The following is a 57,671-nucleotide window of genomic DNA, read 5'->3' on the forward strand; positions in this document are numbered from 1 at the left end:
GAAGGTGAGTTGAGAAGCTTGCTGGAGGTATCAGAAGTGCGAATGCTGACATGAGTAACGACAATGGGTGTGAAAAACACCCACGCCGAAAGACCAAGGTTTCCTGCGCAACGTTAATCGACGCAGGGTTAGTCGGTCCCTAAGGCGAGGCTGAAAAGCGTAGTCGATGGAAAACAGGTTAATATTCCTGTACTTCTGGTTATTGCGATGGAGGGACGGAGAAGGCTAGGCCAGCTTGGCGTTGGTTGTCCAAGTTTAAGGTGGTAGGCTGAGATCTTAGGTAAATCCGGGATCTTAAGGCCGAGAGCTGATGACGAGTTACCCTTTGGGTGACGAAGTGGTTGATGCCATGCTTCCAAGAAAAGCTTCTAAGCTTCAGGTAACCAGGAACCGTACCCCAAACCGACACAGGTGGTTGGGTAGAGAATACCAAGGCGCTTGAGAGAACTCGGGTGAAGGAACTAGGCAAAATGGCACCGTAACTTCGGGAGAAGGTGCGCCGGTGAGGGTGAAGGACTTGCTCCGTAAGCTCATGCCGGTCGAAGATACCAGGCCGCTGCGACTGTTTATTAAAAACACAGCACTCTGCAAACACGAAAGTGGACGTATAGGGTGTGACGCCTGCCCGGTGCCGGAAGGTTAATTGATGGGGTTAGCTAACGCGAAGCTCTTGATCGAAGCCCCGGTAAACGGCGGCCGTAACTATAACGGTCCTAAGGTAGCGAAATTCCTTGTCGGGTAAGTTCCGACCTGCACGAATGGCGTAACGATGGCGGCGCTGTCTCCACCCGAGACTCAGTGAAATTGAAATCGCTGTGAAGATGCAGTGTATCCGCGGCTAGACGGAAAGACCCCGTGAACCTTTACTATAGCTTTGCACTGGACTTTGAATTTGCTTGTGTAGGATAGGTGGGAGGCTTTGAAGCGTGGACGCCAGTTCGCGTGGAGCCATCCTTGAAATACCACCCTGGCAACTTTGAGGTTCTAACTCAGGTCCGTTATCCGGATCGAGGACAGTGTATGGTGGGTAGTTTGACTGGGGCGGTCTCCTCCTAAAGAGTAACGGAGGAGTACGAAGGTGCGCTCAGACCGGTCGGAAATCGGTCGTAGAGTATAAAGGCAAAAGCGCGCTTGACTGCGAGACAGACACGTCGAGCAGGTACGAAAGTAGGTCTTAGTGATCCGGTGGTTCTGTATGGAAGGGCCATCGCTCAACGGATAAAAGGTACTCCGGGGATAACAGGCTGATACCGCCCAAGAGTTCATATCGACGGCGGTGTTTGGCACCTCGATGTCGGCTCATCACATCCTGGGGCTGAAGCCGGTCCCAAGGGTATGGCTGTTCGCCATTTAAAGTGGTACGCGAGCTGGGTTTAGAACGTCGTGAGACAGTTCGGTCCCTATCTGCCGTGGACGTTTGAGATTTGAGAGGGGCTGCTCCTAGTACGAGAGGACCGGAGTGGACGAACCTCTGGTGTTCCGGTTGTCACGCCAGTGGCATTGCCGGGTAGCTATGTTCGGGAAAGATAACCGCTGAAAGCATCTAAGCGGGAAACTTGCCTCAAGATGAGATCTCACTGGAACCTTGAGTTCCCTGAAGGGCCGTCGAAGACTACGACGTTGATAGGTTGGGTGTGTAAGCGCTGTGAGGCGTTGAGCTAACCAATACTAATTGCCCGTGAGGCTTGACCATATAACACCCAAGCAATTTGCTGACCTGAAAAGGCACCAGATTGCGGTGTGTGAAGACGAAACGAACCGAAAGTTCGAAGCGCACAAACACCGACAGCTGTCACATACCCAATTTGCTGAAGCGAGGCCCTCTGGTCACGACTCAGTACCCGAATTTCTTGACGACCATAGAGCGTTGGAACCACCTGATCCCATCCCGAACTCAGCAGTGAAACGATGCATCGCCGATGGTAGTGTGGGGTTTCCCCATGTGAGAGTAGGTCATCGTCAAGATTAAATTCCGAAACCCCAATTGCGAAAGCAGTTGGGGTTTTGTTTTAGTAGAAGTTCCTGTTTTTGCTGGCTTGTTACCGTGTTGACGGGCCAGATAAAGAATTTCTTGACGACCATAGAACATTGGAACCACCTGATCCCATCCCGAACTCAGCAGTGAAACGATGTATCGCCGATGGTAGTGTGGGGTTTCCCCATGTGAGAGTAGGTCATCGTCAAGATTGAATTCCGAAACCCCTGTCTGCTAACGCAGACAGGGGTTTTGTCATTTAAGCGTGTACAAAAGATCAGGCTGTTTTACGGGTCTTGCTGCTGCGTCTTGCCTGCCACTTGCGCCACCAGATATAAACCCCCGTCCCTGACAACCCCGCAATCAACACACCCAATACTGCGATCATTATCTGCCCTGTCACCCCGATGATCCGTCCCCCATGTATCGGCAACTGGAGTCGGAAGAACTGCTCCCCAAGCGTGCCCTGTCCTGCTATTTCCTGTCCTAATAATCGGCCATCGGTACCGTGAAAGAACAACCAGGATTTACCGTGGGCATCCGTATCGTGCTGCCCAAATCCGGCGCCGTAGAAGTTGTACTCAAAGCTGTAATACAACTCGCCGATTGCCGCCGTCAGTCCTAATCGCTTCCCCTCCTGCAATGCCCTTTCGTACGCCTGTTGATAGCTCAACTGTGTCGTCCCCAGTTCATCGACTGGCATTCGCCCTCTGGCTTCATAAACGCTCGGCTCTATCGGCGAAAATAGCGAAACAGCAGGCTTGAACACCTGACTAGGCAAGTTCATCGCAACGCTGCTGACGGCGATCGGCAACAGCAGCAGCCACAGCCATAATCCTCCGGCGCGGTGCAGGTCGAAGTTCAAGCGGTAGGCATGCCCGCCTTTCACCTTCCACGCAGTAGCCCATTTCTTCCAGAATGGCTTGCCACGCGGGAAGGTCAGCCACAATGCGACAAAACAGTCGATCACCCACGCGATGGCTACCAGGCCCATCAACAGCAATCCCCAGTTACCCGGCAATGTCAGGTTGTAGTGAAACTCCAGAATGAACGGGATCAGGTTCTCGCGCTGAAAACAGCATTCACCCCAGTAGCGCGCGCCTTTTTGCTCCGCACTGACCGGGTCCAGATAGAACACTTGATTGCGTTCATCGAACGGCTGGCCCGTCGCAGGATCGTTGCGTGGAACTGCCGCCAGCAGCGCCGTATGCCCCGCCTCATGGGGATACTCCATGTACCAGACCTGCAGTTTCGGATGTGCAGTCTGCACCGCATCCACCAACGCGCCCGGCGACAAGCGCTCACCGACTGACGTCGCCTCAAAGAACTGCGGATTCAGCCATTCATCCAGTTCGTGATTGAACGCCAGCACACTGCCGGTCAGCCCGGCCAACAATAAAAACACCGCAATGGCCAAGCCAATGTAACGATGCAACAAAACCAGAAACGCACGCATGCAAGACACCCCGAAGAAACGACAAAGCCAGCCCCTGAGATTAGGGGCTGGCTTTTTTATACGCAGGACAATGCTTTAGAACTGATAGCTGACGGTCGCCGCTACGTTGCGTTCTTCGCCCATGTAGCAGAAGTTCAGACTGGCGCAGGACGCGACATAGGATTCGTTGGTCAGGTTGTTCGCATTGAGCCGAACATCAACACCCTTCAAACCAATCTTGCCCAGGTCATAACCAATCGACGCGTCGAACAACGTATAGGAGGGCACCTTCATGGTGTTCTCGGCATCGGCCCAGCTGTAGCCGACGTAGCGCACACCACCACCCAGGCGCAGACCATCAAGTGCGGCACTGTCGAATCTGTAGTCAGCCCACAGCGAGGCCATGTGTCGCGGCGCTTGAGTGGGTGAGTTGCCCTTGTTCTCGATTACGTCGGTCGGTGTACTCAAAGTGCTGATCATCGATTTGGAATACTCGATGTCAGTGAAGGTGTAACTGCCGAGTACTTTCAAGTTGTCGGTCAGTTGCATGTGCGCTTCGAGCTCCAGACCTTGCGAGCGCACAGCGCCGACCGCGCGATAGAAGTTCTCCTGGGGCAGTTTGGTCGCGAGGTTTTCCTGATCGATGCGGAACAGCGAGGCGGTGAACAAGTTGTCGGTGCCTGGTGGCTGATACTTCAATCCGACTTCCCACTGCGTGCCATCGGTGGGGGCCAGTGGGTTGCCGGCGCTGTCTGCATAGGAGTTCGGATTGAACGACTCGGAGTAGCTGATGTAGGGCGCCAGACCGTTATCGAACAGGTATAACGCGCCGGCGCGGCCAGTGAGTTTCGTGCGTCGATCATTGATCTCTGTACCAACAGGACGTCCCGCTTCAGCAATGCGGTTTTCATCGGAGGTCTCCACCCAGTCCTGACGCAGACCCAGCGAGAAGCGCCATTTGTCCATCTCGATCAGGTCTTGCAGATACACACCGGTCTGTTCGAGGCGACGCAGATAGCTGGTCTCGCCGTACATCTCGATCGCCGAGTTGCCGTACACCGGATTGAACGCATTGATCGGTGCCAGTCCACCGCTGGTCCAGTCGACCACCGTTTTACGCCGCTGATAATCCGCGCCCATCAGCACCGTATGCTTGGTCGCGCCGGTAAAGAATTCCGCCTGCAGCATGTTGTCGACGATGAACGCATGCAGGCGCTCATCGCCGCCGGTGTAATAGCGGTTCAGTTCGTTGCTGGTCGGGGTCGTCCAGCCATAGGCGTAGACCTGATCCATATTCACTTTGGAGTCGAGATAGCGGAAGTTCTGCCGGGCGGTGAAGACGTCGTTGAATCGGTGTTCGAACTGGTAGGCGAACGATTGCTGGTCACGGGAGTAACCGTCGATCCCCGGCTCGCCCTCGAAGAAGCGCGGCGAGATACGGCCGCCATTACGCTGATGGATGGTGCCGTCCGCCGGAACGCCGCCGTGGTAGCCGCCGTCCGGATCATGCTGCAGATAGGCCTGCAGGGTCAGCGAGGTATCTTCAGTGAAATCGATGCTCAACGTCGGGGCGAGAGCGAAGCGTTTTTCCTTGTTGTGGTCGAATTGCGTGTCGGACTGATCGCTCAATCCGGTCAGCCGATAAGCAATGCGCTTGTCGTCATCGACCGGGCCACTGAAGTCAAAACCAACCCCACGCTGGCCTTGTGTCCCAACGGTGGCCTGCACCTGGTGGTACGCCTCGTACAACGGTTTTTTGCTGGTGAGTGCGACCAGACCGCCGGGTGAGCTGCGGCCGTACAGCACGGACGACGGGCCTTTGAGAATATCCACGCGTTCGAGGAAATACGGATCGACCTGCATGGTGCTGTAGGTGCCGCTGTCGCCCATCGACTTGAGGCCGTCGAGGTAGATGTTGTCCACCGAGCCGTCGTTGAAACCGCGCATCGCCACGTAGTCATACCGATGCGTGGCGCCGTACGGGTTGGTCAGCACGCCCGGGGTGTAGCGCATCGCTTGCGAGACGGTTTGCGAGCCTTGGTCATCCATTTGCTCGCGCGTGACCACGGACACGCTTTGCGAGGTTTCCAGCAATGCGGTACTGGTCTTGGTGGCGATCTGGCTGTGCGTGGCGTTGTAGCCGGCCATGCTGCCCAGTGCGTTGCCGAGGGCAAAACCTTTGATGTCGGTAGTCGGCAAGGCCAGTGCTTCGCTTTCGGCGAGCGCGCGCAGGATGTAGCTGCTGCCGTCCTGGCTGACGGCTTCCAGTCCCGAGCCGCCGAGCAAGTGGCTCAAGGCCTGATCGGTCGAATATTCACCCTGCACGCCCGGGGATTGCTGACCTTGGGTCTGTTGTGGCGTCATCGACAAGGTGATGCCGGCCTGCCTGGCAAACTGATTCAACGCCTCGCCCAGTGGCCCGGCAGCAATGTTGTAGCGGTGGCTGACCTCGGTGCCGGCAGGGTTGGCGGCCAGACTCAGGCTTGGTAATACGCTGATGCCCAGCGCGGTGGACAGCAGGGCTGCCCGCACCGCATGGCGCAGCAGTGTCGATTCTGCAGTGAAATTCAGAGGGTTCTTACAAGTAGCGCGGACAGTCATCATGGATTTCCGTAGGCAGTCGCGAGGGCTGAGTTGAAGTGCTTACTGACTAAGCCGGACTGCCTGGAAAAACCCGCCAAAAAAATTTCACACCGCGCGCTCAAGGGTCACCCACCAACGGGTGCGGTAGCGCAGTTGCACCGGCAGCGTCTGCGGCAGGACTGCCAGCAGCCTGTCGGTGTCCTCCAGACGGAACACACCGGACAAGCGCAGCTCGGCAATATCCGCCGCGCAACTCAGAAACCCCGGGCGGTAACGGGCGACTTCAGCAATAAAGTCGCCCAGCCGCATATTGCGCGTGACAATCAAGCCATCGAGCCAGGCGCCCGCATCCATATCCAGCTTCGGTGCCGCGCGCAAACCGCCTTGATCGACCAGAAAGCTCTGCCCGGCGAGGGCTTCGAGCGAATGACCGCCAGCGCGAACCACCACTCGGCCACGGGTAACGCTGAGCCGCGTGCACTGATCTTCCTGACGCAAAATGAAACGCGCAGCGAACGGCTCATAACTCCCGTGGCGATTCTGTACGCGCAGCGGTCGGTCCGTCGCCGCGCCTTCGTCAGAGCCGCCGCAGGTAACAATGATTTCGCCGCGGGTCAGTTTGATCAGGCGCTGCCGGGCGGTGTAATCCAGATCCACGGCGCTGGCGGTGTTGAGCTCGATCCGCGTGCCGTCGGGCAACTGGAAGCCGCGCCGTTCTCCGGTCGCCGTCGCGTAGTCGGCGCTCCATTGCTGCCAGGCGGCGCTGTCCTTGGCCAGCCACGCGGCAGATCCCATCAACAGCGCACCGGACAGCAACTTCAAAGCCTGGCGTCGGCCCAGCTCCTGCGCACTGTTTTCCAGGGTGTTGAACGCGACCTGCGCGCCGGGCACGGCACGCAGGCTGGAACTCAATTCGGCGTGCAGTGACTGCACCCGTTGCCAGGCGATTTCGTGCTCGTGGTGCTCGGCGCGCCACTGCTCGCATTGGCGAGTCAGGCGGGAATTGCCGTGGTTGTTGCGCAGCCGCAGCAGCCAGTGAATCGCTTGTTTAACCACCTGTTGCCGAGGTTCAACGCGGCGACCGAGCGAGAGGTTATCCACAGGCATCAGCGCTCGTACCGCAACACATAGCAGTGAAACAACGCATCGGCGATGTAGCGTTCCACCGAGCGAACCGACACGCCCAGCTGCTCGGCGATCTGTTTGTGGGTTAGACCTTCACACTGCGCCAGCAGAAACGCCTGACGCACTTTCGGCTTCAGTCCTTCAAGCATGCGCGCAATGCTCTCCAGCAGTTCAAGCACCAATGCTCGGGATTCCGTGTCGGGTGCTTCGCCTTCAGGCAGGTGAGCAATGGTTTCCAGATAAGCGCGCTCGATTTCCTCGCGGCGCCAATGGTCGATCACCAGACCGCGGGCAATGGTCCGCAAAAAGGCTCGGGGCGCTTTCAATTCGAGGCGCTCGGTACGCTGGAGCAGACGCAGGAAAGTGTCCTGAGCCAGATCGGCGGCATCCGCCGCATTGCCCAGACGCGCGCGCAGCCAAGCGTTCAGCCAGCCGTGATGACTACCGTAAAGCGCCTGTACGACCAACTCAGGTGAAGACATGACCACGCCAGCCCGAACGTCACAAATGATAATTAGTCGCATTGTCATCAAGGGTTACCGATTTTGCAACTGTCGTCCTGAGGACAGTGAGAAAAATTTCACCTCAGCCGCTCTGGCACGCCGTTCGGCGGGAATCAGTCACGAATCTCATCCATTTCCTACTCGACCCTAAGATTTATCGCCGACTGGCCGACAGACTGGTGAGAAATGCGTGCACCAAAGTAGAGCGGCCAGAAGAATGCTGCCTGCGCTGTACATGGAATGTTGCATCCGGAACGCATACCCACTTTTGGCATAAGAAGTCCTCTGAAATGAATCTCAAGTTCAGCCATAAAATCCTCCTGGCCGCGTCGGGCGTCGTCGTCCTGGCGTTCGCCTTGTTCACGCTCTACAACGATTACTTGCAGCGAAACACCATTCGCCAGAATCTGCAGTCCTCCGTGCAGCAGGCCGGTGACCTGACCGCCAGCAGCGTGCAGAACTGGATGAGCGGGCGCATTCTGGTGCTGGAAAACCTCGCGCAGAACGTGGCTCATCAAGGCAAGAATGCCGACTTCCCCGGACTGGTCGATCAACCAGCCTTCACGTCGAACTTCCAGTTCACCTATGTCGGGCAGGCCAACGGTGTCTTCACCCAACGTCCCGATGCGAAGATGCCGGACGGTTACGATCCGCGTCAGCGCCCCTGGTACAAGCAGGCAGTGGTCGCTGACAAAACCATGCTGACGCCGCCCTACATGGCGGCAGTCGGTGGCCTGGTGGTGACCATCGCCATGCCGGTGAAGAAGGACGGCGAACTGCTCGGTGTGGTCGGCGGTGACCTGAGTCTGGAAACGCTGGTGAAGATCATCAATTCGGTGGATTTCGGTGGCCTCGGCCATGCGTTTCTGGTCAGCGGTGACGGCCAGGTGATCGTCAGCCCGGACAAAGATCAGGTGATGAAAAACCTCAAGGACATCTACCCGAACACCAACGTGCGCATCGAGAAGGGCAACCAGAACGTGGTGCTCAACGGCCAGGACCGCATTCTGTCGTTCACCCCGGTCAGCGATCTGCCGAATGCGCAGTGGTACATCGGTCTGTCGATCGATCGCGACAAGGCCTACGCCGCACTCAGCCAATTCCGCACCTCGGCGCTGATCGCCATGTTTGTCGCAGTCGCGGCGATTGCGTTGCTGCTGAGCCTGTTGATCAACGTGTTGATGCGTCCGCTGACCACCATGGGTCGCGCGATGAAAGATATCGCTCAAGGCGAGGGCGATCTGACCCGGCGTCTGGTGGTTGAAAGCAAAGACGAGTTCGGTGAGTTGGGCAGCGCTTTCAACCAGTTCGTTGAACGGATTCACGCGTCGATTTCCGAAGTGTCTTCCGCCACCCGCCATGTGCATGATCTGTCGCAACGGGTGATGGCGTCGTCCAACGCGTCGATCATCGGTTCCGACGAGCAAAGTGCACGCACCAACAGCGTCGCTGCCGCGATCAACGAATTGGGCGCGGCCACTCAGGAAATCGCCCGCAACGCGGCGGATGCGTCGCAGCACGCCAGTGGCGCCAGCGAGCAAGCCGATGACGGGCGTCAGGTGGTTGAGCAGACGATTCAGGCGATGACCGAGTTGTCGCAGAAGATCAGCCTGTCGTGCACGCAGATCGAGACCTTGAACGCCAGCACCGACAACATCGGCCACATTCTCGATGTGATCAAAGGCATCTCGCAGCAGACCAACCTGCTGGCGCTCAACGCGGCCATCGAAGCCGCGCGTGCCGGTGAAGCCGGACGCGGTTTTGCCGTAGTCGCTGATGAGGTGCGCAACCTTGCGCATCGCACCCAGGAGTCGGCAGAAGAGATCCACAAGATGATCACCTCGCTGCAGGTGGGGTCGCGTGAAGCGGTGAGCACGATGAACGCCAGTCAGGCGTCCAGCGAGCAGAGCGTGGAAGTGGCGAATCAGGCCGGTTTGCGCCTGGTCAGCGTGACCCAGCGCATCGGCGAAATCGACGGCATGAACCAGTCGGTGGCAGCTGCGACCGAAGAGCAGACTGCGGTGGTGGAAACCCTCAACGTCGACGTCAACCAGATCAACCTGTTGAATCAGCAGAGCGTGGCCAACCTCAACGAAACGTTGAAGGATTGTGATGCGTTGTCGCAGCAGGCGAACCGGCTGAAGCAATTGGTCGACAGCTTCAAGATCTGACCGCGTTATCGTTCTTCGCGAGCAGGCTCGCTCCCACAGGGTGACCGCATTCCTATAGAAGGAATGCAATCGAAATGTGAGAGCGAGCCTGCTCGCGAAAGCGGTGTGGCATCCACCGCAAATCCGAAGCCTTAAACAAACAGCTTCAAGACATTGCCCATCGCGTCATCGGCAAATCCCTGCACAAAATCCTTGAATCCCGGCAACGCTTCATCCCCACCCGCAGCCGGCTCGGCGATGATCGTCCAGGTCGCTCGCGACTTCCCTTCGCTCAGCGATTCCACCTGCATCGCCGCCCACAGATTCGCCACCCCCAGAGTGTTGTAAATCGTCGTCCAGGTCATGCGCCGTGCCTGTTCATCGCGGGCGTTGAGTTGTTCGACCACGATGTTGCCGTCCTTGAAGATTTTCTTGCGCAGCGAAGACACGCCTTCGCCGGTCATTTCGGTGTGCGACAGCGCCGGAATGAATCGATCGAAGCCGGCGAAATCGCCCACTACGGCCCAGACTTCTGCCGCGTCCGCCGGCACTTCCACCGACGACACAACATGGCAGCCTTGCGGATTTTTGATCAGGGTGTCGGGTTGCAGATTGCTCATGGTGTTGCTCCTTGTTGATGAGTCAGAGAAAGTTGATTTCTTTCAGGTAGTCGCAGCCGCGACGCAACAGCGCCGGGGATTTCTGCGGGTAGTGCGCGCCCATCTGCTGCACGCCGGCCTCGGCGTTGGCGTGGCCGATCAGCGAGATATCGCCGATGTCTTCTTCGAAACCGTTGAGGTAGAAACCGAGCACGCCGAACAGCGCGTTGTCGGCGTCGACCCGGTTCAGTTGCTGCTGCCAATCGGTAACGCTGACCAGCGAGAACTCGCTGCCAGTTTCGCGGAACGAAGCGACGTAGGCATCCCAGCTCAGCGGCTCGGGGTTGTGCAGATTGAACACTGCGCGCTCCGCTGAATAACGGCTGGCATGGAAGGCGATGAAGCGGGCGAGAAAGTCCACCGGCATCAGGTCGAAATTCAGCGCAAAGGCCGGCACCTGACCGAGCTGGATCGAGCCTTTGAGCATCAGCATCAAGCGGTTTTTGTGCGGCTGACAAACGCCGCTCAGGCTGTTGAAACTGATATTGCCCGGACGATACAGATTGACCCGCACACCGCGCTCGCGCGCTCGTTCAAGGATGCGTTCGCCGACCCACTTCGACAGGTTGTAGCCGTTGCGAATGTAGATCGGTGGCGTCGCGGCGGCGGGCAACTCGAGCACTCGACCGGCGTCATCCACGGTGCTGGAGGCCGACAGGGTCGAGACGAAATTGAAGACCTTTTTGCTCCGCCCTTCGCACAGCTTCAGCAAGGCAAAGATCGGCTCGACGTTGTCCGCTGCCAGCGACTCGTAATCGAGTACGTGGTTGACGTTGGCGGCGTTGTGCACCAGCGCGCCGAACTCGCGGTCCAGGCGCTGATAATCGTCATCGCCCAGGCCCAGCTGCGGGCGACTCATATCCGCTGCATAAACCCGCACACGGCTCAGATCGAGATGCTCCAGACGGTTTTCGCGCAGGGCCTGAGCGAAGCGTTGTGCTGCCGTTTGCCCGGCGCCGTCGCGCACCAGACAGGCGACCTCGCTGGCGCCCCAACCGAGCAGCGCTTCGACGATGTGCACACCGACAAAACTGTTGGCGCCGGTGACGATGACCTTGTGCACATCGCCCATGCGGCTGATCGGCAGCGGTTCGATATCCAGCGTGCGCTCGGCGTCGGCCATGGCCTGAGCGCTGAGTACCGCGCTGTCGTCGGTGCCGCGCACCAGCGTCGCCAGTTTGCTGATCGTCGGCAGTTCGATGAAGCGATTGATCGAAATGCTTCGGCCAAATTCCTCGCGCAAGCGCAACAACATCCGCGACAGCAGAATCGAATGGCCGCCGAGATTGAAGAAGCTTTCGTCGGTGGAAATGTCGCTGGTCGGCAGTTCCAGCAACTCGGCCCAGATCTCCAGCAACAGCGCTTCGTCGGCGTTCGCTGGCAGGCATTTCGCAGCGCTGTCCTGAACGCTCACCGGCAATCCCAGCAGCGCCCTGCGATCGACCTTACCGTTGCTGGCGAAGGGCATCTGCGGCAGTTCGGTCCATGCCACGGGTTGCATGTAGTCCGGCAGAAACTGCCGGGCATGGGCTTTCAGTTCGTCCCGGGCAGTCTCGGTCTGAGGCTGGGCGAGGAACGCCAGAATGCGCCGTTGACTGTCGATGACCACGGCAATCTGCCGATACAAGCGACTCTCGCGCAGGCACCGTTCGATCTCTTCCGGCTCGACGCGAAAGCCGCGGATTTTCACCTGATTGTCGCGCCGCCCGCACAGTTCGATACCGTGCTCGCCCCACTTGGCCATGTCGCCGCTGCGGTAGGCGCGCAAGGTCTCGCCGCCGGGCAGTGACAGGGTCAGATAGCGCTCGGCGGTCTGCTGCGGGTTGTTCAGGTAACCGAGGCAGACACCCGGGCCGACAATGAACAGTTCACCGACGGTTTGATTGGGCACCGGTTGCAGATCGTCGTCGAGAATCAGCACCTGACTGTTGGCGATCGGCGCTCCCAGCGTGCGGTTGCTGTCGCCCGGTTTTAGCTGGCGCGCGGTGATCAGCACGGTGGCTTCGGTCGGGCCGTACAGGTTGTGCAGGGTACCTTGCCGGGTCAGTTGTTCAATGACGAACGGCTCGCAGACATCGCCGCCGGTCATCACCTGCAGGCCTTCGAGTGGTTGCAGCGGCAGGATGCTCAACAGCGCCGGCGGCAGGAAGGCGTGGGTCAGTTGCCGACGGCGAATCAGCGCAACCAGTTGCAAAGGATCGCGACGCTGGGTGTCGTCCGGCACCACCAGCTCCGCGCCGACGAGCAGGCTCGGAAAGATGTCGATTAGCGACGAATCAAAGCTCAGCGATGAGAACTGCAATACCCGACTCTCGGCGCGCAATCGCACATGGTCGGCGTACCACGCAGTGAAGTGAGCGAGATTGGCCTGGCTGAGCAGCACGCCTTTCGGATGCCCGGTGGTGCCCGAGGTGTAGAGCGCCATGCACGGCGCATTGAGCTCGGGCGGGTGCAGCATCAGCGGCCGATCGAGATCGGCGTCGGTCGCCTCGATGCCACTGACATCCAGCCCCGTTATCGATTCGCTGAGCGCCTGCCGCCCATCGTGGAGCAACAACACAGCGCCGGCGTTTTCCAGGATGTATTGCTGGCGCTGCAGCGGATGACTCGGCTCCAGCGGCAAGTACACCGCGCCGCTGCCGAGAATCGCCAGGATCGAAGCGAACAACGCCGGGTCCTTGCCTTGGCAGACTCCGACCACCCACGGCTGCGGATGTTGCTCGAGCAGGGGCAGCAGTCGCTGTTGAATCGCGCGGCTGTGGGCGTGCAACTGACGATAGCTGATGGCCTGTCCGCGGAGGTACAGCGCCGGCCATTCGGCATGCTCGATCAGGCTCTGTTGCAGACGCTCGATCAGCGGGGTCTGCGCTTGCTGCAGCAGTGCAGGGTTCGCCGTATTGTTGACGCGGTGGACGTACGCCAGTTTGTCGAGAAACAGCAGATCTTCCAGCCGTTCGAAATCCGGCGCGCTCAGCGCAGGGGCATGGCGAAAATAATCCGCATCGCGGGAAAAACGGCTGACCAGCAACGCCACTTCGTCGACCACATGGACGAGCGCTCGCTGGCGTAAGGACTGACCATTGCCGGACGGCTCATCGCCGATCGGCACACGGCTGATCAGCGAGGAGCCGAGGAAGCACAGCAAGTCGAGGGTCTGCAGGCCGCCGTCGGCTTGTGCAGCGACACCCAGGCGCAGGTGCAGATGCGGGATCGCGCAGAAGTCGCCGGCGCCGATAAAGCCATCGTCGATGATCAGATCCACGGCTGCGGGTGTCGCGCCGCTGCGCGTCACTGCATGGCCATGCTGTTCGAGTTCCCGGGCCAGATCGGTCATGGCCTGGCTGGCGCCGGTGAGCAAAATGTCGAGACGTTTCATGTCGGCCTCCTCAAACCAGATAGTCGCGCAGGGCGTGCTGCACACACGGTGTGTCGAGCAGCGAGCTGTTGTGGAAAAACTTGACGATGTTGCCCACCAACGGGTGGTGGCGGTTGATCGGGAAGGCCAATCCAGCGATTTCCTCGCGCAGTGACCGCCGGGTGATTTCGCTGACCGGCAGTGCATCGATCAGGCGCAGGTCGAAGGACTTCTGGATGTCATTGGTCAGGTAATGGCCGATGAATACCGGCAGAATCTGCGCGATGGTTTCGCGGTCCGCGTCGCTGGCGGTGTGCCAATAGATGCGCACCATCCGCGCCCAGAAACTGGAGTGGCGACCCTCGTCGAGCAAATGGTCGGCCATCAGGCCCTTGATCGACGGCTTGACCGAATCGTCGCGGGCGAACGCGGCGACGTCGCCGGTCACGGTGTTTTCGGCGATCGCCACGCAAATCAATTCCACCGCGCTGCGCAGGTGCTCCGGCGCCAGTGCCACAGCGGCGGGAATCGCCCGGCTCAGTTCGATTTCGTCGGGCAACTGAATCGGTTCGATACCGGTCAGCGCCACCGTTTGCTGCATGAAATCCATGGCTACCAGCGCGTGGTAATCCTCATCGACCACCACGGTCATCGCGTCGTAGCGACAGGCGAACGGAAACGCCACGGCGAAGCGATCTTTGGCAATGCTGCGGGCGGTCTTGTCGACGATTTCGGTTTCGAAAATCACTACGTCATTGATGAATTTGTACAACGTCTGCACCAGCGCGAAATCACGCTGTTGCGGGCATTCACGCAGGAAGGTTTCGCTGAGCACCAGCGGCTGGCGGCTAAGCGGGTAGATCAGGCGCTGATCGTCTTCGAGCACCCGTCGCGGACGGGTACGAATAGTCGCGCGGGTTTCCCAGGCCTCGGCGAAGGATTGATAGTCGGCGGCGTTCATTGGGCCACCTCGACAACTTCTGCGCCCATGCTCAGGCGCAGCCCGTCCCACAGGGCGATGCGGCTTTCGACGGCGGCGATGGCGCTGGCATAGACTTCCGTTGCGCGCTGCGGATCGCCATCGACCAGACGTTCCAGCAACTGCTCGGCGGCGGGGCCGTGGTCCTCGGAGTCGACTTCGATGTGCCGTTGCAGGTAATACCGGAAAGTCGGCGCCTGTTCGATGCCGATGCCCCAGTCATCGAGGATGCGCTGGAACATGGTCGGGATAACGCTCTCGCGACCATGCAGGAATGCGGCGGCGACGCTGTGTCCCGGCGCTTGCAGGGCAATCTGCAAGGTATCGCGGACAAACTGCGCCGCCGCCGGCTCGACATCGACGCTTTGCAACGCAACGTCATAACTCACGCCTTCCTGCTGCAACGCGACGAAGCGTTCCACTGCTGTGGTGCTCGCGCCGATTTCGCGCATCGCATCCAGGTACAACTCGAAGTGGCTGTAATGGCCGGCATCGAGGCGATCGTCCGATTCCTCCCCCAGCACAATCTCGTTGATCAACCGCGCCGCGTGAGGATCGCGCGGCGGCAGCCAGGGCAAGCGTGTGCAAGTCAGTTCCTGTTGCAGGCGCTTGGTCAGCGACATGAAGTCCCATACGGCAAATACATGGGTTTCCATGAAACGGCGTAGTACCGATAACGAAGTAATCTCGGAGAAGATCGGGTGAATACTCAGTTCGGCTTTCTTCAGGGCGAGTTGCTGCTTAGTGGGCATCATGATGTCCTTTATCAGTGATATGAGGTGCACAGTTCTTTTCAGTTGCTGTAAGCGATGGAGAAAGTTGGATGGAAGTTATCCAGACACTTTCAATATCGCGCTCTGACGCCGTTGCGGGGCCACGGTTGCTGCGTTTGGTACGTGAGGTATGCCGCGGTGAACGACAAAGTTCAAACCTGGCGAGAGAAAGCTAATACAGGGCAAAAGCAATTAACAAGTTTATTTTCAATTATTTTAAGTTGGCTGTTTTTCAAGTATGAAAGTTGCCGATAAAACTTTCAGAGCAAGTTTTATTTGGGCGAAGTTGCTCCTTTCGGCTAATTGGGGCCAAAATTGATAAAAAGAGTGAATGCCTCACTCGAAGCAACTTTTAACTAAGGAGATTGATTGAATTGATGGGGGCGAAAGTTGGCCGGGACCGGCGCCATGACTTCCTGTTTCCCGTGACAAGGCTCCTTCCGTAGGTTCCTGTTGCGGAGACTGTGCCGTCAGGGCGGCGTGTCCCCGTTCTATAGGGTTGGCGCTGGAAGAGTGCGGGTAAATTGCCGTCACGGCTATTACCGATTGGTCATTGGCATAGAGCGACAAAGCGCTGGTCCGGGCGCGGCGGGCAGCCGCGCACGCGCCGATCCGCTGCCAGAGCTGGCAGCAGAGCGGTCGCGAAGATTTGTAAGGGGATTATTCGGCGGGCGAGATATCAGCGTGCGGTATGGCGCTTCTGCGCGGCGGGGGTCGCCAGGTAGCGGGTGATGACCTCAACGCCACGGTTGAGGTGCTGCTCCAGCAGTTTGAGTGAATGCGGGATGTCTCGCTCGATCACGGCATGAAGCATGGCGCGGTGGTCGTCCTGAGACAGCTTGCCCAGGCCCATGGCTTCCAGGTTGAAACGCAGGAAACGTTCTTCCTCGTTGAGGCCGTCCTCCACCAGGCGCAGCAGGCGCTGATTGGGCGCCTTGCTGTACAGGGCCATGTGGAACAGACGGTTGAGGCGGCCGATTTCGTTGTAATCGTGCTGGGCTTCCAGTTCGTCGATATAGCCGGCGGCGAGTTGATGCTCGGCGTCAGTCAGCAGCGGAATCGACTGCCGCAATGCCTCGGATTCGAGCAGAATGCGCAACTCGTAGGTTTCGGTGGCATCGCCTTGGATCAGCGGCGCAACCACGGCGCCTTTGTGCGTGGTGACGCTGAGCAGCTCTTGCGCTTCCAGTTGGCGCAAGGCCTCGCGCACCGGCATACGGCTGACCCCGAACAGGTCGGCCAGATCCTGTTGGCGCAACGCTGTGCCACAGGGCAGACGACCATCTAGAATGGCCGAGCGCAGGGTTTCTTCAATTACCGACCGGGCCAGATGCGCAGGAATCGGTCCTTCGACTTTGATGCTGTGCAGCGGTTTGGGCTTCTGAGTCACGACAACACACCCTGTAGGTCGTAATATTTGGATCCAAATGACACTAGTGATTGCTCTACAGGTTGTCAAACCTTGTAAAACATAACGCTGCCATCTCAAGTCTAGCGCGTCTTTCGATGATCTCACGGTGCCATTGTTTTTTGCCGGGCTAAGCTTCACCATCAAACGCTTCCTTTCTGTCCTCTGGAAACCTGCTGTGGCGGTACGTTTCGCGATCCCTCGGACCTTGCGCTGGCTTGGCTGCGCATTGCTGCTGGCCGGCGTCATGCTGGGCGGTCTGCACGCCGATTGGGATTTTTCCGCGATCAGCCGCAAGGCCACTGCTCTTTACGGGCCACTGGGTGCCGGGCAGCAGCGCATCGACGCCTGGCAGAATCTGCTGGCGACGCAGAAGCAGGTCAGTGAGATGGACAAGCTCAAGGTGGTGAACCTGTTCTTCAACAAGCAGGTGCGCTACGTCGAGGACATCGATCTCTGGCGCGAGGTGGATTATTGGGAAACCCCGATCGAAGCGCTGTGGAAAGGCGCTGGCGACTGCGAAGACTACGCGATCGCCAAGTATTTCAGCCTGCGCCATCTCGGGGTTTCCAGTGACAAGCTGCGCATCACCTACGTCAAGGCGCTGCGGCAGAACCGCGCGCACATGGTGTTGACGTACTATGCGACCCCCGATGCCATGCCGCTGGTGCTCGACAGCCTGATCGATCCGATCCAGCCGGCGTCGCAGCGGACCGATTTGCTGCCGGTCTACTCTTTCAATGCCGAAGGTCTGTATCTGCCGGGCGCCAAGGGCAATAAAAAGGTCGGCGACACCAAACGCCTGTCGCGCTGGCAGGATGTGCTGAAAAAAATGCAGGCCGAAGGTTTTCCGGTCGAGACGACTAACTAGGAGCACGCGCTCAGATGTCTTTGTTCAAACAGCTGTTGATCGCTATCTGTCTGTTCCTGGTCGTGGCCTTCACCGGCAGCTTCATGGTCAGCCTGGAGAGCTCGCGCACCCAGTACGTCAATCAGTTGCGCTCCCACGCGCAGGACGCTGCGACGGCGCTGGCGTTGTCGCTGACGCCGAATATCGACGACCCGGCGATGGTCGAGCTGCTGGTCAGTTCGATTTTCGACAGCGGCTATTACGCGAGCATTCGCGTGGTCGACGTGAAGACCGAGCAGACCATTGTCGAGCGCAGCGGCACTCCGGCGGTGAGCAACGTGCCGGACTGGTTCGTCAGACTGATCGGTCTGGAACCGGCCGGTGGCGATGCGCTGGTCAGCCGCGGCTGGGAGCAGGCGGCGCGGGTCGAGGTGGTCAGCCATCCGATGTTCGCCGTGGCCAAGCTGTGGCAGAGCGCGCTGGGCAGCCTCGGCTGGTTGTTGATCTGCGGTGCGCTGAGCGCGGTGCTCGGCGCGCTGCTGCTGCGTCGGCAGTTGAAGCCGCTTGATTACATGGTCCAGCAGTCCCATGCCATCGCCCGCCGCGAGTTTCTCAGCCTGCCGGATCTGCCGCGCACGCCTGAATTGCGCAGGGTGGTGCAGGCGATGAATCAGATGGTCGAGAAGCTCAAGACGCTGTTTCAGGAGCAGGCCGAGCGCAGCGAAAAACTGCGCACAGAGTCCTATCAGGACAACCTCACAGGCCTGGCCAACCGCCGCTATTTCGAGATGCAACTGAACAACCGGGTTAGCAACCCGGAGCAGGCCAGTTCCGGTTATCTGCTGCTGTTGCGGGTCAAGGATCTGGCCGGGCTCAACCAGCGTCTCGGCGGCCAGCGCACCGACCAGTTGCTCAAAGCCGTCGGTGAGCAACTGACCCGCGAGTGCGCAAGATATCCACAGACTCAAGACTTGGTAACGCGAATTCGCGGCGGTGAGTTCGCCGTGCTGGCGCCGGGGCTGGTGCGCGAGGAGGCGTTGCAGCTGGCGCAAAATCTCGACAATGCACTGAGCAGCCTGCATGCCACCGGCGCGACCGATGTGCCGGCGGTGGCTTCGATCGGGCTGGCGCCGTTCGCCCATGGTGATTCGCCGCAAGCAGTGCTGACCCTGGGCGATCAGGCATTGGCGCAGGCCGAAGGCCAGGGCGAGCAGAATTGGGCGTGCATCGATCAGAGTCTGGTAGCGGAGGTTGGCGACGATCATCACGCTTGGCATCGACTGCTGGATCAGGCCTTGAGTCAGCAGCGTTTCGAGTTGTATTTCCAGCCGGTGGTCGCCGCGCAGGACACGCAACTGGTGCTGCATTACAAAGTGCTGTCGCGCTTGCTCGACGAGCAGGGCCAGACTATTCCCGCCGGGCGCTTCCTGCCGTGGCTGGAGCGCTTCGGCTGGACCGCGCGGCTCGATCGGCTGATGCTTGAACGCGTGCTCGAGCAGATGAAGGCGCACGAGGATTCGCTGGCGCTGAACCTGTCCTCGGCGACGCTGGCCGATCCGCAGGCGTTGAACAAAGTGTTCGAGATTCTGCGCGCACACTCCAACCTCGGCGCGCGTCTGACTCTGGAAATCGGTGAGGAGCAGTTGCCTGAACAGGCGGTGCTGGAGCAGTTGACCCGACGCCTGCGCGAGCTGGGTTTCTCGCTGAGCCTGCAACGTTTTGGCGGACGCTTCAGCATGATTGGCAACCTGGCGCGGTTAGGTCTGGCGTATCTGAAGATCGATGGCAGCTACATTCGGGCGATCGATCAGGAAAGCGACAAGCGTCTGTTCATCGAAGCGATCCAGCGCGCGGCGCACAGCATCGATCTGCCGTTGATTGCCGAACGGGTCGAGACCGAAGGGGAGTTGTCGGTGATTCGCGAGATGGGCCTTTATGGCGTGCAGGGGCAGTTGCTCGGCGAGCCGAAGCCCTGGAAGTAAATCTTGGAGAGCGTTGATTTCAGTGATGCCGCCTTCGCGAGCAGGCTCGCTCCCACATTTGCAATGCATTCCAGTGTGGGAGCGAGCCTGCTCGCGAAAGGGCCAGTCCAGTCGGTGAAGATCCAGGATCAGATCAACCCGCCCTCATCCTCATCGATCAACTGGCTCAACCCGCCCAGCGCTTCACGCGCCTGGGTGCGGTCCATCAGTTTGGCCTGGGCCGCCGCCGGCAGGTCGGTGACGCGGATCACGCCTTTCTGGGTCAGCACCTGAATCAGGTCGTCGAGCACCCGAATCATTTCAAAGTCGCTCTGTTTGAGCTGTCTGAGGCTGTTTTCCACGGCTTCGTTGGCGTACCACGCCTGAATCTCATGGTTGTCGGCGGGCAGCGTTTCCGTGGCCTCGGCGTACGCCGCAGCTTCCACGCGAATCAACTGGCCTTGCGCATCGCGTTGCACGTAGAACATTGAGCATCCCTCACAAATGAACAGCGTCATGCTGTCAGCAGCATAGCCAACTGCGCGCCAGTATGCGGGGCGACGATGCAATCGTCACCGCTGCATTGCCTGAAAACGCGACGGCCGCCTCAGCGGAGGCGGCCGTTTTTGTTTCAGCCTCAGCTGTTGTTGTGATCGACCTTGATGGTCGGGTCGCTGCCGGCAATCAGGTTGTGCAGGTTGGCGCTCGCCCAATTGTTGCCTTCCAGTTTGATCGTCACGTCCGGCGTCGCCGCAGCGGCATCGCCCGAGTTGAATTTGCCCGCCGAGCTGACTTGCAGCGACGACGTGCCATCGACCGTGGTGATTTTCAGGAAGTTGTCGATCGTGCTGCCGGTCTCGCCCTGCAACAGGTCGCGCAGGTCGATGCGGTCGCCTTCACTGGCTTTGAAATCCTTGATCACATCGTTACCGGTGTCGCCCGATTTCCAGACGAAAGTGTCACCACCGGAACCACCGATGAGGATGTCGTTGCCCTGACCGCCGATCAGCGTGTCTTTGCCGCTGCCACCGAGCAGGATGTCATTGCCTTTGCCGCCGTCGAGCAGGTCGTTGCCGCCCGAGCCGAACAGGATGTCATTGCCTGCGCCACCGAGCAGCGTGTCGTTGCCGTCATGTGCGCCGGACACATCGAACGCCTGGTAGTGTTCGGTGATGTACTGGTGCACGTTGCTGGTGCTGACTTTGCTGACCTCGACGCCGGTTTCCTTGGCGACGAACGCCTGCATCGCCTGGTAACCCTCGCCGGCAATGCCGTTGAAGCTGACCAGATCGCCGAACAGGATGTCATTGCCTTCGCCGCCGTTGACGGTGTCGTTACCCGGCATCGTGGCTTCGGTATGACCGATGATCGAGTTGGCCAGGTCTTTCGGATCAATGTTGGTCTGCGGCGTTTTATCCGAATCGTACGGTTTCAGGTCATCCAGGGTGACGCCGCTGTTCAGACCGATCGCTTCGACGTTCGACAGCCCGCTGAGCAAGGCAAAGCCGCTGGCCGAGTTGCTGGTCGTCGACGAGTTGGTGCTGTTGCCGGTACCGGCCAGGTTCGACAGCTCGTAAGTGCCGTCGCCCTGAGCGTGGATGGTGCCCAGGTTGCTGCTGCTCCAGCCCCACCATGAGCTGTAGGTTTGCAGAGTCACGGTGCCGGCACTGTTGATCGTCAACGCATGGGTGTTGTCGATGTAGGTGCTGAAGGTGTCGCCCGGCTTGTAGTTGCTGGTTTTCACCACGTCATCGAGCTTCACGTTGCCGTACAGCGTCGGATTGGCTTGCTCGCCGGTCTGGTAATAGGTCGGTTGGCCGTCGGTAATGAAGTATGTGAGGTTCTTCGCCCCGGTGTTGGCTACGGCATCGGCACTCTGGAACCAGTTGGCCGTGGTCTTGAACACGTCCTCGTAGTTGGTGCCGCCGCCGGAGCCCATCGAGTCCAGCACGGCTTTGAGTTGCGCCAGCGCATTCGGGTCGTTGAGGTTCACCGACACCGACTTGTTGACCTGGGTATCGAAGTCCACCAGGAAGATGTTCACCGTGCCGGAGTTGCTGCCGCCCAGGCTCTGCTTGAGGCTGTTGAACACCGAAGTCAGCGAGTCTTTCGCAGCGTTCAGCGACGACGTGCTCATGCTGCCCGAGCTGTCGACCATGAACGCGATGTTGTAGTTGGTGCCAGGGACCACGGTCAGGCCGCCGATGTCAGCGACGATGATGTCGTTGGCGTCGGTGCCGGTGACGGTGTCGTCACCCGAGGTGGCGGTGACTGCGTTGTACACCGCAGGCACTACGGTGACCGGAATGGTCGCGGTGCTGCTCGCCGAGCCGCCGACCTGTTCGGTCGACGTCGAAGTCACGGTCAGGTTGAACTGACCGTTGTAGTAGGTCGGCGGAGTCACGGTCAGAGAGCCGAGGTTCCAGCCAGTGACATTGGCTTCGCCATTGCTCGCGGTAACGGTGAAGGTATGCCCCGCGCCATCGCTGAGCACCGAACCGACCGGTGCACCGCTGATCTTCACGCTCAGGGTTTCCGAGCCGTCGGTGTCGGTCAGCGCGGTGCTGATCGCCGACAGCTTCACCGTGGTGCCCTCGGCGCCGGTGTTGAGCTTGTAGCCGTCGTAGTAACCTTCGCCGTTGGTGCCGTGCAGATCGGACACCGTCACGCCCGAGTTGATCAGGTCCTGCACACCGGTGTAGATCGGCACGCCAGCGTTGCTCAGGTCGATCGGTGTGCTGCCGTTGACCGACAGGTTGACGTCGTAGCTGCCCGGGCCGCTCTGGTTGTGGTGGTAGATGTCGAGGGTGTAGTAGCCGCTGGTGGTCGGGGTGAACGAACCATTGATCGCACCGCCCGCGCCCCAGGTACCCGAAGCCACGTTCTTGCCGCCGATGGTGATCAGCAGGCTGTCATCGGCGACGCCGCTGAAGCTGTAGGTCTTGCCGGCTTCCAGGTAGATCAGGCCAGAGGTCTTCGACGCCGTACCGGCGGCGACGCTGCCGTCGGACTGCACGTTGGTGACGTTGCCGCTGGAGTTCGGTTTGCCGGCCGCGTCGATCACGCTTTTCAGGGTGGTCGAGTTCGCGCCGCTGCCGTCAGTGCCCAGACCCGAGAGGCCGGTCCAGACTTCTTTGATCAGGCCAGTGGATTTCACGCTGTTGTCGGCCACGGCCACGGTCGGCGCATCCGTCACTGGCGTGATGTCGATCTTCACCGTGCCGGTATTGCCCAGCGCCTGGCCATCGGTAGGCTGGAACTTGATCTGTGCGTAGTCCGCCTGATTGTTGCCCAGACCGGTGCCGCCGTAACCGTTGGTGCCCGACTCGTTGGCATCCGGCAGGAAGCGCAACTTGCCAGCGTCGATGTCGGCCTTGCTGAAGGTCTGATTGTTGGCAACGTCTTTCCAGGTCGAGCCTTCCAGATACTGCAGTTTGCCCTCGCCCGGCAGCTGAGTGATCTTGATCCCGAGGCTGGTTGCAGGGCTGTCGACATCGCTGACGCCAAAGGTCGACCAGCCGAGGACCAGCGGCGTGTCTTCGCTGCCGGTGACATCGCTCGGCGCAGCGACCGGTGCATCGTTGACCGCCACCACGTTGACCGTGGTGGTCGCGGTGTTCGAGTAGTTGCCGCCATCGGTCACCGTCACGGTGATGATCCGAGGCACGGTGCTCGGATTTTCGCTGCTGTTGGTGAAGCTGATGTTCTTGATGACCTGCATGTAGTCGGCCAGCGTCGCGTTACCCGACAGCGTGAGGGTCACCGTGCCGTTGGTGCTGTTGGCATTGATGGTGATGCCGTTGACGCTGTTGCCCAGATTCAGTGCATCGCCGTCCTGACGGTTGGTCAGCACCACGGTGGCGCCGGTGAGCATCGTGCTGTCCGGGTCGGTGATGCTGATGTCGGTATCAGCGATCGACACGCCGGCGCCCGGGGTGTTCTCGGTGAACGTCACTTTGTAATCGGCACCGGTCGCGCCGCTGGAGTTGTTGGCGTCCAGATCGAGCACCGGTGGCGCATCGTTGTCGATGATCGAAGTACTGACGCTGCCATTGGTGCTGCTGACCGCGAGGTTCTCGAAGTTGCCGCCGGTAGCCGAATCGATCTTGACGACGAAGTTCTCGGTGCCTTCGGTGATCTTGTCATCGAGGGTGGCGACGTTGAACTGCGCGCTGCTGGCGCCCGCCGGGATCTTCACGGTGTACACACCGGTGAAGTCCGAACCGTCGGCAGCGGTGCCGCTGTAAACGATTTTCAGGGTCACTTCGGTCTGCGCCGGGTGATTGAGGCTGACGGTGTAGCTGGCGGTCTGGCCCTCGGTCACCGAGCTGCTGCCACTGATGCTGACGGTAGTGGTGTCGACAGTGTCGGTGACGCTGGTCACTGCTGGCGTGCTACTCGGTACCAGGTTTTCGAAGCTGCCACCGGTTGCGGTTTTGATCGTGGCCTGCACCGAGCCGGCGTCTTTGTAAACGTCGTCGGACGGAGCTGGAACGTTCACGGTGCCGGTGGTTTCGCCTGCTTTGATGGTGATGACAGCGCCGTTGCTCAGGGTCACGGTGACCGGCGAGCCCGCCGGGTTGGTGAGCGTGGCGGTGTAAGTGATCTGGCCACCTTCTGCTACCGAGCCAGTCGCCGACAGCGACAGGTTGGTGGTGTCGACGGTGTCGGTCACGGTGGTGCTGACCGGAGTCTTGTCCGCGACCAGGTTTTCGAAGTTGCCGCCGGTCACGCCGGTAATCGAGTTGGTCAGCGGAGCTTGACCGGTCAGCGCATCGTTTGGAGCCACAGCGGTCACGGTGCCGGATGTCTGGCCGACCGCGATGGTGATGTTCTGACCATTGGCCAGAGTCACGACGACAGGCGAACCGGTGACAGGTGCGCCGACGGTTGCGGTGTAGACGACGTTGCCGCCTTCGGCCGCTGTAGCGGTTGCGCTCAGTTTTACGGTGGTGGTGTCGATCGTGTCAGTGACGCTGGTCACTGCTGGCGTGGTGCTCGGTACCAGGTTTTCGAAGCTGCCACCGGTTGCGGTTTTGATCGTGGCCTGCACCGAGCTGGCGTCTTTGTAAACGTCGTCGGACGGAGCTGGGACGGTCACATTGCCGGTGGTTTCACCAGCCTTGATGGTGATGACAGCGCCGTTCGACAGGGTCACAGTCACAGGCGAGCCTGCGGCGTTGGTCAGTGTCGCGGTGTAAGTGATCTGACCACCTTCTGCTACCGAGCCAGTCGCCGACAGCGACAGGTTGGTGGTGTCGACGGTGTCGGTCACGGTGGTGCTGACCGGAGTCTTGTCGGCCACCAGATTTTCGAAATTGCCACCGCTGACGTTGGTGATCGCATTGGTGATCGGCGCGTGGCCGGCCAGTGCATCGTTCGAAGCAACAGCGGTTGCAGTGCCGGTAGTTTGACCGACGCCGATGGTGATGGTCTGGCCGTTGGCCAGAGTCACGACGACAGGCGAACCGGTTACTGGCGCACCGACCGTGGCGGTGTAAGTCACAGTGCCGCCTTCAGCAACCGAGGTATCAGCGGTCAATTTGACCGTCGAAGTATCGATGGTGTCGGTGACTTGAGTGACGGCTGGCGTGGTGCTTGGAACCAGGTTCTCGAAGTTGCCACCGGTGGCGCTGGTGATCGTTGCCTGCACGGAGCCGGCGTCTTTGTAGACGTCATCGGACGGTGCCGGAACGGTCGCAGTGCCGGTGGTCTCGCCTGCTTTGATGGTGATGACAGCGCCGTTCGACAAGGTCACGGTCACTGGCGAGCCTGCGGCGTTGGTCAAGGTCGCGGTGTAAGTGATCTGACCACCCTCTGCTACCGAGCCAGTCGCCGACAGCGACAGGTTGGTGGTGTCGACGGTGTCCGTCACGGTGGTGCTGACCGGAGTCTTGTCGGCCAACAGATTTTCGAAATTGCCACCGCTGACGTTGGTGATCGCATTGGTGATCGGGGCGTGACCGGTCAGTGCATCGTTCGAAGCAACAGCGGTTGCAGTGCCGGTAGTTTGACCGACGCCGATGGTGATGGTCTGGCCGTTGGCAAGGGTCACGACCACAGGCGAACCGGTTACTGGCGCACCGACCGTGGCGGTGTAAGTCACGGTGCCGCCTTCAGCAACCGAGGTATCGGCGGTCAATTTGACCGTCGAAGTATCGATGGTGTCAGTGACTTGAGTGATCGCTGGCGTGGTGCTCGGAACAAGGTTCTCGAAATTGCCGCCGGTAGCGCCGGTGATCGTTGCCTGCACGGAGCCGGCGTCTTTGTAGACGTCATCGGACGGTGCCGGAACAGTCGCAGTGCCAGTGGTTTCGCCTGCCTTGATGGTAATCACCGCGCCGTTCGACAAGGTCACGGTCACAGGCGAGCCTGCGGCGTTGGTCAATGTAGCGGTGTAAACAATCGAGCCACCCTCGGCCACCGAACCTGTCGCGCTCAACGACAGATTGGTAGTGTCGGCAACGTCTGTGACGGAGGTCGAAACCGGGGTTTTGTCCGCCACCAGATTTTCGAAATTGCCACCGCTGACGTTGGTGATCGCATTGGTGATCGGCGCGTGGCCGGCCAGCGCATCGTTCGAAGCAACAGCGGTTGCAGTGCCGGTAGTTTGACCGACGCCGATGGTGATGGTCTGGCCGTTGGCCAGAGTCACGACGACAGGCGAGCCAGTAACTGGAGCGCCAACTGTTGCGGTGTAAGTCACAGTGCCGCCTTCGGCCACCGAAGTATCAGCCGTCAGTTTGACGGTCGAGGTGTCGATGGTGTCGGTGACTGTCGTCACGGCTGGAGCAGTGCTTGGTACCAGGCTTTCGAAGTTGCCACCAGTGGCGCTGGTGATCGTCGCCTGCACGGAGCCGGCGTCTTTGTAGACGTCATCGGACGGTGCCGGAACGGTCGCAGTGCCGGTGGTTTCGCCTGCCTTGATGGTAATCACCGCGCCGTTCGACAAGGTCACGGTCACAGGCGAGCCTGCAGCGTTGGTCAGTGTCGCGGTGTACGTAATCTGACCGCCCTCAGCCACAGAACCGGTCGCGCTCAGCGACAGATTGGTAGTGTCGGCAACGTCTGTGACGGAGGTCGAAACCGTGGTTTTGTCCGCCACCAGATTTTCAAAATTACCGCCGCTGACGCCAGTGATCGAGTTGGTCAGCGGAGCGTTGCCGGTCAGCGCATCGTTCGGTGCGGTGAAGGTCGCAGTGCCGGAAGTCTGGCCCACAGCGATAGTGATGTTCTGACCATTCGCCAGAGTCACGACCACAGGCGAACCAGTGACCGGAGCGCCAACTGTCGCGGTGTAAGTCACAGTGCCGCCTTCAGCAACCGAGGTATCGGCGGTCAATTTGACCGTCGAAGTGTCGATGGTGTCGGTGACTGTCGTCACGGCTGGAGCAGTGCTTGGCACCAGGTTCTCGAAATTGCCACCGGTAGCGCCGGTGATCGTTGCCTGCACGGAGCCGGCGTCTTTGTAGACGTCATCGGACGGTGCCGGAACGGTCGCAGTGCCGGTGGTCTCGCCAGCCTTGATAGTGATCACGGCGCCGTTCGAAAGGGTCACTGTCACAGGCGAGCCTGCGGCGTTGGTCAACGTCGCGGTGTACGTAATCTGACCGCCCTCAGCCACAGAACCGGTCGCGCTCAACGACAGATTGGTAGTGTCGGCAACGTCTGTGACGGAGGTCGAAACCGGGGTTTTGTCCGCAACCAGATTTTCGAAGTTACCGCCGCTTACTCCAGTGATCGAGTTGGTCAGCGGAGCGTTGCCGGTCAGCGCATCGTTCGGTGCGGTAAAGGTCGCAGTGCCGGAAGTCTGGCCTACAGCGATGGTGATGTTCTGACCATTGGCCAGGGTCACGACCACAGGCGAGCCAGTAACTGGAGCGCCAACTGTTGCGGTGTAAGTCACAGTGCCGCCTTCGGCCACCGAAGTATCAGCCGTCAGTTTGACGGTCGAGGTGTCGATGGTGTCGGTGACTGTCGTCACGGCTGGAGCAGTGCTTGGCACCAGGTTCTCGAAATTGCCACCGGTAGCGCCGGTGATCGTTGCCTGCACGGAGCCGGCGTCTTTGTAGACGTCATCGGACGGTGCCGGAACGGTCGCAGTGCCGCTGGTTTCGCCTGCCTTGATGGTAATCACCGCGCCGTTCGACAAGGTCACGGTCACAGGCGAGCCTGCAGCGTTGGTCAGTGTCGCGGTGTACGTAATCTGACCGCCCTCAGCCACAGAACCGGTCGCGCTCAGCGACAGATTGGTAGTGTCGGCAACGTCTGTGACGGAGGTCGAAACCGTGGTTTTGTCCGCAACCAGATTTTCGAAGTTACCGCCGCTTACGCCAGTGATCGAGTTGGTCAGCGGAGCGTTGCCGGTCAGCGCATCGTTCGGTGCGGTAAAGGTCGCAGTGCCGGAAGTCTGGCCGACGGCGATGGTGATGTTCTGACCGTTCGCCAGGGTCACGACCACAGGCGAACCAGTAACTGGTGCGCCGACGGTGGCGGTGTAAGTAACGGTACCGCCTTCGGCCACCGAAGTATCAGCCGTCAGTTTGACGGTCGAGGTGTCGATGGTGTCGGTGACTGTCGTCACGGCTGGAGCAGTGCTCGGAACAAGGTTCTCGAAATTGCCACCAGTGGCGCTGGTGATCGTTGCCTGCACAGAGCCGGCGTCTTTGTAGACGTCATCGGACGGTGCCGGAACGGTCGCAGTGCCGCTGGTTTCGCCTGCTTTGATGGTGATGACAGCGCCGTTCGACAAGGTCACGGTCACTGGCGAGCCTGCGGCGTTGGTCAAGGTCGCGGTGTAAGTGATCTGACCGCCCTCAGCCACAGAAGCGGTCGCGCTCAGCGACAGATTTGTAGTGTCGGCAACGTCTGTGACGGAAGTCGAAACCGGGGTTTTGTCCGCCACCAGATTTTCGAAGTTGCCACCGCTGACGTTGGTGATCGCATTGGTGATCGGCGCGTGGCCGGCCAGTGCATCGTTAGAAGCAACAGCGGTTGCAGTGCCAGTAGTTTGACCGACGCCGATGGTGATGGTCTGGCCGTTGGCCAGAGTCACGACGACCGGCGAGCCGGTAACAGGCGAACCAACCGTGGCGGTGTAAGTCACAGTGCCGCCTTCAGCAACCGAGGTATCAGCGGTCAATTTGACCGTCGAAGTGTCGATGGTGTCAGTGACTTGAGTGACGGCTGGCGTGGTGCTTGGAACCAGGTTCTCGAAGTTGCCACCGGTGGCGCTGGTGATCGTTGCCTGGACGGAGCCGGCGTCTTTGTAGACGTCATCGGACGGTGCAGGAACGGTCGCAGTGCCGGTGGTTTCACCTGCCTTGATGGTGATCACGGCGCCGTTCGACAGGGTCACGGTCACAGGCGAGCCAGCAGCGTTGGTCAATGTAGCGGTGTAAACAATCGAGCCACCCTCGGCCACCGAACCTGTCGCGCTCAACGACAGATTGGTAGTGTCGGCAACGTCTGTGACGGAAGTCGAAACCGGGGTTTTGTCCGCCACCAGATTTTCGAAGTTGCCGCCGGTTACGCCAGTGATCGAGTTGGTCAGCGGAGCGTTTCCGGCCAACGCATCGTTTGGTGCGGTGAAGGTCGCAGTGCCGGAAGTCTGGCCCACAGCGATAGTGATGTTCTGACCGTTCGCCAGAGTCACAACCACAGGCGAGCCAGTAACAGGCGCGCCGACGGTGGCGGTGTAAGTAACGGTACCGCCTTCAGCCACCGAGGTATCGGCGGTCAGTTTGACGGTCGAAGTGTCGATGGTATCGGTGACATTGGTCACGGCTGGAACCGAGCTCGGCACCAGGTTTTCGAAGTTGCCGCCCGTAGCACCCTCGATGGTCACTTCGACTTTGCCGGCGTCTTTGTAGACGTCATCGGCAGGTGCCGCAACGGTCACGCTGCCGGTGGTTTTACCCGCGTCGATGGTGATCGTGGCACCGTTCGACAGGGTCACGGTCACCGGTGTGCCGGCCGGGTTGGTCAGCGTTGCGGTGTAGGTGATCTGCCCGCCTTCGGCGACCGAATCGCTCGCGGTCAGGTTCAGGTTGGTAGTGTCGGTGGTATCCGATACCACGGTGTCGGCGGACTTGCCGTCGACCACCAGTTTTTCGTAATTGCCGCCCGTGGCGCCATCGATGGTCACGCTCAACGAACTGCCGCCCGCCAATGGGCTGTTCGGCGCGACGTAGTTGACGCTGCCGGTGGTTTCGCCGACCGCGATGGTGATGGTCTGGCCGTTGGACAGGCTGACGATCACCGGTGAACCGGTCACTGGCGCGCCCACGGTCGCGGTGTAGACCACGGTTTCGCCTTCGGCGACGTTCGCGGTGGCGCTCAATGACACGGTGGAGGTGTCGATGGTGTCGTTGACTGTGGTCACCGCCGGCGCTGTGCTGCTGACGAGGTTTTCGAAGTTGCCGCCGGTTGCGCTCTGGATGGTCGCTTCAACGCTGCCAGCGTCTTTGTAGACGTCGTCTTTCGGCGCATCGACAGTCACGGTGCCGCTGGTTTTGCCGGCCTCGATGGTGATCGTCGCGCCATTGCTCAAGGTCACGGTCACCGGTGTGCCGGCGGCGTTGCTCAGGGTTGCGGTGTAGGTGATCTGGCCGCCTTCGTTCACCGCGCCGGTGGCGCTGAGCGACAGACTGGTGGTGTCGACGCTGTCGGTCACGGTGGTGCTGACCGGGGTCTGGTCGGCGACGAGGTTTTCGAAGTTGCCGCCGCTGACATTGGTGATCGAGTTGGTCAGTGGCGCGTGCCCGGCGAGGACGTCGTTCGGCGCGGTGGTGCTCACGCTGCCGCTGGTCTTGCCGACTTCGATGGTGATGTTCTGACCGTTGGCCAGGGTCACGACCACAGGCGAACCGGTGACCGGAGCGCCAACCGTGGCAGTGTAGGTGACGGTGCCGCCCTCGGCCGCTGTCTCGGTGGCGGTCAGTTTGACCGTCGAGGTATCGACGGTGTCGGTGACGTCGGTGACCGCTGGCGTGGTGCTTGGCACCAGGTTTTCGAAGTTGCCGCCGGTGGCGTCCTTGATCGTGACTTCAACTTTGCCGGCGTCTTTGTAGACGTCATCGGCAGGTGCCGGAACGGTGACGGTGCCGCTGGTTTTGCCGGCCTCGATGGTGATCACCGCGCCGTTGCTCAGACTCACGGTAACCGGCGTGCCGGCCGGGTTGCTCAGGGTCGCGGTGTAGACAATCGAACCGCCCTCGGCCACGGAGCCGGTCGCGGACAGCGACAGGTTGGTGGTGTCGGCGACGTCAGTCACCGAGGTCACCGCCGGGGTCTGGTCGGCCACGAGATTTTCGTAATTGCCACCGCTGGCGCCATCGATTTTCACGCTCAAGGTGTTGCCGCCGGCCTGTGCATCGTTCGGCGCGGTGAAGTTGACGCTGCCGCTGCTGGCGCCGACCGGAATGGTGATGGTCTGGCCGTTGGACAGGGTGACGACTACCGGCGAACCGGTGACCGGTGCGGTCACCGAAGCGGTGTAGACGACCACGCCGCCTTCGACCGCGCTGGCGCTGGCGGTCAGCGAAACCGTGCTGTTGTCGATGGTGTCAGTAACGTTGGTGACTGCCGGGGTCTTGTCGACCACCAGGTTTTCAAAGTTGCCACCGCTGGTCTTGGTGATGCTCGCATCGATCTTGCCGGCGTCCTTGTAGACATCATCGGCGGGCGCGGCGACGGTTGCGTTGCCGGTGCTCGCGCCTTTGGCAATGCTGATCACCGCGCCGTTGCTCAGGGTCACGGTCATGGCGGATCCGGCCGGATTGCTCAGGGTAGCGGTGTAGACGATCGAGCCGCCCTCGGCGACGCTGCCGGTAGCGCTCAGGCTGATATCGGTGGTGTCGACGGCGTCGGTGACTTTGGTCACCACTGCCGAACGATCGGCCTCGACGCGCTCGAAATTGCCGCCGCTGTGGCTGGCGATTGCCGTCCGCACGTTGCTGCCGTCGATGTATGGGGTGTTGGCGGGTGCCGGGAAATTCACCGAACCGCTGGTGGCGCCGGCTGCGATATTGATCACTGCGCCGTTGGCCAGGGTCACGGTCATGGCGGTGCCGGCCGGGTTGCTCAGGGTCGCGGTATAGGTGATCTGGCCACCTTCGCTGACGGTATCGCTGGCAGTCAGAGTCAGCGCGGTTGTGTCGACGGTATCGTTGACTGTGGTGCTGGCCGGAGTCTTGCTGACGTCGAGCTTTTCGAAGTTGCCGCCGCTGGCATCGGTCATGGTCACGGTGAGCTTGCTGACGTCCTTGTAGACGTCATCGCTCGGTGCGGCAATCGTTACCGAACCGCTGGTCTTGCCTGCTTCAATGGTGATGGTCTGGCCATTGCTCAGGTTGACGGTGACCGGGGTCTGCGCGGCGTTGGTCAGCGTTGCGGTGTAAGTGATCGAAGCGCCTTCGAGCACATAGCTCTCGGCACTGAGGGTCAGGTGCGTGGTGTTGACGGTGTCGGCAACGTTGGTCACCGCTGGCGTCGGATTCGGCACCAGGTTTTCGAAATTGCCACCGGTGGCGTCCTTGATGGTCACTTCGACTTTACCGGCGTCTTTGTAGACGTCATCGGCAGGTGCCGGAACGGTCACGGTGCCGGTGGTCTTGCCCGCTTCAATGGTGATGACCGAGCCGTTGCTCAGATTCACGGTCACAGGCGTGCCGGCCGGGTTGCTCAAGGTTGCGGTGTAGGTGATCTGCCCGCCTTCGTTGACGTTACCGGTGGCAGTCAGCGCGACGCTGGTGGTGTCGACGGTGTCCGTCACGGTGGTGCTGACCGGGGTCTTGTCGGCCACCAGATTTTCGTAGTTACCACCGCTGACATTAGTGATCGAGTTGGTCAGCGGTGCGTGACCGATCTGGACGTCATTCGATACGGGGGCGGTAACGCTGCCGGTGGTCTGGCCGACAGCGATGGTGATGTTCTGACCGTTGGCCAGAGTCACGACGACAGGCGAGCCAGTGACTGGCGCGCCGACGGTCGCGGTGTAAGTGACGATTCCGCCTTCGGCCACCGAAGTATCAGCCGTCAGTTTGACGGTCGAAGTGTCGATGGTGTCAGTGACTGTCGTCACGGCTGGAGCAGTGCTTGGCACCAGGTTCTCGAAATTGCCACCAGTGGCGCTGGTGATCGTCGCCTGGACGGAACCGGCGTCTTTGTAGACGTCATCGGACGGTGCAGGAACGGTCGCAGTGCCGCTGGTTTCGCCAGCCTTGATAGTGATCACGGCACCGTTGGACAAGGTCACGGTCACTGGCGAGCCAGCAGCATTGGTCAAGGTCGCGGTGTAAGTGATCTGGCCACCCTCGGCCACCGAGTTTGTCGCACTCAGCGACAGGTTGGTGGTATCGGCAACATCCGTAACGGTGGTCGAGACTGGGGTGTTATCTGCAACCAGATTTTCGAAGTTACCGCCGGTGACGCCAGTGATCGAGTTGGTCAGCGGAGCGTTGCCGGTCAAGGCATCGTTCGGTGCAGTGTAGGTGATGGAACCAGTGGTCTGGCCGACGGCGATGGTGATGTTCTGGCCGTTCGCCAACGTCACGACGACAGCCGAGCCGGTGACGGGTGCGCCGACGCTGGCGGTGTAAGTGACGGTTCCGCCTTCGGCAACCGAAGTGTCAGCGGTCAGTTTCACCGTCGAGGTATCGACGGTGTCGGTGATTTCGGTCACCGCCGGGGTGATGCTCGGCACCAGATTCTCGAAGTTGCCGCCGGTGGCGTCCTTGATGCTGACTTCGACCTGGCCGGCGTCTTTGTAGACGTCATCGGCAGGCGCTGGAACGGTGACGGTGCCGGTGGTTTTGCCGGCATCGATGGTGATCACCGAGCCGTTGCTCAGGGTCACGGTTACCGGAGTGCCAGCCGGATTCGTCAGCGTGGCGGTGTAGGTGATCTGCCCACCTTCGGCCACAGTGCCGGTGGCGCTAAGGCTCAGGCCAGTGTCATCGACCGAGTCGGTGATGGTGGTGACCGCTGGCGTGTTGCTTGGCACCAGATTCTCGAAGTTGCCACCGGTTGCACCAGTGATCGTGGTGCTGACGGTGCTGCCATTGTTGTAAACGTCATTGGCCGCTGTCGGCACGTTGACGGTGCCGACGGTTTCGCCGGCCGCAATGGTGATGGTCGAACCGTTCGACAGAGTGACGGTCACCGGGGTTTGCGCCGGGTTGGTCAGGGTCGCGGTGTAAGTGATCTGGCCGCCTTCAACGATGTTGTTGGTCGCGGTCAGAGTCAGGCCGGTGTTGTCGACCGAGTCGGTGATCGTGGTCACGGCTGGCGTCGGGTTCGGCACCAGGTTTTCGAAGTTGCCGCCGGTTGCACTGGTGATCGTGGTGCTGACAGTGCTGCCATTGTTGTAGACGTCATTGGCCGCTGTCGGCACGTTGACGGTGCCGACGGTCTCGCCTGCCGCAATGGTGATGGTCGAACCGTTGGACAGAGTGACGGTAACCGGGGTTTGCGCCGGATTAGTCAATGTCGCGGTGTAAGTGATCTGGCCCCCTTCAACGATGTTGTTGGTCGCGGTCAGGGTCAGGCCGGTGTTGTCGACTGAGTCGGTGATCGTAGTGACTGCTGGCGTCGGGTTCGGCACCAGGTTTTCGAAGTTGCCGCCGGTAGCGCCAGTAATCGTGGTGCTGACGGTGCTGCCATTGTTGTACACGTCATTGGCCGCAGTCGGCACGTTGACGGTGCCGACGGTTTCGCCGGCTGCAATGGTGATGGTCGAGCCGTTCGACAGAGTGACGGTCACCGGGGTTTGAGCCGGGTTGGTCAGGGTCGCGGTGTAAGTGATCTGGCCGCCTTCAACGATGTTGTTGGTCGCGGTCAGGGTCAGGCCGGTGTTGTCGACTGAGTCGGTGATGGTGGTCACGGCTGGCGTCGGGTTCGGCACCAGGTTTTCGAAGTTGCCACCGGTAGCGCCAGTAATCGTAGTGCTGACAGTGCTGCCATTGTTGTAGACGTCATTGGCCGCTGTCGGCACGTTGACGGTGCCGACGGTCTCGCCTGCCGCAATGGTGATGGTCGAACCGTTGGACAGAGTGACGGTAACCGGGGTTTGCGCCGGATTAGTCAATGTCGCGGTGTAAGTGATCTGGCCGCCTTCGACGATGTTGTTGGTCGCGGTCAGGGTCAGGCCGGTGTTGTCGACTGAGTCGGTGATCGTAGTGACTGCTGGCGTGGTGCTTGGCACCAGATTCTCGAAGTTGCCACCGGTTGCACCAGTGATCGTGGTGCTGACAGTGCTGCCATTGTTGTAGACGTCATTGGCCGCTGTCGGCACGTTGACGGTGCCGACAGTCTCGCCTGCTGCAATGGTGATGGTCGAGCCGTTCGACAGAGTGACGGTTACCGGGGTTTGCGCCGGGTTGGTCAGGGTCGCGGTGTAAGTGATCTGGCCGCCTTCCACGATGTTGTTGGTCGCGGTCAGGGTCAGGCCGGTGTTGTCGACCGAATCGGTGATCGTGGTCACGGCTGGCGTCGGGTTCGGCACCAGGTTTTCGAAGTTGCCGCCGGTAGCGCCAGTAATCGTGGTGCTGACGGTGCTGCCATTGTTGTACACGTCATTGGCCGCAGTCGGCACGTTGACGGTGCCGACGGTTTCGCCTGCCGCAATGGTGATGGTCGAACCGTTGGACAGAGTGACGGTAACCGGGGTTTGAGCCGGATTAGTCAATGTCGCGGTGTAAGTGATCTGGCCGCCTTCAACGATGTTGTTGGTCGCGGTCAGGGTCAGGCCGGTGTTGTCGACTGAGTCGGTGATCGTAGTGACTGCTGGCGTCGGGTTCGGCACCAGATTTTCGAAATTGCCACCGGTTGCACTGGTGATCGTGGTGCTGACAGTGCTGCCATTGTTGTAGACGTCATTGGCCGCAGTCGGCACGTTGACGGTGCCGACGGTTTCGCCGGCCGCAATGGTGATGGTCGAACCGTTCGACAGAGTGACGGTTACCGGCGTCTGCGCCGGATTGGTCAGGGTCGCGGTGTAAGTGATCTGGCCGCCTTCAACGATGTTGTTGGTCGCGGTCAGGGTCAGGCCGGTGTTGTCTACCGAGTCGGTGATCGTGGTCACGGCTGGCGTCGGGTTCGGCACCAGGTTTTCGAAGTTGCCACCGGTAGCCCCGGTGATCGTCGTCGTAACGGTACTGCCGTTGTTATAGACGTCGTTAGGCGGGGTCGGCACGTTGACGGTGCCGGTAGTCTGGCCAGCGCCGATGGTGATAGTCGAACCGTTCGACAGGGTGACGGTAACCGGCGTCTGCGCCGGGTTGGTCAATGTCGCGGTGTAAGTGATCTGCCCACCTTCGGTGACGCTCGAGCCAGTCGTCAAGGTCACGGTAGTGGTGTCGACGGTGTCGGTGACTTGCGTGGTCGCCGGGATGGTCGGCGGGGTTACGGTGATGCCGTTGCCGCCGCTGGTGCCGGTGACGGTCACGTCGATCTGGGTCGGGTCGTTATAGACCGTGTCGTTCGGTGCCATCGGCACGTTGACGGTGCCGGTGGTGGCGCCGGCCGGAATGACGATCACCGCACCATTGGACAAGGTGATGGTCAGGTCGGTCAGCGGTGCCTGGGTCAGGGTCGCGGTGTACACCAGCACGCCGCCGGCTTCGGTGATGGTCGGCGTGGCGCTGAGGCTCAGGGTCGAATCGCGCAGCGCATTGGTGGTGGTGTCGGTGGTCAGGCCGCCCGTGGTGTCCTGCGCGACTTGCCCGGCAGCGTTGATGCCCGCCGTTGGGAAGCCAATGGTCGGATCGACGCGGCCAGCAGTGGCGTCGAGCATGACGAAGCTGTGGCCGCCACCGGCAGCACCACCGGTGCCCGCGGCGGTCGGGCCGGCCGCGGTGGATTCAAGCGCAGTGGTCGGGTCGACACCGGCGGCGATGGCTTGCTGCAGTTCTTCAACAGAAGGTGCCGCCTGCGCGGTGGCTTCGGCCAGGTCAGTGCTGGAGTCAGGCGAGCTGGCGCTCCACTGGGTGTCGCGGCCCAGATCGAGCGTGCGGCCATCGGCCAGTTCCAGCGACACCGCGCCGGACAGACCGGTATCGATCTGATCGCCGACATACAGGCGATCGCCTTCAACGAGTACGCGACGCACGCCCTCTGGGGACACCACGAAAACCTGACCGACAATGCTTTTGACGACGGCAACAACACTGCTCATTGAAGACTCTCCGGGTGTCACATTCAGTTGACTTCCATGGACCTGACGGGCGTCGGCGCCACTTCAGTCTGGACGTACTTTCTATAAATGGATAACTTATTGACGCTGTATTTCCGTCAATAATCTGGCTATAAATTATCGCGATTAACTTTATGCCAAACTATTGACCTTCTGGGAGCCATCCTAAACAATCGCCCCACTAATGTCACATTGATATTTCCGCGGCGACCTGTCCTTCAGCGTGTCATCCAGTTCCTCTTTTGAACTTTCCGACATACGGTCATTCGGGTTGCCATCATCCGACGCAGCGCCACGTTTTTGCTGTGATTCAAGACAAGAAGTTCCGGGAAAATTCCAACCATGCGTTCGCTTTTGCTCCTTGCTGCTCCCTTCGCTCTCGCCGCCTCCTTTGTACAAGCACAATCCTTACCAGAAGCCATGCAACAGGCGCTGGATGTCCATCCGGAGATTCAGGCGGGGGTCAACAGTCGATTGGCGGCGGATTATCAATTAAAGGCGGCGAAAGGAGGATACCTGCCCAAGGTCGATCTGCTGGGCGGTTATGGCCGTGAAGGTACTGACAGCGTGACGACCCGAGCGAACGGTGGCGGCAATCATTGGGAGACTTTGAACCGCAGCGAGTCAAGTTTACGTCTCTCGCAAATGGTTTTTGACGGTTTTGCGACGTCCAACGAAGTCGCGCGTCAACAAGCCAACGTCAGCTCCCGTGCTTACTCCCTGCTCGGCACTTCCGAGCGCACCGCGCTGACCGTCGCCCAGGTGTATCTGGACGTGTTGACCCGCCGTGAATTCGTCCGTCTGGCCGAGGAAAACCTCAAGAGCCACCAGCGCATCTACGACCAGATCCAGTTGCGCACCCAGCGCGGCGTCGGCAGCGGTGCCGACCTCGATCAGGCCGAAGCACGCATGGCCCAGGCCCGCAACAACCTGATCACCGAACAGACCAACCTGGCCGATGCGGAAACCAACTTCCTCAGCGCCGTCGGCCAGATGCCAGACCAGCTCGAGCGGCCGGCGCCGTTCATGGCGATGATGCCGGCCAACCTCAACGAAGCCCGCGCGCAGATGCTGGAAAACAGCCCGATCCTGCGCTCCGCCGAGTCGGACATCGCCGCTGCCGAAAAGCAGTTCGCCACCGCGAAATCGACCTTCTACCCGCGCTTCGACGCCGAACTGGGGCGCACCGCGGATAACGATCTCGACGGCCAGAACGGCCACAACAACGAATGGCAGGCCATGCTGCGCATGCGCTTCAACCTGTATTCCGGCGGCAGCAACAAAGCTGATCTGGAATCCAAGTCGTACCTGGCCAACCAGGCGCTGGACATCCGCAACAACGCCCTGCGTCAGTTGAACGAAGAGCTTGGCCTGGCCTGGAATGCGCTGAACAACGCCAACGCCCAGGTGCCGATCGCCCAGCAGTACGTCGACCACAGCACTTCGGTGCGTACCGCCTACCAGCGTCAATTCAGCCTCGGCGAGCGCACCCTGCTGGACTTGCTCGACAGCGAAAACGAGTTGTTCACCGCCTCGCGGCGTCTGGCAGAAATCAAGAACATTCAGTTATTTACTCAGTACCGAATCAAGGCGACCATGGGCCAATTGCTCAAAAGCCAGGGAGTGGTCGCGCCGTTGGCATCCGTTGTGCAGAACGACGTGAAGCCCAAGGTCCAGCTGCCTGGGATGAACTGAGTTATCCCTTTCAACTGCTAAAGAGTGTCGAGCGTGGAATCAGAAGTCAGTCGAGTTCAACTCAGCCATGATCCACGCGCGTTGCATGACGATCCGTTGCTGGATGGTCTGCTCGCCCTGTGCATGCTGCACCAGAAGCCTGCCAGCGCAGCGATGCTGACCACCGGCCTGCCGCTGCCCAAACAACGTTTGAGTGTCGAGTTGCTGCCCCGCGCAGCGGCTCGCGCCGGCCTGCAGGGGCGGGTGTTGCAGCGCAAGCTCGAAGAGATTCCGGCGATCGCCATGCCCGCGCTGTTGCTGCTCAAGGATGGCCGCAGTGCCGTCCTGCTCGGCTGGCAGGGCGAAAACGATGCGCGGGTGCTGCTCAGCGAAAGCGATGGCGGCGAATCGGTGGTCAGCCGCGAACTGCTGACCGACGATTACACCGGCAAAGTGTTCTTCGCCCAGCCGCAGCACAAATTCGACGTCAACCACGGCACGCTGATCCCGCGGGCACGCTCGTGGTTTCGCGACACCCTCAAGCGTTCGCGCTGGCTCTACGCCGATGCGATCGCCGCGAGTTTCCTGATCAACATCATCGCCATGGCCGCGCCGCTGTTCGTGATGAACGTCTACGACCGCGTGGTGCCGAACCAGGCCGAAGCGACCCTGTGGGTGCTGGCGCTGGGCATCACCGGCGCTTACATCTTCGATCTGATCCTCAAGAGCCTGCGCAGTCTGTGCCTGGATCTGGCCGGGAAGAAAACCGACCTGATCATCTCCGCCACGCTGTTCGAGCGCATCGTCGGCATGGCGATGAAATACCGCCCGGCGCGGGTCGGCAGCTTTGCCCAGAACATTCATGAATTTCAGAGCCTGCGCGACTTCCTCGCCTCGCTGACCCTGACCAGCCTGATCGATCTGCCGTTCACCATCCTGATTTTCATCGTCATCGCCATTCTCGGCGGGCATCTGGTATGGATTCCGGTGCTGGCATTCCCGATTGCGCTGCTGATCGGCTACGCCTTGCAGAAGCCGCTGATCGCGACCATGGAGCGCACCATGGCGCTGGGCGCCGAGCGCCAGTCGAGCCTGATCGAAACCCTCGCCGGTCTGGACGCGGTCAAAGTCAACAACGCCGAAAGCGAGCGCCAGTATCAGTGGGAGCAGACCATCGGCACCCTCAGCCGTCTCGAGCTGCGAGTGAAAATGCTCTCCGGTCTGGCGATGAACATCACCTTGCTGATCCAGCAACTGGCCGGGGTGATCATGATCGTATTCGGCGTGTACCAGATCATCGCCGGTAACCTGAGCATGGGCGGGCTGATTGCCTGCTATATGCTCAGTGGCCGCGCGCTGAGCCCACTGGCGTCGCTGTCCGGTCTGCTCACGCGCTATCAGCAGGCGCGGGTGACCATGACCTCCGTCGACCAGATGATGGAGCTGCCGCAGGAGCGCAATTTCGAAGAGCGCCCGCTGAGCCGCAAGGTTCTGCAGGGTGCGATCGAATGCCGTCAGCTCAGCTTCACCTACCCGGATCAACAGAACCCGGCGCTGAAGAACATCAACCTGGTGATCCGGCCTGGCGAGAAGATCGGCATCATCGGCCGCAGCGGCTCGGGCAAAAGCTCGCTGGCCAAATTGCTGGTCGGTCTGTACCAACCGGACGACGGTGCGTTGCTGGTCGACGGCGTGGACATCCGCCAGATCGACGTCAGCGAACTGCGCTACAATATCGGTTACGTGCCACAGGACATTCAACTGCTGTCCGGCACCCTGCGCGACAACCTGGTGTCCGGCGCGCGTTACGTCGAAGACGAGCTTGTCCTGCAGGCGGCCGAACTGGCCGGCGTCCACGAATTCGCTCGTCTGCACCCGCAGGGCTATGAGCTGCAAGTCGGCGAACGCGGACAGAACCTCTCTGGCGGCCAGCGGCAGAACGTCGCCCTGGCCCGTGCGCTGTTGCTCAATCCGCCGATTCTGCTCATGGATGAGCCGACCAGTGCGATGGACAACACCGGCGAAGAACGCCTCAAGCAACGCCTCGCGGCGGTGGTCGAAAACAAGACCGTGGTGCTGGTCACGCACCGGGCATCGCTGTTGTCGCTGGTCGATCGCCTGCTGGTGATCGATCGCGGGCAGATTCTCGCCGACGGCCCGAAAGCCGCCGTGATGGAAGCGTTGAAGAAGGGGCAGATCAGTGTTGCTTAAGTCCGGTGTCAAGGAGTCGATCCGTCGCTACTTCAAGGGTTCTGCCTCGCTGCAGGGCCAACCGCTGCCTGAGGTCAACAAAGCGCTGATCGAAGACGCCCCGCGCGTCGTGCGCCTGACCATCTGGGCGATTATCGGTTTCTTTGTATTCCTGATGCTCTGGGCCAACTTCGCGGTGATCGATGAAGTGACCAAGGGCGACGGCAAGGCAATTCCCTCGTCGAAAATCCAGAAAATCCAGAACCTGGAGGGGGGGATCGTCTCCGAACTGTTCGTCAAGGAAGGCCAGATCGTCGAGGCCGGCGCGCCGCTGATTCGTCTCGACGACACGCGGTTTGCCTCTAACGTCGGCGAAACCGAGGCCGATCGCCTGTCGATGCTGCTGCGGGTCGAGCGCCTGAGCGCGGAAGTCGATGATCGTCCGCTGAATTTCCCCGAAGACGTGCTCAAAGCGGTGCCGGGCCAGGCGAAAAGCGAAGAGTCACTGTACATCAGCCGGCGTCAGCAACTGCACGATGAAATCGGCGGCCTGCAGGAGCAGCTGATCCAGCGTCAGCAGGAGCTGCGGGAGTTCAGCTCCAAGCAAGCGCAGTACCGTCAGCAGCTCGGCTTGCAGCGTCAGGAAATCAACATGTCCGAGCCGCTGGTGGCGCAGGGCGCGGTCTCGCCGGTAGAAGTGCTGCGCCTCAAGCGTGCCGAAGTGGAGACCCGTGGCCAGCTCGATGCGACCACGCTGGCCATTCCGCGCGCGGAATCGGCGATCAAGGAAGTGCAGCGCAAGATCGACGAAACCCGCGGCAAATTCCGCAGCGAAGCGCTGACTCAGCTCAACGAAGCGCGCACCGATCTGAACAAGGCCCAGGCCACCGGCAAGGCGCTGGAGGACCGCGTCAGCCGTACGCTGGTCACCTCGCCGGTGCGCGGTATCGTCAACAAGTTGCTGGTCAACACCATCGGCGGCGTGATCCAGCCGGGCAGCGACATGGTCGAAATCGTGCCGCTGGATGACACCCTGCTGGTCGAAGCCAAGATCCGTCCGCAGGACATCGCGTTCCTGCATCCGGGGCAGGAAGCGATCGTCAAATTCACCGCCTATGACTACACCATTTACGGCGGGCTGAAGGCACAACTCGAGCAGATTGGCGCCGACACCATCACCGACGAAGACAAGAAAACCACCTATTACGTGATCAAGGTGCGCACCGAGCGCAGTCATCTGGGCACGGACGACAAACCGCTGTTGATCATTCCGGGGATGGTTGCTTCGGTGGATATCATCACGGGCAAGAAATCGGTGTTGAGCTATTTGCTGAAGCCGATCATTCGGGCGCGGGCTGAAGCGTTGCACGAGCGTTGATCTCCAGTGGCCTCGCTGGCCTCATCGCGAGCAGGCTCACTCCTACAGTTGATTGCATTTCTTCAGATGGAATGCGATCCCTGTAGGAGTGAGCCTGCTCGCGATAGCGCTAGCCCAAGCGCCGCATCTCTGTCGGGAAGTGACAAAAATCGTCACTCCACGCCCTTACCCTTCGTCATATCGTTATTCATTAACGGTATTTAATTTCCAATTCTTATAGCTATAAAGTCACCCACCTGCGTACCTGCCGACCAATCGGCGCGCCGCACGCCCTGAACCGACACGCAATCCAGCGTGAGTGTCTGATCGACGTGCGCGTCCGTGAGCGCGCCGTGCGTGGGAGATGATTGATGTCCGCCGCTACTGCCACCGAAAGCGCCGCAACTGCCGCGCCACAAGTTTTCGAAATTCGTCCATTCAGCGGTGCCGTCGGCGCCGAGATCGTTGGCCTCGACCTCAGCCGAGCGGTCAATGATCAGGACTTCGCGCGCATTCACCGCGCGCACCTGGATCACCACGTCGTGGTCTTTCGCGATCAGCAGATCACCCCGCAACAGCAAATCGATTTCAGCCGTCGCTTCGGCGTGTTGCAGATCCACGTGCTCAAGCAGTTCCTGCTGGCCAATTACCCGGAAATTCTCATCGTTTCCAACATCATCGAGAACGGCCAGAACATCGGTCTCGGTGACGCCGGCAAGTTCTGGCACTCCGATCTTTCCTATAAAGAGCTGCCAAGTCTCGGCTCGATGCTGCACGCCCAAGAGCTGCCCTCCGAGGGCGGCGACACGCTGTTTGCCGACATGCACAAAGCCTGGGACAACCTGCCCGCTGCGTTGCGCAACGCGGTCGAAGGGCGTTCCGCCGCGCATTCCTACACCGCGCGCTACAGCGAAACCAAATTCGAAGGCAACTGGCGCCCGACCCTGACCCCGGAACAACTGGCCCAGGTCGCAGAAGTAGTGCACCCGGTAGTGCGCACCCACCCGGAAAACGGTCGCAAGGCCCTGTTCGTCAGCGAAGGCTTCACCACGCGCATCGTCGGCCTCCCGGAAGACGAAAGTCGCCAGCTGCTCGCCGAACTCTTCGCCCACAGCGTGCTGCCGCAAAACATCTACCGCCATCAGTGGGAACCCCACGATCTGGTGTTCTGGGACAACCGTTCGCTGATCCACCTCGCCGCCGGCTGCCCCGCGCATCTGCGCCGCAAGCTGTATCGCACGACCATTCAGGGCGACGCGCCTTTCTGATTTGCCGGAGATCGACCATGAACGCCCCTTTGCCAGGCCACGCGGCCAGCAACCCGATCGCCCACAGCGAAGCGTTGTTGGCCGTCGATCACGTCAGCCTCGAATACCGCACGCCGCAACGCGTGGTGCGCGCCACTCACCAGGTCAGTTTCGCCGTCGATCCGGCGGATCGTTTCGTCCTGCTCGGCCCGTCCGGCTGTGGCAAATCCACCCTGCTCAAAGCGGTCGCCGGGTTCATCCAGCCCTGCGAAGGCGAGATCCGCCTGCAAGGTCAACGCGTCGACGCACCGGGGCCGGACCGCATTGTGGTGTTCCAGGAATTCGACCAGTTGCCGCCGTGGAAAACCGTGAAGCAGAACGTAATGTTTCCGTTGCTGGCCTCGCGCACCTTGAACAAGAAGGACGCGGAAGAACGCGCGCTGCACTATCTGGAAAAGGTCGGCCTGGCGGCATTCGCCGACGCCTATCCGCACACCTTGTCCGGCGGCATGAAAGCGCGGGTGGCGATCGCCCGAGCGTTGGCCATGCAGCCGAAAATCCTTTTGATGGATGAACCCTTCGCTGCACTCGATGCGCTGACCCGCCGCAAGATGCAGGAGGAATTGCTGCTGCTCTGGGAAGAGGTGCGCTTCACCCTGTTGTTCGTCACCCACTCGATCGAAGAGGCGTTGGTGGTGGGCAATCGCATCCTGTTGCTGTCGCCGCATCCGGGGCGGGTGCGCGCCGAAGTGCACAGCCATCAATACGATCTGCACAGCCTCGGTGGCGTGGCGTTTCAGGAATCGGCGCGGCGCATTCATCGTCTGCTGTTCGATGAAGGCCAGGCGCCGGAGACCGAACGTGAGCATGACTTCAACGACATTCGCATCGCCTATTGAGCGGCCAGGAGGACTACCCGATGAGCCATTCATCATCCGTGCGTGAAGAATTCGAAACCGTGCTCGAGCCGCTGACCGCAGTGCCGGTCGAGCGCGAATTGCCGCTTGGCACGCGCCTGTGGCAACAGGGCTGGCTGCGCAAAAGCCTGATCCTGATCGTGCTGGCGATTATCTGGGAAGTTGTCGCGCGGATTCAGAACAACGACCTGATGCTGCCGAGCTTTCTGCAAACCGCACAGGCCTTGTTTGACGGTGTGCTCAGTGGCGAGCTGCTGGCCAAGGTGTGGATATCTTTGGTGGTGCTGATCAAGGGCTACCTGATCGGCATCGTTCTCGCGTTCGCCCTGACGACATTGGCGGTCTCGACCCAGTTGGGGCGTGATCTGCTCAGTACGATGACCTCGATGTTCAACCCGTTGCCGGCGATTGCCCTGCTGCCGCTGGCATTGTTGTGGTTCGGGTTGGGGCAGAACAGCCTGATCTTCGTGTTGGTGCATTCGGTGTTGTGGGCACTGGCGCTGAACACTTATGCCGGATTTCTCGGCGTCTCCGAGACGCTGCGCATGGCCGGACGCAATTATGGTTTGAAGGGCTTGCGCCTGGTCTTGTTCATCCTGATCCCGGCGGCGCTGCCGTCGATTCTCGCGGGTCTGAAAATTGGCTGGGCGTTCGCCTGGCGCACCTTGATCGCCGCCGAATTGGTGTTTGGCGCGACCAGTGGCAAGGGCGGGCTGGGCTGGTACATCTTTCAGAATCGCAATGAGCTGTACACCGACAAGGTGTTTGCCGGATTGGCGGTGGTGATCCTGATTGGCTTGCTGGTGGAAAACCTGGTGTTCGATACCCTCGAGCGTGTGACCGTCAAGCGTTGGGGTATGCAACGTTAACAATGGTATGCCGGCTGGCCCAATCGCGAGCAGGCTCACTCCTACATTTGAAATGCGTTCCCCTGTAGGAGTGAGCCTGCTCGCGATAGCTTTTTCAAAGGCACCGCCACTCTTGAGTATGTTTGCTAGCATTGCGCACAGATCAATCCAGATCAGCCAAGAGTGCTCAGCATGCAACTCCCGGACATGAACCTTCTGGTCGCCCTCGATGCCTTGCTCGACGAGGGCAGTGTGGTCGGCGCGGCGCGGCGGATGAACCTCAGCCCGGCGGCCATGAGCCGCACGCTGACGCGGATCCGCGAAGCCATCGGCGATCCGATTCTGGTCCGCGCCGGGCGCGGTCTGGTGCCGACACCCAAAGCTCTTGAGCTGCGCGAACAGGTACGCGACGTGGTCGAGCAGGCGGCGCTGCTGTTCCGCTCCGCCGACAGCGTCGAGCTGGGCACCTTGCGCCGGCGTTTCAGCATCCGTGCCAATGATTTCTTCGTCGGCGTCTACGGCGGCAAGCTGTTCGACACCCTCGACCAGCTCGCCCCGCATTGCGAATTGCGCTTCGTCCCGGAAGGTGACGGCGACGATGAGGCGCTGCGCGAAGGGCGCATCGATCTGAGCGTCAGCAATACCCGTCCGCTCACGCCGGAAGTGAAAGTGCAGAACCTGTTCACCACCCACTTCGTCGGCCTGGTGCGCGAGAACCATCCGTTGCTCGATGGCGAAATCACTGCCGAACGCTACGCCGGGTTTTCCCACATCAGCATGTCGCGCCGGGGCATTGCTCGCGGCCCGATCGATACGGCGCTGAACGCACTGGGGCTGGAGCGCCGGGTGGCGGTCATCGCGCCGAGTTTTCATGCGGCGATGTTTGCCTTGCCTGACTCCGACCTGATCCTGCCGGTGCCCAAAGAGGCCCTGCTCAGCGTACGGCGGCTGGGGCTGAAACTACGCTCGTTCGACCTGCCGATTCCGCTGCCGATGCTGATGCTGACCCAGGCCTGGCACCCGCGCTTCGACAAGGACCCGGCCCACCGCTGGCTGCGCGAAACCCTCAAGACCTGCTGCGATGAAACGTGGCTGGCCGCACAGCCATAATCCCGAATTGCGCACAAATCCCCTGTAGGAGTGAGCCTGCTCGCGATAGCGTTGTGTCAGTCTCCAAACATGGCGACTGGTGCGCCGCCATCGCGAGCAGGCTCACTCCTACAGGGGATAATCGTTGTGTCTGATGCACTTATAACCTGCCAATAAGTCAATTTTCGTCAGCATCAAGCCCCACTAAAATGCTCCGGTATTTTCACCCCCGGAGTTTTCATTCATGACATCCCTGACGGTCACGGCGCCGCTTGCCGCGACCAGCCCGGCGACGGCGGCTGCGCCACCGGTGTTCGGGGCGCGGATCATCATTGGTCTGGTCGGCGTGCTGTTGGCCGTGCTGGTCTCGGGCCTCAACGAGATGGTCACCAAAGTCGCACTCGCTGATATTCGCGGTGCGCTGCACATCGGTTACGACGAAGGCACCTGGCTCGTCGCCAGTTACACCGCCACGTCGGTCGCGGCCATGGCCTTTGCGCCGTGGTGCTCGGTGACCTTCTCGCTGCGCCGTTTCACCCTCTGCGCCATCGGCCTGTTTACCCTGCTTGGCGTGCTGTGCCCGTTCGCCCCGAATTACGAAAGTCTGTTGTTGATGCGCATCCTTCAGGGCCTGGCCGGCGGCGCGCTGCCGCCGATGTTGATGACCGTCGCGCTGCGCTTTCTCCCCGCCAACATCAAACTCTACGGACTGGCCGGCTACGCCTTGACTGCGACGTTCGGTCCGGGACTCGGCACGCCTCTGGCCGGCCTGTGGACCGAATACGTCGGCTGGCAATGGACCTTCTGGCAGATCATCGTGCCGTGCCTGATCGCCATGGCTGCCGTGGCCTACGGCTTGCCGCAGGATCCGCTGCGGCTGGAGCGGCTCAAGTCATTCAACTGGAAAGGCTTGCTGCTGGGCTTTCCGGCGATCTGCATGTTGGTCATAGGCCTGTTGCAGGGCAATCGGCTGGACTGGTTCGAATCAAGTTTGATCTGCGCCTTGCTCGGTGCCGGTTCGCTGCTGCTGGTGGCTTTTCTGATCAATGAATGGTCGCAGCCGATTCCGTTTTTCAAGCTGCAGATGCTCGGCATCCGCAACCTGATGTTCGCGCTGATCACCCTCGCCGGTGTGTTGATCGTACTGCTGGCGGTGGTGCTGATTCCGTCGAGTTATCTAGCGCAGGTGCAGGGTTATCGTCCGGCGCAAACCGCGCCGATCATGCTCATCGCCGCGTTGCCGCAGTTGATCGCGCTGCCGCTGGTGGCGGCTTTGTGCAACTTGCGCTGGGTCGACTGCCGTTGGGTGCTTGGCATTGGTCTTGGCATGCTTGCGCTGTCCTGCCTGGGCGGTTCGCACCTGACGTCGCAGTGGATCCGCGACGATTTCTACGTCCTGCAATGGCTGCAGATTTTCGGCCAGCCGATGGCGGTGTTGCCGCTGCTGATGTTGTCGACCGGCAGTATCTCGCCGATGGAAGGGCCTTTCGCGTCAGCGTGGTTCAACACCGTCAAGGGGCTGGCGGCCGTGGTTGCTACCGGCGTGATCGAAGCGCTGACCACCTCGCGCCTGCATTTCCATTCGACCATGTTGGTCGACAGCCTCGGCAATTCGCCGCTGGCCGATCACAGCGATCCGGGCCTCGCTCACCGCCTGCACGAGCAGGCGGTGGTGCTGACTTCGTCCGACCTCTACGTGTGCATGGCTGGCGTCGCCGTGGCGTTGATCCTGCTGATTTTCTGGCTGCCGACGCGGATTTATCCACCGCGCGCGCCGACCTGATCGCTGCACTGAAACTGAAGGTTTTTTTATGACTCAATCCAAGCAAAAACTCGCGGTAGCCGTGGCTGCCGCATTGGCGGTGGGCGTGCTGGTGTACCTGGCGATGCCAGGACTGTTCGGAAACCGCACCGAGCAAACCACCAACGACGCGTTCGTCTCCGCCGACTACACGCTGGTGGTGCCGCGCGTTGCCGGCTTCATCAAACAGGTGCTGGTCGAAGACAACCAACAGGTCAAGGCCGGGCAGTTGCTGGCGTTGATCGATGACCGCGATTTGCGCGCCGCTGCGGAAGCGGCGGATGCGCAAACCCTGGTCGCGCGGGCGCAGTTGCAGAACGCCAACGCGACCCTGGAACGGCAGGCTTCGCTGATTGCTCAGGCGCAGGCTGCAGTGGTCTCGGCCAAAGCGCAAATGGCTTTCGCGCAGCAGGAACTGAACCGCTACAACCACCTCGCCGGGGTCGGCGCCGGCACCGTGCAGAACGCGCAACAGGCACGCACGCGCATCGATCAGGCCTCGGCACGCCTCGACACCGCGACGGCGAAGCTGGCGGCCGAACGCAAGCAGGTCGAAATCCTCACTGCCCAGCGCAACGCCGCCGAAGGCACTCTGAAACACGCGCAGGCGGCGCTGGAAATCGCCAGTTTCAACCTGTCTTACACGCGCATCACCGCGCCGCAGGACGGCATGATCGGCGAACGTGCAGTGCGTGTCGGCGCCTACGTCACGCCGGGCAGCAAACTGCTGGCGGTGGTGCCGTTGCAGCAGGCGTATGTGGTTGCCAATTTTCAGGAAACCCAATTGACCGACGTGCAGCCGGGGCAGGATGTGCAGGTACGGGTCGACAGCCTGGGCGGCGAAGCGCTGAGCGGTCGCGTTGAGAGCATCGCCCCGGCAACGGGCGTGACTTTTGCGGCGGTGAAACCGGATAACGCGACGGGCAATTTCACCAAAGTGGTGCAGCGGATTCCGGTGAAGATCATGCTGGAGCCGGGCCAGCCATTGGCCGAGCGCTTGCGGGTGGGGATGTCGGTCGAGGCGAGTATTGATACCGCCAGCTCAAAAGCATCCAAGCGTGAGGTGACGCAGCGATGATCGGTGTTGAATCGGCTGTCGCCTTCGCGAGCAGGCTCGCTCCCACATTTTGTAATGCGTTCCCCCTGTGGGAGCGAGCCTGCTCGCGAAAACGCCAGTGGCAGCAACACACTCTGAGTACCTTGCTTGCAGTCAGCCTCGGCGCTTGTACCGTCGGCCCGGACTTCCAGAAACCCGCAGCCACTCAACCCGCCGACTGGGCCAAACCCGCCCAGTCCGCCCCGAGCCAGGCCGTCAACGAACCGCTGAACCAACGCTGGTGGGAAACTTTTCAGGACCCGCAGCTATCCGCGCTCACTCAGCGCGCGCTCAATAGCAACCTCGACCTCAAACTGGCCAGCAGCCGCCTGCAACAAAGCCGCGCCGCGCGCCAGGTGATCACCGCCGAGCGTTATCCGAACAGCGCCGCCACCGGCAGCTACGCACGCAAACGCAACAGCGGCAAGGGTCTGAACGATCCATCGGGGAATAACGGTGATTCGGCCTTCAACCTCTGGGACGCCGGTTTCTCGGCTTCATGGGAGCTGGATTTCTGGGGCCGCGTGCGTCGTGAAACTGAGGCCGCGGATGCCAACCTCGAAGTGGCGGAAAACGATCGTCGCGGTGTGCTGCTGGCCGTACTGGCCGACACCGCGCAAAACTACATTCAGCTGCGCGGGGTGCAGAACACCCGTGCCGTCACCGAGCAGAACCTCGACGTCGCCCGGCACAGCCTGAAACTTTCGCAGCTGCGTTTGGCCGATGGCGTGGCGACCGATCTCGACGTCGCCGAGGCCGCCGCGCAAGTCGCCGCCATCGAAGCACGACTGCCAGCGCTCGAGCAGCGTCAGGCGCAACTGATCAACGCGATCAGTCTGTTGATGGGCGAACCGCCGCAAGCCCTCGCTCAAACGTTATCCACAGACGCGGCGGTTCCGCAGTCGCCTCTGCAAGTCGCCATCGGCCTGCCGTCTGATTTGGCCGAACGCCGCCCGGATATCCGCCAGGCCGAAGCGCGTCTGCACGCCGCCACCGCCAATATCGGCGTGGCCCAGGGCGATTTCTATCCGCGCATCACCCTGTCCGGCAACCTCGGATCGCAGGCCCTGCAACTCAGCGATTTCGGTTCATGGGGCTCGCGCGCCTTTGGTATCGGCCCGCAATTCAGCTTGCCGCTGTTCGACGGCGGACGTCTGCGCGGCATGCTGCAGCTGCGCGAAGCCCAACAACAGGAAGCGGCCATCGCCTACCAGCAGATTGTGCTGCGGGCCTGGCATGAAATCGACGATCAACTGACCGCGTACAACGCCAGCCAGCGCCGTCGCGACAGCCTCGCCGAAGCCGTGCGCCAGAACCAGATCGCCCTGCGCACCGCGCAGCAGCAGTACGTCGAGGGTGTGGTCGATTTCGTCAACGTCCTCACCGTGCAGAGCGCCTTGCTCGCCACGCAGGAACAATGGGTGGAAAGCTCAACCGGCGTTTCCCTGGCGATGGTCGGCTTGTACAAGGCGCTGGGCGGCGGATGGCAGTCGGTCTATCCGGCAGCGCAACTGGCCGCAGGCTCGCCGGACGTCGCCAGGCCCTGAACCCACAGCGACAGCTATGATCAACTCCACTGCAGCAAACGGCGTGACGCCGGACCTGAATTGCAGAGGAGTTGCATCATGGAAAATCCGCAGCACAGCCTACCGGCCCTGTTCAAACAACTCGGCCTCCCTCACGACGCGATCAGCATCGATCAGTTCATCGCCAGCCATTCCCCGCTCAAGCCGGATTTGCATCTGGCCGACGCGTTTTTCTGGACGGAAAGTCAGGCGCAGTTTCTGCGCGAGGAGATTCTGGATGATGCGGATTGGGCGGAGGTGGTGGATCAGTTGAATTTGATATTGCGGAAGAAAGCATAAATAGACCAAAATCACGTCCTAATTTGAGGTCCTTATTATGCAAAGTGTTCTTGCCGATATGGCTGTCAGTGTCTCTGAACTAAAGAAAAATCCTACTGCCGTGTTGAACGGTGCACATGGGGGGGCCGTCGCTGTCCTCAACCACAATCGCGTCATGGGTTATATGGTGCCGGCCGAGGTTTACGAAGCGATGATGGAGCGGCTTGATGATCTTGAGCTGGCTGACATCGTTCGTTCGCGCCTCCACGAAACGCCCATTTCGGTAAGCCTGGATGACTTATAAGCTTGAGTTTCTGCCGTCTGCGCACAAAGAGTGGAACAAGCTGGGTCATACGTTGCGGGAGCAGTTCAAAAAGAAGCTGGGTGAGAGGCTGAAGCTTCCCAGAATCCCGGCTGACGCCCTCCACAGCATGCCCGACTGCTACAAAATCAAACTCAAAGCCTCGGGATATCGATTGGTTTACCAAGTCATCGACGAACGAGTCGTGGTTTCCGTGCTAGCGGTTGGCAAGCGCGAACGCAGCAGCGTTTACGATGCTGCCAAGAACCGTTGAACGAGCCCCCGCTTTATTCAAGTGGCCGATGTTTGTCGATGAGATGCTTGAGTGACCGGGCTGGGCCATCAAAGTGTGGGGTCAGTTTGATGTATCGTCTGGCATGAGGCGCGGCATGTAAAAAAAATTGCGCGAAAAGGCTCAGATGTAAAAAAAACCTCCTTACTGTAAAAAAAATTTCGTTCTGTCACTCGCATTAGATTTTTTCTACGAAAAATTGCGAATCCAACTTGTGGACGCCTCGGCCAAGCGTGGAGAGATTTGTTTCAAAACTTGACTGAAATTCCCCACCAATGCGATATTGATAGTTAGCAAACTAACAGTGTCAGTTATCCCGTGTCCGATTCCCTCGACAGTCTCCAGATGAACATCAGCAGCGCCATGGTGGTGGCCGCCCGGCATTGGCGGAAGATCTGCCAGACCACGCTGGTCAATTACGGAATTTCCGAAGCCTGCGCCGTGCCCTTGTTGATGATCGGGCGTTTGGGCGAGGGCGTGCGCCAGGTGCAAGTCGCCCAAGCGGCGGGGATGGAGAGCCCGTCGCTGGTGCGCTTGCTCGATCAGCTGTGCCATGCCGGTTACGTCTGCCGCACCGAAGATGCCCAGGATCGTCGCGCCAAGTGCCTGAGCCTGACCGACACCGGTCGCGAGCTGGTGCAGGCGGTGGAGGCCGAGCTGGTGCGCTTGCGCCACGAAGTGCTGGAAGGCATCGAGCGCAGCGATCTGGAAGCTACGCTTCGGGTACTCAGGGCTTTTGAGGCGGCGAGTTCGCCTGTGGTGGTCAATTCTTGAACGGTTTTTTCACTGGCATGCCGCCGGCCCGTGACTGGTTTTACGGGGTGCGTACTTTTGCCGCGTCGATGATTGCGCTGTACATCGCCTTGCTCATGCAAATGCCGCGTCCGTATTGGGCGATGGCCACGGTGTACATCGTCTCCAGCCCGTTTCTCGGCCCGACCAGTTCCAAGGCTCTATACCGGGCAGCGGGTACTTTTCTCGGCGCGGCGGCGGCAGTGCTGTTCGTGCCGATGTTCGTGCAAAGCCCCTACGTGCTGGTGGTGGTCATTGCCTTGTGGACCGGCATTCTGCTGTTCATGTCCCTGCATTTGCGCACGGCCAACAGCTATGCACTGATGCTGGCCGGCTACACCTTGCCGTTGATTGCCCTGCCGGTGGTGGATAATCCGCTGGCGGTGTGGGATGTGGCCGAGGCGCGTACCGAAGAGATTTTCCTTGGCATCGCCGTTGCTGCGGTGGTCGGTGCGATGTTCTGGCCGCGCCGGCTGGCGCCGGTGTTCAACGATGCGGTAAGCAAGTGGTTCGCCGATGCGACGAGCTACAGCCTGAAGTTTCTCAGTCGCGATGTGCAGCCGGAAGAAGTCACCGCGCTGCGCATGGCCATGGTCGCCAATTTCAACAGCCTTGAATTGATGATCGGCCAGTTGCCCCACGAAGGCGCGCGGCCACAGACCGTGCGCAACACCAAGGAGCTGCGCGGACGGATGATTCACCTGCTGCCGGTGATCGATGCGCTTGAGGATTCGCTATACGCCCTGGAACGGCGCACCCCTGAGCTGGTGGAAAAATTCCAGCCGTTGCTCGCAGCCACCCGTGAATGGCTGAGCCATGCGGATGCCGATCTCGCGCGCTGGCAAGCACTGCGCGATCAGCTCGACGCGTTGCAACCGAGTGCCGAAGCGCTGGAGGAGCGCAAACAGTTGCTGTTCTCCAATGCGATCTACCGCCTCGGTGAATTCATCGATCTGTGGCAGGACTGCCGCAGCCTGCAGGATGCGATCCTGTGCGAGCGCCAGGACAGCTGGCGCGCCGTGTACCGGCACTGGCGCCTCGGCCGGTTGACGCCGTTCATCGATCGCGGGCTGATGCTGTACTCGGTGGCCTCGACCATTCTGGCGATCATCGTCGCTTCGGTGTTGTGGATTCTGCTCGGCTGGCCGGATGGCGGCAGTGCGGTGATTCTGGCGGCGGTGGCGTGCAGCTTCTTCGCCTCGATGGACGACCCGGCCCCGCAGATTTACCGATTCTTTTTCTGGACCGGGATGTCGGTGCTGTTCGCCAGTCTTTACCTGTTTCTGATTCTGCCCAACCTGCACGATTTCCCCATGCTGGTGCTGGCGTTTGCCGTGCCGTTCATTTGCATCGGCACCCTGACGGTGCAGCCGCGTTTCTACCTCGGCATGCTGCTGACGCTGGTCAATACCTCGTCGTTCATCAGCATTCAGGGTGCCTACGACGCGGACTTTTTTGCCTTCGCCAACTCCAACCTCGCCGGGCCACTGGGGCTGTTGTTCGCTTTTATCTGGACGCTGGTGGCGCGACCGTTCGGTGCCGAGCTGGCGGCCAAGCGCCTGACTCGATTCAGTTGGAAAGACATCGTCAGCATGACCGAACCGGCCAGCCTCGCCGAGCATCGGCAACTGGGCGTGCAGTTGCTTGATCGGCTGATGCAGCACCTGCCGCGTCTGGCCCTGACCGGCCAGGACACCGGCATTGCCATGCGCGAAGTGCGCGTCGGTTTGAATATGCTCGATTTGCTCGCCTACACCCCGCGCGTCACTGGCGTGCCAAACGCCCTGTTGCGACAGGTGGTGAGCGAGGTCGGCGAGTATTTCCGCGCCTGCCTCAAAGCCGACGAACGCCTGCCGGCGCAGAGCGGTCTGCTGATGACCCTTGATCGCACCCGCCGTGCGCTGAACGGCGAGGGCGACGATGAAACCCGTCTGCACCTGTTGCACGCCTTGAGTGGTTTGCGTCTGGCCTTGCTGCCCGGCGTCGAATTCGTCTCCAGCGCCGAGCCCGAAGAACCGCTGCCCGATGGAGCGCCCCTATGATCGGTGATCTGGATATCAGCGGCATTTTCCTGCCGACCCTGCTGGTGCTGATGGGCATTACCTATGTGTTGTTTCTGTTGGTGCATGGCGTGCTGCAGCGCCTGCACTTTTACCGTCTGGTCTGGCACCGGGCATTGTTCAACGTGGCGCTCTACGCCGTGCTGCTGTACGGCGTGGACTCACTCAGTCGATACCTGATGACATGAAAAAACCGTTTCTGACTATAGGTCGCGTGGTCCTGACCCTGCTGATCGTGACTTTTGCCGTTGTCCTCGTCTGGCGCATGGTGATGTATTACATGTTCGCGCCGTGGACCCGCGACGGCCACATTCGTGCCGACATCATCCAGATCGCCCCGGACGTGTCCGGGTTGATCCAGCAAGTCGAAGTGAAGGACAACCAGTTGATCAAGCGTGGCCAGGTGCTGTTCAGTATCGATCAGGACCGCTTCAAACTGGCCCTGCGCCAGGCCAGGGCCGCCGTCGCTGATCGCCAGGAAACCCTCGCCCAGGCGCAGCGTGAAGCCAAGCGTAACCGTGGCCTCGGCAACCTGGTGCCGGCCGAGCAACTGGAAGAGAGCCAGTCGCGGGTGGCCCGTGCGCAATCGGCGCTGGCCGAAGCGTTGGTGGCGGTCGACAGTGCGCAGCTCAACCTCGATCGCTCGGTGATCCGCAGCCCGGTCGACGGTTACGTCAACGACCGCGCGCCGCGTCCGCAGGAGTTCGTCACCGCCGGGCGCCCGGTATTGTCGGTGGTCGACAGCAATTCCTTCCACATCGACGGCTATTTTGAAGAAACCAAACTCGACGGCATTCACGTCGGGCAGTCGGTGGATATCCGCGTGATCGGCGACCGCGCACGGTTGCGCGGGCATGTCGAAAGCATCGTCGCCGGCATTGAAGACCGTGATCGCACCAGTGGCAGCAACCTGCTGCCGAACGTCAACCCGGCGTTCAGTTGGGTGCGCCTGGCGCAGCGGATTCCGGTGCGCATCGCCTTCGATGACGTACCGGCCGACTTCCGCATGATTGCCGGGCGTACCGCCACTGTGTCGATCATCGACGATCAACCCCGGGAGCCGCAGCCATGAGCAAGGCCTGGTTGATCGCCGGGTTGGGCGTGATGCTCTCGGCCTGCCAGATGGTCGGTCCGGATTATCAGGTGCCTGCCGACGCGGCAGCGCAGCGCAAGGATATTCAGGGCGAGCTGGCAATCGCTGGCAAACCGGTGGTTTCGGCGCCGGTGCCGGCCGACTGGTGGCGACTGTATAAAGACCCGCGCCTCGATCAACTGGTGCAGCAGGCCATGGCGTCCAACACCGATCTGCGTGTAGCGGCGGCGAACCTGTCGCGGGCGCGCGCTCAGGTGGATGAGGCCGAGGCCGCTGGCGGTTGGAGTGGCGGCGTGAAAATGGGCGCCCAGCGTCTGCAGGAATCCGGTCAGGCGTTCCTGCTGCCGGAGAAAGTGCCGGTGGATAACGTCGGCGACATCGGCATCAGCGCTTCGTATCAGTTCGACTTGTGGGGCACCCTGCAGCGCGGCATCGAAGCGGCCAAAGCCAATGCCGATGCGACCCAGGCCGCTGCCGATACCGCACGCATCACGCTGGTGGCGGACGTGGTTCGCGCTTACACCCAGGTCTGCGCCGCCAATGAAGAGCGGGAAATCGCCGAGCATTCTCTCGATCTGCAATCGCAGAGCACTTCACTGATCCAGCGTCTGCGTGACGCCGGGCGTGGCGACGAAACCCAGGTCACCCGCTCGCAAACCCAATTCAAATCCCTGCGCGCCGACTTGCCGCGTTATGAAGCGGCGCGTCAGGCCGGGCTGTTCCGTTTGTCGATGCTGCTGGCCAAACCGGTCGAGCAATTGCCGGCGGGCACGGCCAGTTGCGCCGAGTTGCCGAAGATCGCTCAACGGCTGCCGGTGGGGGACGGTGCTGCGCTGCTCAAGCGTCGCCCTGATATTCGTCAGGCTGAACGCCGTCTCGCGGCGGCAACGGCGGGCATCGGTATCGCCACCGGTGAGCTGTACCCGGACATCAGCATCGGCGCGACGATTGGCACCGTCGGTCTCATCGACGATCTGGGTGACCCTTCGACCAACCGCTGGGGTTTCGGCCCGTCGCTGAGCTGGAAGGTGCCGACCAACGGCGCCCGTGCGCGGATTCGTGAGGCCGAGGCCAACACTCAGGGCGCGCTGGCGCATTTCGACGGTGTGGTGCTCAACGCCATCCGCGAGACCCAGACCGGTCTGGCCCAGTACAGCGCGTTGCTGCAACGCCGCGATGCACTGGCCGAAGCCGAGCAGTCGGCGAAGCTCGCCGCCGAGCAGACGCACCGCTTCTTCCAGGCCGGCCGCGAGTCGTTCCTCGCTGACCTGCAAGCGACCCGCACCTACACCGATGTCACCGCGCAACTGGCCGCCGCGAACACCCAGGTCGCGATGAGCCAGATCGATTTGTTCCTCGCCTTGGGCGGTGGCTGGGAAAGCGGACGAACGAACACCTCGGGCGCCAGCAAACCCTGAGGCCGTTGCTATGCTTTGAAGTGTTGGAGGGGCGCCCCATGCCAAGCGCTCCTGCAATGCACATTGCTCGTGCTGGCCCAGGGGAAACCAATAATGAAAAACCCTTACGCTCTCGGCTTCTGGTGCGCTCTGGTCGCACTGGTGCTGCTCTCGGCCACATATTTCTACGGGATCATGCTGGCCCACCAGATTGACACGGCAATGGTTTTTCTCGACAGCGCCGTTGCGCTGATCGCGGTGATGGCGATCGTCGTCGTCGCCTGGACCTCGATTCAGCTGCAGCGGGTCAAGAAGCGCCAGCTCGAGCGCGGCAAGATGCTCGTGCTGATCTGGGACACCAAAGTCGCCCTGCGCCGGGTCGAAACCGTGTTCGACCGCTACTTCTGGGGCAGTTACTGGCAGCCCGGGCGTACCTTTGCAGAAGTCATGGGCGAACTCACCGGCACGCCGCTGGAAAAAAGCCTCGAAGCTCTGAAGAAGCAATGCCTGGAACTCGACAAGCAGATCGCCGATGAAGGCTGGCACTGGCTGAACAATGCTCGCGAGCTGTCAGATGTCGCCACGGCCATGGCCCGCGAACGCTATCAGCTGGATTTCTGCGATGTACGGATGGAGGCGCCAGGCGGGGCGGTGATCGATCGAGACTTCGAAGTGCTGGTGTACACCTGGACCGCGCGGCTGAAGAGCTTCGATCATCAGCTG

33 protein-coding genes, 3 rRNA genes and 1 pseudogene (2 of these 37 cut by a window edge) are annotated in these 57,671 nt (G+C 60.7%); 26 read left to right on the forward strand and 11 right to left on the reverse strand.

The annotated features are described in order from the left end of the window. From LIS66_RS00645 to rrf (LIS66_RS00655), 3 genes are all read left to right on the forward strand, one after another. A 23S ribosomal RNA gene (locus LIS66_RS00645) occupies positions 1-1,693 on the forward strand; it begins 1,201 nt to the left of the window's first position. A 156-nt stretch (positions 1,694-1,849) separates the two neighbouring features. Then, positions 1,850-1,965, forward strand: a 5S ribosomal RNA gene (gene rrf, locus LIS66_RS00650). 105 nt (positions 1,966-2,070) lie between these two features. Then, positions 2,071-2,186 (forward strand): 5S ribosomal RNA (rrf, locus tag LIS66_RS00655). A 66-nt stretch (positions 2,187-2,252) separates the two neighbouring features. Here rrf (LIS66_RS00655) and LIS66_RS00660 read toward each other — a convergent pair. From LIS66_RS00660 to LIS66_RS00675, 4 genes are all read right to left on the reverse strand, one after another. Further along, positions 2,253-3,431: a PepSY-associated TM helix domain-containing protein gene (locus tag LIS66_RS00660; protein ID WP_042610130.1), complete on the reverse strand. Its 1,179-nt coding sequence runs from the start codon at positions 3,429-3,431 to the stop codon at positions 2,253-2,255. 75 nt (positions 3,432-3,506) lie between these two features. Further along, positions 3,507-6,011, reverse strand: a complete 2,505-nt coding sequence (locus LIS66_RS00665; RefSeq protein WP_042610131.1) for a TonB-dependent siderophore receptor — start codon at positions 6,009-6,011, stop codon at positions 3,507-3,509. A gap of 87 nt (positions 6,012-6,098) precedes the next feature. Further along, positions 6,099-7,100: a FecR domain-containing protein gene (locus LIS66_RS00670; RefSeq protein WP_042610132.1), complete on the reverse strand. Its 1,002-nt coding sequence runs from the start codon at positions 7,098-7,100 to the stop codon at positions 6,099-6,101. After that, the gene (locus LIS66_RS00675; RefSeq protein ID WP_042610133.1) at positions 7,100-7,600 is read right to left on the reverse strand and encodes a sigma-70 family RNA polymerase sigma factor; all 501 of its coding nucleotides are present in this window, start codon (positions 7,598-7,600) and stop codon (positions 7,100-7,102) included. The genes LIS66_RS00670 and LIS66_RS00675 overlap by 1 nt, the downstream gene beginning before the upstream one ends. A gap of 311 nt (positions 7,601-7,911) precedes the next feature. On the opposite strand from LIS66_RS00675, the pseudogene LIS66_RS27845 reads away from it, so the two are divergent. Together LIS66_RS27845 and LIS66_RS27850 are read left to right on the forward strand one after the other, a co-directional pair. After that, positions 7,912-8,889 (forward strand): annotated as a pseudogene (locus LIS66_RS27845) (cache domain-containing protein); the annotation flags it as partial. A gap of 117 nt (positions 8,890-9,006) precedes the next feature. Further along, entirely contained in the window at positions 9,007-9,792 is a 786-nt protein-coding gene (locus LIS66_RS27850; protein WP_371919881.1) for a methyl-accepting chemotaxis protein, read from the forward strand. 131 nt (positions 9,793-9,923) lie between these two features. On the opposite strand, the gene LIS66_RS00685 is transcribed toward LIS66_RS27850, so the two are convergent. From LIS66_RS00685 to LIS66_RS00705, 5 genes are all read right to left on the reverse strand, one after another. Then, entirely contained in the window at positions 9,924-10,391 is a 468-nt protein-coding gene (locus LIS66_RS00685) for an SRPBCC family protein (protein ID WP_064364555.1), read from the reverse strand. A gap of 22 nt (positions 10,392-10,413) precedes the next feature. After that, complete coding sequence (locus LIS66_RS00690) at positions 10,414-13,806, reverse strand: amino acid adenylation domain-containing protein (RefSeq protein WP_227973403.1); 3,393 nt, start codon at positions 13,804-13,806, stop codon at positions 10,414-10,416. A 10-nt stretch (positions 13,807-13,816) separates the two neighbouring features. Further along, the gene (locus LIS66_RS00695; RefSeq protein WP_227973404.1) at positions 13,817-14,746 is read right to left on the reverse strand and encodes a diiron oxygenase; all 930 of its coding nucleotides are present in this window, start codon (positions 14,744-14,746) and stop codon (positions 13,817-13,819) included. Then, positions 14,743-15,519 carry a DUF3050 domain-containing protein gene (locus LIS66_RS00700; RefSeq protein ID WP_042610138.1) on the reverse strand — a complete coding sequence of 259 codons (777 nt, stop codon included), beginning with the start codon at positions 15,517-15,519 and terminating at the stop codon, positions 14,743-14,745. Before LIS66_RS00700 ends, LIS66_RS00695 begins: the two co-directional genes overlap by 4 nt. A 697-nt stretch (positions 15,520-16,216) precedes the next feature. Beyond that, positions 16,217-16,927, reverse strand: coding sequence for a GntR family transcriptional regulator (locus LIS66_RS00705; protein ID WP_042610139.1), 711 nt, complete (start codon positions 16,925-16,927; stop codon positions 16,217-16,219). A gap of 196 nt (positions 16,928-17,123) precedes the next feature. Between LIS66_RS00705 and lapG the strand changes: the two genes are divergently transcribed. Together lapG and lapD are read left to right on the forward strand one after the other, a co-directional pair. Then, entirely contained in the window at positions 17,124-17,816 is a 693-nt protein-coding gene (lapG, locus tag LIS66_RS00710; RefSeq protein ID WP_024011112.1) for a cysteine protease LapG, read from the forward strand. Between the two features lie 14 nt (positions 17,817-17,830). Further along, entirely contained in the window at positions 17,831-19,777 is a 1,947-nt protein-coding gene (lapD, locus tag LIS66_RS00715) for a cyclic di-GMP receptor LapD (RefSeq protein WP_042610140.1), read from the forward strand. A 128-nt stretch (positions 19,778-19,905) separates the two neighbouring features. On the opposite strand, the gene LIS66_RS00720 is transcribed toward lapD, so the two are convergent. Then, entirely contained in the window at positions 19,906-20,244 is a 339-nt protein-coding gene (locus LIS66_RS00720; RefSeq protein ID WP_042610141.1) for a hypothetical protein, read from the reverse strand. A 149-nt stretch (positions 20,245-20,393) separates the two neighbouring features. Then, entirely contained in the window at positions 20,394-36,932 is a 16,539-nt protein-coding gene (locus LIS66_RS00725; protein ID WP_227973405.1) for a LapA family giant adhesin, read from the reverse strand. Between the two features lie 360 nt (positions 36,933-37,292). On the opposite strand from LIS66_RS00725, the gene LIS66_RS00730 reads away from it, so the two are divergent. The 19 genes from LIS66_RS00730 to LIS66_RS00820 all read left to right on the forward strand — a co-directional run. Next, positions 37,293-38,645 carry a TolC family outer membrane protein gene (locus LIS66_RS00730; RefSeq protein WP_039756280.1) on the forward strand — a complete coding sequence of 451 codons (1,353 nt, stop codon included), beginning with the start codon at positions 37,293-37,295 and terminating at the stop codon, positions 38,643-38,645. A 33-nt stretch (positions 38,646-38,678) separates the two neighbouring features. After that, positions 38,679-40,835 (forward strand): type I secretion system permease/ATPase, encoded by a 2,157-nt coding sequence (locus LIS66_RS00735; protein ID WP_042610144.1) that lies wholly within the window; start codon positions 38,679-38,681, stop codon positions 40,833-40,835. Further along, positions 40,825-42,192 carry an HlyD family type I secretion periplasmic adaptor subunit gene (locus tag LIS66_RS00740; protein ID WP_042610145.1) on the forward strand — a complete coding sequence of 456 codons (1,368 nt, stop codon included), beginning with the start codon at positions 40,825-40,827 and terminating at the stop codon, positions 42,190-42,192. The genes LIS66_RS00735 and LIS66_RS00740 overlap by 11 nt, the downstream gene beginning before the upstream one ends. Positions 42,193-42,542: 350 nt before the next feature. Then, on the forward strand, positions 42,543-43,439 hold the full coding sequence (locus LIS66_RS00745; RefSeq protein WP_227973406.1) for a TauD/TfdA dioxygenase family protein: 897 nt from the start codon (positions 42,543-42,545) through the stop codon (positions 43,437-43,439). A gap of 17 nt (positions 43,440-43,456) precedes the next feature. Beyond that, positions 43,457-44,317 carry an ABC transporter ATP-binding protein gene (locus LIS66_RS00750; RefSeq protein WP_042610147.1) on the forward strand — a complete coding sequence of 287 codons (861 nt, stop codon included), beginning with the start codon at positions 43,457-43,459 and terminating at the stop codon, positions 44,315-44,317. 20 nt (positions 44,318-44,337) lie between these two features. After that, the gene (locus LIS66_RS00755; RefSeq protein ID WP_065615317.1) at positions 44,338-45,204 is read left to right on the forward strand and encodes an ABC transporter permease; all 867 of its coding nucleotides are present in this window, start codon (positions 44,338-44,340) and stop codon (positions 45,202-45,204) included. A 171-nt stretch (positions 45,205-45,375) separates the two neighbouring features. Further along, on the forward strand, positions 45,376-46,293 hold the full coding sequence (locus LIS66_RS00760) for a LysR family transcriptional regulator (protein WP_227973407.1): 918 nt from the start codon (positions 45,376-45,378) through the stop codon (positions 46,291-46,293). Positions 46,294-46,516: 223 nt separating this feature from the next. Next, positions 46,517-48,055, forward strand: coding sequence for an MFS transporter (locus tag LIS66_RS00765; protein WP_116658917.1), 1,539 nt, complete (start codon positions 46,517-46,519; stop codon positions 48,053-48,055). A gap of 28 nt (positions 48,056-48,083) precedes the next feature. Continuing rightward, complete coding sequence (locus LIS66_RS00770) at positions 48,084-49,151, forward strand: HlyD family secretion protein (RefSeq protein WP_227973408.1); 1,068 nt, start codon at positions 48,084-48,086, stop codon at positions 49,149-49,151. Further along, entirely contained in the window at positions 49,148-50,716 is a 1,569-nt protein-coding gene (locus tag LIS66_RS00775) for an efflux transporter outer membrane subunit (protein WP_227973409.1), read from the forward strand. The genes LIS66_RS00770 and LIS66_RS00775 overlap by 4 nt, the downstream gene beginning before the upstream one ends. 78 nt (positions 50,717-50,794) lie before the next feature. Next, the gene (locus LIS66_RS00780) at positions 50,795-51,034 is read left to right on the forward strand and encodes a DUF2789 domain-containing protein (RefSeq protein ID WP_064361654.1); all 240 of its coding nucleotides are present in this window, start codon (positions 50,795-50,797) and stop codon (positions 51,032-51,034) included. A gap of 37 nt (positions 51,035-51,071) precedes the next feature. Then, on the forward strand, positions 51,072-51,317 hold the full coding sequence (locus LIS66_RS00785) for a type II toxin-antitoxin system Phd/YefM family antitoxin (protein WP_041477418.1): 246 nt from the start codon (positions 51,072-51,074) through the stop codon (positions 51,315-51,317). Further along, positions 51,307-51,588 carry a type II toxin-antitoxin system RelE family toxin gene (locus tag LIS66_RS00790; protein WP_042610152.1) on the forward strand — a complete coding sequence of 94 codons (282 nt, stop codon included), beginning with the start codon at positions 51,307-51,309 and terminating at the stop codon, positions 51,586-51,588. The genes LIS66_RS00785 and LIS66_RS00790 overlap by 11 nt, the downstream gene beginning before the upstream one ends. Positions 51,589-51,951: 363 nt before the next feature. Then, positions 51,952-52,380 carry a MarR family winged helix-turn-helix transcriptional regulator gene (locus LIS66_RS00795; protein WP_016772266.1) on the forward strand — a complete coding sequence of 143 codons (429 nt, stop codon included), beginning with the start codon at positions 51,952-51,954 and terminating at the stop codon, positions 52,378-52,380. After that, positions 52,377-54,440 (forward strand): FUSC family protein, encoded by a 2,064-nt coding sequence (locus LIS66_RS00800; protein ID WP_227973410.1) that lies wholly within the window; start codon positions 52,377-52,379, stop codon positions 54,438-54,440. The genes LIS66_RS00795 and LIS66_RS00800 overlap by 4 nt, the downstream gene beginning before the upstream one ends. Continuing rightward, positions 54,437-54,646 carry a DUF1656 domain-containing protein gene (locus tag LIS66_RS00805; protein ID WP_016772264.1) on the forward strand — a complete coding sequence of 70 codons (210 nt, stop codon included), beginning with the start codon at positions 54,437-54,439 and terminating at the stop codon, positions 54,644-54,646. The genes LIS66_RS00800 and LIS66_RS00805 overlap by 4 nt, the downstream gene beginning before the upstream one ends. Then, on the forward strand, positions 54,643-55,530 hold the full coding sequence (locus LIS66_RS00810) for an HlyD family secretion protein (protein ID WP_227973411.1): 888 nt from the start codon (positions 54,643-54,645) through the stop codon (positions 55,528-55,530). The genes LIS66_RS00805 and LIS66_RS00810 overlap by 4 nt, the downstream gene beginning before the upstream one ends. Then, entirely contained in the window at positions 55,527-56,969 is a 1,443-nt protein-coding gene (locus LIS66_RS00815; protein WP_064361650.1) for an efflux transporter outer membrane subunit, read from the forward strand. The genes LIS66_RS00810 and LIS66_RS00815 overlap by 4 nt, the downstream gene beginning before the upstream one ends. Before the next feature lie 93 nt (positions 56,970-57,062). Then, positions 57,063-57,671, forward strand: the 5' portion of a protein-coding gene (locus LIS66_RS00820; RefSeq protein ID WP_042610156.1) for a hypothetical protein. 27 nt of this gene lie beyond the right edge of the window; the window shows 609 of its 636 coding nt (coding positions 1-609); its start codon is at positions 57,063-57,065; the stop codon falls past the right edge of the window.

This window comes from Pseudomonas sp. HN2 (assembly GCF_020736465.1).
Classification (GTDB): Bacteria; Pseudomonadota; Gammaproteobacteria; order Pseudomonadales; family Pseudomonadaceae; genus Aquipseudomonas; species Aquipseudomonas moraviensis_A.

What these genes read in the sequence shown, in the direction of transcription:
- LIS66_RS00660 (WP_042610130.1), bottom strand. Translation starts at nt 3,431, where the DNA reads ATGCGTGCGTTTCTGGTTTTGTTGCATCGTTACATTGGCTTGGCCATT.
- LIS66_RS00665 (WP_042610131.1), bottom strand. Translation starts at nt 6,011, where the DNA reads ATGACTGTCCGCGCTACTTGTAAGAACCCTCTGAATTTCACTGCAGAA.
- LIS66_RS00670 (WP_042610132.1), bottom strand. Translation starts at nt 7,100, where the DNA reads ATGCCTGTGGATAACCTCTCGCTCGGTCGCCGCGTTGAACCTCGGCAA.
- LIS66_RS00675 (WP_042610133.1), bottom strand. Translation starts at nt 7,600, where the DNA reads ATGTCTTCACCTGAGTTGGTCGTACAGGCGCTTTACGGTAGTCATCAC.
- LIS66_RS27850 (WP_371919881.1), top strand. Translation starts at nt 9,007, where the DNA reads ATGGCGTCGTCCAACGCGTCGATCATCGGTTCCGACGAGCAAAGTGCA.
- LIS66_RS00685 (WP_064364555.1), bottom strand. Translation starts at nt 10,391, where the DNA reads ATGAGCAATCTGCAACCCGACACCCTGATCAAAAATCCGCAAGGCTGC.
- LIS66_RS00690 (WP_227973403.1), bottom strand. Translation starts at nt 13,806, where the DNA reads ATGAAACGTCTCGACATTTTGCTCACCGGCGCCAGCCAGGCCATGACC.
- LIS66_RS00695 (WP_227973404.1), bottom strand. Translation starts at nt 14,746, where the DNA reads ATGAACGCCGCCGACTATCAATCCTTCGCCGAGGCCTGGGAAACCCGC.
- LIS66_RS00700 (WP_042610138.1), bottom strand. Translation starts at nt 15,519, where the DNA reads ATGATGCCCACTAAGCAGCAACTCGCCCTGAAGAAAGCCGAACTGAGT.
- lapD (WP_042610140.1), top strand. Translation starts at nt 17,831, where the DNA reads ATGTCTTTGTTCAAACAGCTGTTGATCGCTATCTGTCTGTTCCTGGTC.
- LIS66_RS00720 (WP_042610141.1), bottom strand. Translation starts at nt 20,244, where the DNA reads ATGTTCTACGTGCAACGCGATGCGCAAGGCCAGTTGATTCGCGTGGAA.
- LIS66_RS00725 (WP_227973405.1), bottom strand. Translation starts at nt 36,932, where the DNA reads ATGAGCAGTGTTGTTGCCGTCGTCAAAAGCATTGTCGGTCAGGTTTTC.
- LIS66_RS00730 (WP_039756280.1), top strand. Translation starts at nt 37,293, where the DNA reads ATGCGTTCGCTTTTGCTCCTTGCTGCTCCCTTCGCTCTCGCCGCCTCC.
- LIS66_RS00745 (WP_227973406.1), top strand. Translation starts at nt 42,543, where the DNA reads ATGTCCGCCGCTACTGCCACCGAAAGCGCCGCAACTGCCGCGCCACAA.
- LIS66_RS00750 (WP_042610147.1), top strand. Translation starts at nt 43,457, where the DNA reads ATGAACGCCCCTTTGCCAGGCCACGCGGCCAGCAACCCGATCGCCCAC.
- LIS66_RS00755 (WP_065615317.1), top strand. Translation starts at nt 44,338, where the DNA reads ATGAGCCATTCATCATCCGTGCGTGAAGAATTCGAAACCGTGCTCGAG.
- LIS66_RS00760 (WP_227973407.1), top strand. Translation starts at nt 45,376, where the DNA reads ATGCAACTCCCGGACATGAACCTTCTGGTCGCCCTCGATGCCTTGCTC.
- LIS66_RS00765 (WP_116658917.1), top strand. Translation starts at nt 46,517, where the DNA reads ATGACATCCCTGACGGTCACGGCGCCGCTTGCCGCGACCAGCCCGGCG.
- LIS66_RS00770 (WP_227973408.1), top strand. Translation starts at nt 48,084, where the DNA reads ATGACTCAATCCAAGCAAAAACTCGCGGTAGCCGTGGCTGCCGCATTG.
- LIS66_RS00775 (WP_227973409.1), top strand. Translation starts at nt 49,148, where the DNA reads ATGATCGGTGTTGAATCGGCTGTCGCCTTCGCGAGCAGGCTCGCTCCC.
- LIS66_RS00780 (WP_064361654.1), top strand. Translation starts at nt 50,795, where the DNA reads ATGGAAAATCCGCAGCACAGCCTACCGGCCCTGTTCAAACAACTCGGC.
- LIS66_RS00785 (WP_041477418.1), top strand. Translation starts at nt 51,072, where the DNA reads ATGCAAAGTGTTCTTGCCGATATGGCTGTCAGTGTCTCTGAACTAAAG.
- LIS66_RS00790 (WP_042610152.1), top strand. Translation starts at nt 51,307, where the DNA reads ATGACTTATAAGCTTGAGTTTCTGCCGTCTGCGCACAAAGAGTGGAAC.
- LIS66_RS00795 (WP_016772266.1), top strand. Translation starts at nt 51,952, where the DNA reads ATGAACATCAGCAGCGCCATGGTGGTGGCCGCCCGGCATTGGCGGAAG.
- LIS66_RS00805 (WP_016772264.1), top strand. Translation starts at nt 54,437, where the DNA reads ATGATCGGTGATCTGGATATCAGCGGCATTTTCCTGCCGACCCTGCTG.
- LIS66_RS00810 (WP_227973411.1), top strand. Translation starts at nt 54,643, where the DNA reads ATGAAAAAACCGTTTCTGACTATAGGTCGCGTGGTCCTGACCCTGCTG.
- LIS66_RS00815 (WP_064361650.1), top strand. Translation starts at nt 55,527, where the DNA reads ATGAGCAAGGCCTGGTTGATCGCCGGGTTGGGCGTGATGCTCTCGGCC.